Source organism: Pseudomonas moorei (assembly GCF_008801475.1).
Lineage (GTDB): Bacteria > Pseudomonadota > Gammaproteobacteria > Pseudomonadales > Pseudomonadaceae > Aquipseudomonas > Aquipseudomonas moorei.
The window spans coordinates 1-56,227 of the sequence record NZ_VZPP01000010.1 but is presented as its reverse complement, the minus strand read 5'-3'; the positions used below and the strand labels follow the sequence as shown (position 1 = coordinate 56,227).

Annotated in this window: 55 protein-coding genes (1 of these 55 cut by a window edge); 31 read left to right on the top strand and 24 right to left on the bottom strand. The window is 60.1% G+C overall.

Annotated features, from left to right (window positions below; genetic code table 11):
• Positions 1-314 carry the 5' portion of a DUF2165 domain-containing protein gene (locus F7R06_RS19840; RefSeq protein WP_090316302.1) on the bottom strand. 196 nt of this gene lie to the left of the window's left edge, so 314 of the gene's 510 nt are visible here — the first part of the coding sequence; its start codon is at positions 312-314; the stop codon falls past the left edge of the window.
• Positions 315-478: 164 nt separating this feature from the next.
• Positions 479-1,453, bottom strand: a complete 975-nt coding sequence (locus F7R06_RS19835) for a 2-hydroxyacid dehydrogenase (RefSeq protein ID WP_090316305.1) — start codon at positions 1,451-1,453, stop codon at positions 479-481.
• 167 nt (positions 1,454-1,620) lie between these two features.
• Between F7R06_RS19835 and F7R06_RS19830 the strand changes: the two genes are divergently transcribed.
• Entirely contained in the window at positions 1,621-1,878 is a 258-nt protein-coding gene (locus F7R06_RS19830) for a hypothetical protein (protein ID WP_090316308.1), read from the top strand.
• A 61-nt stretch (positions 1,879-1,939) separates the two neighbouring features.
• Here F7R06_RS19830 and F7R06_RS19825 read toward each other — a convergent pair whose 3' ends face one another.
• From F7R06_RS19825 to norR, 5 genes are all read right to left on the bottom strand, one after another.
• Positions 1,940-2,689: a YkgJ family cysteine cluster protein gene (locus tag F7R06_RS19825; protein ID WP_090316311.1), complete on the bottom strand. Its 750-nt coding sequence runs from the start codon at positions 2,687-2,689 to the stop codon at positions 1,940-1,942.
• A 78-nt stretch (positions 2,690-2,767) separates the two neighbouring features.
• Complete coding sequence (locus F7R06_RS19820) at positions 2,768-3,094, bottom strand: hypothetical protein (protein ID WP_090316314.1); 327 nt, start codon at positions 3,092-3,094, stop codon at positions 2,768-2,770.
• A 62-nt stretch (positions 3,095-3,156) separates the two neighbouring features.
• On the bottom strand, positions 3,157-3,615 hold the full coding sequence (locus F7R06_RS19815; protein WP_090316317.1) for a GNAT family N-acetyltransferase: 459 nt from the start codon (positions 3,613-3,615) through the stop codon (positions 3,157-3,159).
• Positions 3,616-3,642: 27 nt separating this feature from the next.
• Entirely contained in the window at positions 3,643-4,545 is a 903-nt protein-coding gene (locus tag F7R06_RS19810; protein ID WP_090316320.1) for a chemotaxis protein CheV, read from the bottom strand.
• Between the two features lie 150 nt (positions 4,546-4,695).
• A complete protein-coding gene (gene norR, locus F7R06_RS19805; protein ID WP_090316322.1) occupies positions 4,696-6,246 on the bottom strand; it encodes a nitric oxide reductase transcriptional regulator NorR in 1,551 nt (516 codons plus the stop codon).
• Between the two features lie 156 nt (positions 6,247-6,402).
• On the opposite strand from norR, the gene hmpA reads away from it, so the two are divergent.
• From hmpA to F7R06_RS19755, 9 genes are all read left to right on the top strand, one after another.
• A complete protein-coding gene (hmpA, locus tag F7R06_RS19800) occupies positions 6,403-7,584 on the top strand; it encodes an NO-inducible flavohemoprotein (RefSeq protein WP_090316325.1) in 1,182 nt (393 codons plus the stop codon).
• Between the two features lie 289 nt (positions 7,585-7,873).
• Positions 7,874-8,383, top strand: a complete 510-nt coding sequence (locus F7R06_RS19795) for a disulfide bond formation protein B (RefSeq protein ID WP_090316329.1) — start codon at positions 7,874-7,876, stop codon at positions 8,381-8,383.
• 841 nt (positions 8,384-9,224) lie between these two features.
• Positions 9,225-10,169, top strand: coding sequence for a ubiquinol oxidase subunit II (cyoA, locus tag F7R06_RS19785; protein ID WP_090316334.1), 945 nt, complete (start codon positions 9,225-9,227; stop codon positions 10,167-10,169).
• A 3-nt stretch (positions 10,170-10,172) separates the two neighbouring features.
• Positions 10,173-12,203: a cytochrome o ubiquinol oxidase subunit I gene (gene cyoB, locus F7R06_RS19780; RefSeq protein WP_090316337.1), complete on the top strand. Its 2,031-nt coding sequence runs from the start codon at positions 10,173-10,175 to the stop codon at positions 12,201-12,203.
• Positions 12,204-12,206: 3 nt separating this feature from the next.
• The gene (locus tag F7R06_RS19775) at positions 12,207-12,833 is read left to right on the top strand and encodes a cytochrome o ubiquinol oxidase subunit III (RefSeq protein WP_090316339.1); all 627 of its coding nucleotides are present in this window, start codon (positions 12,207-12,209) and stop codon (positions 12,831-12,833) included.
• On the top strand, positions 12,834-13,175 hold the full coding sequence (cyoD, locus tag F7R06_RS19770) for a cytochrome o ubiquinol oxidase subunit IV (protein WP_090316342.1): 342 nt from the start codon (positions 12,834-12,836) through the stop codon (positions 13,173-13,175).
• An 11-nt stretch (positions 13,176-13,186) separates the two neighbouring features.
• Positions 13,187-14,074: a heme o synthase gene (gene cyoE / locus F7R06_RS19765; protein ID WP_090316345.1), complete on the top strand. Its 888-nt coding sequence runs from the start codon at positions 13,187-13,189 to the stop codon at positions 14,072-14,074.
• Between the two features lie 151 nt (positions 14,075-14,225).
• Positions 14,226-14,570, top strand: coding sequence for a PI-PLC domain-containing protein (locus tag F7R06_RS19760; RefSeq protein ID WP_090318324.1), 345 nt, complete (start codon positions 14,226-14,228; stop codon positions 14,568-14,570).
• Positions 14,567-14,881, top strand: coding sequence for a helix-turn-helix domain-containing protein (locus F7R06_RS19755; protein WP_008060552.1), 315 nt, complete (start codon positions 14,567-14,569; stop codon positions 14,879-14,881). The genes F7R06_RS19760 and F7R06_RS19755 overlap by 4 nt, the downstream gene beginning before the upstream one ends.
• Before the next feature lie 57 nt (positions 14,882-14,938).
• Here F7R06_RS19755 and F7R06_RS19750 read toward each other — a convergent pair whose 3' ends face one another.
• The gene (locus F7R06_RS19750; protein ID WP_090316348.1) at positions 14,939-15,217 is read right to left on the bottom strand and encodes a DUF3077 domain-containing protein; all 279 of its coding nucleotides are present in this window, start codon (positions 15,215-15,217) and stop codon (positions 14,939-14,941) included.
• A gap of 497 nt (positions 15,218-15,714) precedes the next feature.
• The gene (locus F7R06_RS19745; protein ID WP_090316351.1) at positions 15,715-17,133 is read right to left on the bottom strand and encodes an aminotransferase-like domain-containing protein; all 1,419 of its coding nucleotides are present in this window, start codon (positions 17,131-17,133) and stop codon (positions 15,715-15,717) included.
• Between the two features lie 151 nt (positions 17,134-17,284).
• Between F7R06_RS19745 and F7R06_RS19740 the strand changes: the two genes are divergently transcribed.
• The 10 genes from F7R06_RS19740 to F7R06_RS19695 all read left to right on the top strand — a co-directional run bounded on the left by F7R06_RS19740 (position 17,285) and on the right by F7R06_RS19695 (position 26,593).
• The gene (locus F7R06_RS19740; RefSeq protein WP_090316354.1) at positions 17,285-18,385 is read left to right on the top strand and encodes an MFS transporter; all 1,101 of its coding nucleotides are present in this window, start codon (positions 17,285-17,287) and stop codon (positions 18,383-18,385) included.
• A 42-nt stretch (positions 18,386-18,427) separates the two neighbouring features.
• A complete protein-coding gene (locus tag F7R06_RS19735) occupies positions 18,428-19,708 on the top strand; it encodes an ATP-grasp domain-containing protein (RefSeq protein ID WP_090316356.1) in 1,281 nt (426 codons plus the stop codon).
• Between the two features lie 61 nt (positions 19,709-19,769).
• Positions 19,770-20,264, top strand: a complete 495-nt coding sequence (locus F7R06_RS19730; protein WP_090316359.1) for a RidA family protein — start codon at positions 19,770-19,772, stop codon at positions 20,262-20,264.
• 83 nt (positions 20,265-20,347) lie between these two features.
• On the top strand, positions 20,348-20,833 hold the full coding sequence (locus F7R06_RS19725; protein ID WP_090316361.1) for a cupin domain-containing protein: 486 nt from the start codon (positions 20,348-20,350) through the stop codon (positions 20,831-20,833).
• A 207-nt stretch (positions 20,834-21,040) separates the two neighbouring features.
• A complete protein-coding gene (gene yfcF / locus F7R06_RS19720; RefSeq protein WP_090316364.1) occupies positions 21,041-21,685 on the top strand; it encodes a glutathione transferase in 645 nt (214 codons plus the stop codon).
• Between the two features lie 30 nt (positions 21,686-21,715).
• Positions 21,716-23,068, top strand: a complete 1,353-nt coding sequence (locus tag F7R06_RS19715) for a KamA family radical SAM protein (RefSeq protein ID WP_090316367.1) — start codon at positions 21,716-21,718, stop codon at positions 23,066-23,068.
• Positions 23,069-23,099: 31 nt separating this feature from the next.
• A complete protein-coding gene (locus F7R06_RS19710) occupies positions 23,100-23,972 on the top strand; it encodes a branched-chain amino acid aminotransferase (RefSeq protein ID WP_090316370.1) in 873 nt (290 codons plus the stop codon).
• A 21-nt stretch (positions 23,973-23,993) separates the two neighbouring features.
• A complete protein-coding gene (locus F7R06_RS19705; RefSeq protein WP_090316373.1) occupies positions 23,994-24,752 on the top strand; it encodes a TauD/TfdA family dioxygenase in 759 nt (252 codons plus the stop codon).
• A 66-nt stretch (positions 24,753-24,818) separates the two neighbouring features.
• On the top strand, positions 24,819-25,778 hold the full coding sequence (locus F7R06_RS19700) for a diiron oxygenase (RefSeq protein ID WP_090316375.1): 960 nt from the start codon (positions 24,819-24,821) through the stop codon (positions 25,776-25,778).
• A 14-nt stretch (positions 25,779-25,792) separates the two neighbouring features.
• Positions 25,793-26,593 (top strand): N-acyl homoserine lactonase family protein, encoded by an 801-nt coding sequence (locus F7R06_RS19695; protein ID WP_090316378.1) that lies wholly within the window; start codon positions 25,793-25,795, stop codon positions 26,591-26,593.
• A 154-nt stretch (positions 26,594-26,747) separates the two neighbouring features.
• Here F7R06_RS19695 and F7R06_RS19690 read toward each other — a convergent pair whose 3' ends face one another.
• The 7 genes from F7R06_RS19690 to F7R06_RS19655 form a co-directional block, all read right to left on the bottom strand.
• Positions 26,748-28,178, bottom strand: coding sequence for an aminotransferase-like domain-containing protein (locus tag F7R06_RS19690; RefSeq protein ID WP_090316381.1), 1,431 nt, complete (start codon positions 28,176-28,178; stop codon positions 26,748-26,750).
• Between the two features lie 254 nt (positions 28,179-28,432).
• Entirely contained in the window at positions 28,433-29,137 is a 705-nt protein-coding gene (locus tag F7R06_RS19685; RefSeq protein WP_090316384.1) for a hypothetical protein, read from the bottom strand.
• 365 nt (positions 29,138-29,502) lie between these two features.
• The gene (locus F7R06_RS19680) at positions 29,503-30,330 is read right to left on the bottom strand and encodes an ABC transporter permease (RefSeq protein WP_090316387.1); all 828 of its coding nucleotides are present in this window, start codon (positions 30,328-30,330) and stop codon (positions 29,503-29,505) included.
• A gap of 7 nt (positions 30,331-30,337) precedes the next feature.
• The gene (locus F7R06_RS19675; RefSeq protein WP_090316390.1) at positions 30,338-31,210 is read right to left on the bottom strand and encodes an ABC transporter permease; all 873 of its coding nucleotides are present in this window, start codon (positions 31,208-31,210) and stop codon (positions 30,338-30,340) included.
• 10 nt (positions 31,211-31,220) lie between these two features.
• The gene (locus tag F7R06_RS19670) at positions 31,221-32,333 is read right to left on the bottom strand and encodes an ABC transporter substrate-binding protein (protein ID WP_090316393.1); all 1,113 of its coding nucleotides are present in this window, start codon (positions 32,331-32,333) and stop codon (positions 31,221-31,223) included.
• A 90-nt stretch (positions 32,334-32,423) separates the two neighbouring features.
• Positions 32,424-33,515, bottom strand: a complete 1,092-nt coding sequence (locus F7R06_RS19665; RefSeq protein WP_090316396.1) for an ABC transporter ATP-binding protein — start codon at positions 33,513-33,515, stop codon at positions 32,424-32,426.
• 512 nt (positions 33,516-34,027) lie between these two features.
• Positions 34,028-34,933 carry a LysR substrate-binding domain-containing protein gene (locus F7R06_RS19655; RefSeq protein WP_090316402.1) on the bottom strand — a complete coding sequence of 302 codons (906 nt, stop codon included), beginning with the start codon at positions 34,931-34,933 and terminating at the stop codon, positions 34,028-34,030.
• A 280-nt stretch (positions 34,934-35,213) separates the two neighbouring features.
• Here F7R06_RS19655 and F7R06_RS19650 point away from each other — a divergent pair, with 280 nt between their 5' ends.
• The 4 genes from F7R06_RS19650 (at position 35,214) to F7R06_RS19635 (ending at position 40,349) form a co-directional block, all read left to right on the top strand.
• Positions 35,214-36,818, top strand: a complete 1,605-nt coding sequence (locus F7R06_RS19650; protein WP_090316405.1) for a 5-guanidino-2-oxopentanoate decarboxylase — start codon at positions 35,214-35,216, stop codon at positions 36,816-36,818.
• A gap of 92 nt (positions 36,819-36,910) precedes the next feature.
• Complete coding sequence (locus F7R06_RS19645) at positions 36,911-38,656, top strand: amidohydrolase (RefSeq protein WP_090316408.1); 1,746 nt, start codon at positions 36,911-36,913, stop codon at positions 38,654-38,656.
• Positions 38,656-39,597, top strand: coding sequence for a CobW family GTP-binding protein (locus F7R06_RS19640; protein WP_090316411.1), 942 nt, complete (start codon positions 38,656-38,658; stop codon positions 39,595-39,597). The genes F7R06_RS19645 and F7R06_RS19640 overlap by 1 nt, the downstream gene beginning before the upstream one ends.
• Positions 39,594-40,349, top strand: a complete 756-nt coding sequence (locus tag F7R06_RS19635; protein ID WP_090316414.1) for a class II aldolase/adducin family protein — start codon at positions 39,594-39,596, stop codon at positions 40,347-40,349. Before F7R06_RS19640 ends, F7R06_RS19635 begins: the two co-directional genes overlap by 4 nt.
• Positions 40,350-40,614: 265 nt before the next feature.
• Here F7R06_RS19635 and F7R06_RS19630 read toward each other — a convergent pair whose 3' ends face one another.
• Together F7R06_RS19630 and F7R06_RS19625 are read right to left on the bottom strand one after the other, a co-directional pair.
• Complete coding sequence (locus F7R06_RS19630; RefSeq protein WP_090316417.1) at positions 40,615-42,135, bottom strand: sensor histidine kinase; 1,521 nt, start codon at positions 42,133-42,135, stop codon at positions 40,615-40,617.
• Complete coding sequence (locus tag F7R06_RS19625) at positions 42,132-42,848, bottom strand: response regulator transcription factor (RefSeq protein WP_090316420.1); 717 nt, start codon at positions 42,846-42,848, stop codon at positions 42,132-42,134. Before F7R06_RS19625 ends, F7R06_RS19630 begins: the two co-directional genes overlap by 4 nt.
• Before the next feature lie 271 nt (positions 42,849-43,119).
• Here F7R06_RS19625 and msrB point away from each other — a divergent pair, with 271 nt between their 5' ends.
• Genes msrB through msrA form a run of 3 tightly spaced genes read left to right on the top strand, consistent with a single transcriptional unit; the run spans position 43,120 to position 46,199 of the window.
• On the top strand, positions 43,120-43,650 hold the full coding sequence (gene msrB / locus F7R06_RS19620; protein WP_090316423.1) for a peptide-methionine (R)-S-oxide reductase MsrB: 531 nt from the start codon (positions 43,120-43,122) through the stop codon (positions 43,648-43,650).
• 33 nt (positions 43,651-43,683) lie between these two features.
• Positions 43,684-45,462, top strand: coding sequence for a cytochrome c biogenesis protein DipZ (locus F7R06_RS19615; RefSeq protein ID WP_090316425.1), 1,779 nt, complete (start codon positions 43,684-43,686; stop codon positions 45,460-45,462).
• A 29-nt stretch (positions 45,463-45,491) separates the two neighbouring features.
• Positions 45,492-46,199 (top strand): peptide-methionine (S)-S-oxide reductase MsrA, encoded by a 708-nt coding sequence (msrA, locus tag F7R06_RS19610; protein ID WP_090316428.1) that lies wholly within the window; start codon positions 45,492-45,494, stop codon positions 46,197-46,199.
• 16 nt (positions 46,200-46,215) lie between these two features.
• Here the strand turns inward: msrA and F7R06_RS19605 are convergent, their stop codons facing one another.
• On the bottom strand, positions 46,216-47,229 hold the full coding sequence (locus F7R06_RS19605) for a sensor domain-containing diguanylate cyclase (RefSeq protein ID WP_090316432.1): 1,014 nt from the start codon (positions 47,227-47,229) through the stop codon (positions 46,216-46,218).
• Between the two features lie 75 nt (positions 47,230-47,304).
• Positions 47,305-48,210 (bottom strand): LysR family transcriptional regulator, encoded by a 906-nt coding sequence (locus tag F7R06_RS19600; RefSeq protein ID WP_090316436.1) that lies wholly within the window; start codon positions 48,208-48,210, stop codon positions 47,305-47,307.
• A 102-nt stretch (positions 48,211-48,312) separates the two neighbouring features.
• Between F7R06_RS19600 and F7R06_RS19595 the strand changes: the two genes are divergently transcribed.
• Positions 48,313-49,488, top strand: a complete 1,176-nt coding sequence (locus F7R06_RS19595; protein WP_090316439.1) for an aspartate aminotransferase family protein — start codon at positions 48,313-48,315, stop codon at positions 49,486-49,488.
• Between the two features lie 36 nt (positions 49,489-49,524).
• Here F7R06_RS19595 and F7R06_RS19590 read toward each other — a convergent pair whose 3' ends face one another.
• Both F7R06_RS19590 and F7R06_RS19580 read right to left on the bottom strand, forming a co-directional pair.
• Entirely contained in the window at positions 49,525-50,025 is a 501-nt protein-coding gene (locus tag F7R06_RS19590) for a P-loop NTPase family protein (protein ID WP_090316442.1), read from the bottom strand.
• 167 nt (positions 50,026-50,192) lie between these two features.
• Positions 50,193-52,115 carry an alkaline phosphatase D family protein gene (locus F7R06_RS19580; protein WP_090316445.1) on the bottom strand — a complete coding sequence of 641 codons (1,923 nt, stop codon included), beginning with the start codon at positions 52,113-52,115 and terminating at the stop codon, positions 50,193-50,195.
• 218 nt (positions 52,116-52,333) lie between these two features.
• Between F7R06_RS19580 and F7R06_RS19575 the strand changes: the two genes are divergently transcribed.
• Together F7R06_RS19575 and F7R06_RS19570 are read left to right on the top strand one after the other, a co-directional pair.
• On the top strand, positions 52,334-52,798 hold the full coding sequence (locus F7R06_RS19575; RefSeq protein WP_090316448.1) for a hypothetical protein: 465 nt from the start codon (positions 52,334-52,336) through the stop codon (positions 52,796-52,798).
• A 105-nt stretch (positions 52,799-52,903) separates the two neighbouring features.
• Positions 52,904-53,245, top strand: coding sequence for a potassium channel family protein (locus tag F7R06_RS19570; RefSeq protein WP_090316451.1), 342 nt, complete (start codon positions 52,904-52,906; stop codon positions 53,243-53,245).
• A gap of 182 nt (positions 53,246-53,427) precedes the next feature.
• Here F7R06_RS19570 and F7R06_RS19565 read toward each other — a convergent pair whose 3' ends face one another.
• Positions 53,428-53,739 carry a DUF3077 domain-containing protein gene (locus F7R06_RS19565; protein ID WP_090316454.1) on the bottom strand — a complete coding sequence of 104 codons (312 nt, stop codon included), beginning with the start codon at positions 53,737-53,739 and terminating at the stop codon, positions 53,428-53,430.
• A 537-nt stretch (positions 53,740-54,276) separates the two neighbouring features.
• On the opposite strand from F7R06_RS19565, the gene F7R06_RS19560 reads away from it, so the two are divergent.
• Positions 54,277-54,990, top strand: coding sequence for a hypothetical protein (locus tag F7R06_RS19560; protein WP_090316457.1), 714 nt, complete (start codon positions 54,277-54,279; stop codon positions 54,988-54,990).
• Positions 54,991-55,025: 35 nt separating this feature from the next.
• Here the strand turns inward: F7R06_RS19560 and F7R06_RS19555 are convergent, their stop codons facing one another.
• A complete protein-coding gene (locus tag F7R06_RS19555; protein WP_090316461.1) occupies positions 55,026-55,355 on the bottom strand; it encodes a hypothetical protein in 330 nt (109 codons plus the stop codon).
• Positions 55,356-56,227: the final 872 nt, after the last annotated feature.

The window sequence follows — 56,227 nt, the reverse complement described above, 5'->3', positions numbered from 1 at the left end:
AATTTCTTGCCGTTGGAATTGATGTTCTTATATAAAAGGTAGGTGCCCATGATGCAGAAGGCTGTATACATGACTTCAAGGGTAATGATCATCCAATAGATCCGGTGCTGGAGTATCGGCGAAGTGATTGCCCGATCGCGGTACCTGAAACCCTCGTGTGTGGTGTCCATGCTGAGGATGTGTGACAGATACTCGTAGTTGGCGGCGTAGTCGGTAATGTTGCTGTATATCACCAGCAAGCCGAAGAAACTTACGAATAACATCAGCGTGGCTTTGCTGAACTTTATGGCGTGGTTGGTTGTGATTTGGTTCAAGGCCTATGTTCTCCAAAACTAACTGTCGGGGTGTTTTAGTCTGGAGTTTATACGGCGAATTATTTATTCGGCCGTGAACTGAATTGCAGGATATGTATCGGTAAGTTGGATGCGTGGGTATTAATGTGAACGGGCAGGCGACTGTAACGCCTGCCCGTTTTCATTCAGCCTTTCCAGACTTGCGGGTTGACCAGATCCTGTGGGCGTTCACCCAGCAGGGCGCTACGCAGGTTGGTCAGGGCACGATTGGCCATGGCTTCGCGGGTTTCATGGGTGGCCGAGCCAATGTGCGGGAGGGTCACCGCGTTTTTCAGTTGAAACAATGGCGACTCGGCCAGCGGTTCTTTTTCGTACACATCCAGCCCGGCACCGCGAATGCGGTTGTTCTGCAGGGCTTCGATGAGCGCCGGCTCGTCGACCACCGGGCCGCGAGCAATGTTTACCAGGATTGCGCTCGGCTTCATCAGCGCCAGTTCGCGATGGCTGATCAGGTGTCTGGTTTTCTCGCTGAGTGGGACTACCAGGCAGACAAAATCGGCTTCGGCCAACAGTTCGTCCAGGCTGCGAAATTGTGCGCCGAGTTCCTGTTCCAGCGCGGTCTTGCGGCTGTTACCGCTGTAGAGGATTGGCATGTTGAAACCCAGGCGCCCACGGCGAGCGATGGCCGCGCCGATGTTGCCCATGCCGACGATGCCCAGAGTCTTGCCATGCACATCGCAACCGAACAGCGGTGCGCCAACAGTGGCTTGCCATTGACCGGCCTTGGTCCAGGCATCCAGTTCAGCGACACGACGGGCACTGCTCATCAGTAGCGCGAACGCCAAGTCGGCGGTGCTTTCGGTGAGCACGTCCGGCGTGTTGGTGAGCATGATCCCGCGCTCATTGAGATAGGCGACGTCGTAGTTGTCGTAGCCCACCGAAACGCTGGACACCACTTCCAGTTTGGCGGCGTTCTCCAGTTGGGCGCGTCCCAGTTTACGACCGACACCGATCAGGCCGTGGGCATGGGGCAAGGCTTCGTTGAACTGGGCATTGATGTCGCCGTTTTTCGGGTTCGGCACGATCACGTCGAAGTCTTGTTGCAGGCGTTCGACCATTTCAGGCGTGACGCGGCTGAAGGCGAGGACGGTCTTTTTCATGGGCGCAGGGCTCGTCTGGGCGGTTGAGAATGCTGAGCACGCTAACATTCTTCCCGGGATTTGTGCGAGTCGCTTAACAGCAGCTTGCAGCGCTTCATCCAGTTATACTGCCGCCTTTCGTGGCTCGTTGACTGGGCCCGACACTTTACGCACCACCCGGAGCTTTCATGACTTCCCCGAAACAACCGCCGGTCGCCGACACCTTGGGCGACGAGCAGGCAGAGCTGCCAGACAGCGTCGACTCCAGCGCCGACAGCGAAACCAAAGCCGCCATCCCCGCGTTCAAGTTCCCGTTCAAGCCAGGAGAACTGGCCGGCGCCAAGAACGCCAATCAGCCGTGGTACAAGAACGGCGCCAAGAATGGCCACACCAAGACCCCGGGCATGGCACCGCCGGGGACTCGGCGTTCGATGGGCAAGCGCTAGGTTTCAGGCTTTGCGGTGTCAGGCCTGCCGTCATCGCGAGCAGGCGACACATTTTCCAGACTCAAGCCACCCGCAACGAAATAAACGAGTAGTTCGCCGGCGCCTGTGTGACCACTTGCCCGCCGGCATCCACGACCTGTCTGGCGATATCCTCACCGGACACATGGAACAGCCACTCGCTGTCCCACTGCGGCAGCGTCTGCCCGGCCAGGTCATCGATGATCGTGACAAACTCGGCCATGTCCGGCAGATAGGCGGTAAATCCATCCCCCTTCAGCGCCGTCGTGCGAATGCCCAATAGCGCGCAAATCGCATCCTTCATCTGAATATCATCGCGATCTGCCTGACGGGAGCGTTGAATCAGCGCCATGAGCTCACGGTCGACCAACTCACCGCCGACGATCAGGTCCGGTCCTTTTTCCCACGATTCGGGCGGGCATTCCTTGATCGCCGGGTTTAGGGGAATGTGCGGATTGATTTCCATCGGATAAATGCGGCACACCAGCGGCCGGCGCTCGTAGATGCGGCAGAGGTTGTCCTCGTCAAGATTCCGACAGGGACCGACGTTGTAGGCGGCAAAGGTGATAGCGACGAACGCCTTGGATTCGCCACTGTGAACCACTGCCGAGCGGCGTTCGGCGTGGTCGCGTTGCTGTGCGGGCAGGCCCAGGCCGTTGCCCAGGAACGCCTCCACCAGCACGATCACCTGCCCGCCATCGGCCGCCCACATCCGGGCTTCGGCCAGGGTCAGGGGCACATGGTGATCGTTGCAGCATTTACCACAGCCTACGCAGGAAAACGTCGTATTCATTGGGCGCTCGGTCGCGTCGAGGGAAGCGGCGACAGAATGTCACCGTGAAGTGCGCTGCCGAAGCAAGTTATGCGCCACTCACTGTGCCTGGACGGCGGGGCGAATCGAATCCCATTCGGTGACATACGCGGTTTTGCTTTTTTTGTTGTAGAGGCACAGTTCGGTGCCTTGTGCGCCTTTCATGTGTTTTTGCGGGTACTGACCTTGCAGCAGAAGCGCGCTGTAACCGACCCGGTCATCGAACTGCGCGGCGTTGCCGACGGGTTTGGCATTCTTCAGCCCACTGGCCTTGGTGCAACTGACGAGTACGGTTTTGTCGTAGGCAGCCCAGGCGTCGGGGCTGGAAGCGTGGGCCTGGGTGGCGAGGGCGGTGAGGCAGAGCAGGGTCAGGGCTGCGTTTTTCATGGGCCGGAAATCCTTTTGGAGGGCGAAGGACCGGATTATGCCTGAATGATTGAGAGTGATCGTCAGGCTGGAACCGCTTCCCGGCGCACCACATACATCCCGACGCTTTCATACAACCGCTGCGCGCGCAGGTTGTCCTCCAGCACTTTCAAATCCACAAAGCCCTCGCGGCGTTGCTGGAACACCGTGAACGCATGCAGCAGCAAGGCGCGTCCCAACCCTTGTCGTCGAGCCCGTGGATGCACCACCAGGTCTTTGATGTAGGCACTGGTCCAGCACTGGCACACGGCAACCACGCCTTCGGCATCTTGGGCAATAAAGCACAGCTCGGGATCGTATTCGGGGTCGGTTTCAAATTGCCGTTGCCAGCGCTCCAGTTCCGGTACGCGACCACCGCCCTCGCGGTAACCCAGCGCCATCAGCTGGTGGACGGTTTCGGCGAGTTCAGGACGGTAGCGGGTCAATTGAAGATCGCTTGGCCAAGGGATGGCCAGCACAGCCTCGGCGAGGTTGCGCCGCATCAAAAAGCAAAAGTCCTCGGCCAAGACTCAATGACCCTGTTCAGCCACGGCCTTGGCAGCCGTGATCAGGCACTGGGTCAGTTCTGGCGAGGAGAACTTGGTCAGCACCGCATTGGCACCGGCCAGGCGCGCCTTTTCACTGTTCATCGCACTGTCCAGTGAGGTGTGCAGCAGCACATAGAGGTGGGCAAAGTCCGGGGTTTCGCGCAGGGTTCGGGTGAAGGCGTAGCCATCCATTTCAGACATTTCGATGTCGGAGACAATCAGGTTGATCTGTTGGGCGGTGCCTTGCAGATCCAGCAGGCAGTCGATGGCTTCCTTGGCGCTGCGGGCCGTATGGCATTGCAGGCCGAGATTGCGCAATGTGTGCACCGATTGCTGCAGGGCCACCTGACTGTCATCCACCACCAGAATCCGTGCGTTGCCCAACAACTCAGCGTCTTCCATGCTCAGTTCGGTTGGTGCCGATTCGATCTGCACCGGGGCGATGCCGTGGATGACTTTTTCGATGTCCAGTACCTGCACCAGGGTGCCATCGACCGAGGTCACGCCGGTGATGTACGAGCGCACGCCGCCAGAGCCGAAGGGCGGCGGACGGATATCGGTGGTCAGGCAGTGAACGATCTTGCTCACCGCCTGAACGTGCAGGCCCTGCTTGGAGCGACTGACGTCGGTGACGATCAGGCAGCCGCCGTTCGGGTCTTCCAGCGGTCGTTCGCCGATGGCCCGGCTAAGGTCGATCACCGACAGCGACGCGCCACGCAGCGTGGCGATGCCTTTGACGTGAGGGTGCGACTCCGGCAGCTTGGTCAGCGGCGGGCAGGGGATGATTTCACTGACTTTGAGCAGGTTGATTGCCATCAACTTGCCGCTGCGCAAGGTAAACAGCAGAAGCGAAAGTGAATCTGCGCGGGCTTTGGTGGAAGACATAAGTACCTTCTTGGGAAAAGGTGATGGGCGATCGCGAGGACCGCCAACAACTTCGATGCCGGGTTATCGACTTGTTGCGGGCAGGCTTTAGGGCCAATACCAATCCATTGGTTTTAGCACGACTCCTGCGGTGAGGTGGCAAGCCCGGCGTTACTTCATGCCGAGCCTTTTGGCCATGCGCCCAAGATTCGCCCGATCCAGGCCCAGTTCACGCGCGGCACTCGCCCAGTTGTTGTGATGCCGCTCCAGGCACGCGCCGATCAACTGGCGCTGATAGTTTTCGGTGGCCTCGCGCAAATCCCCCGTGACTAGCGTCACGGCGGCCGGGGCCGTTGGCGCGACGGGTGCTTCAGCATTGGCATTGGGCAGATCCAGGTCCGCCGCGCTCAAGCTGAGAATCTTGGGTCGTTCCTTGCAGTTACCCAAGGCTTTCAGGGCGCTGCGGCCGATCAAGTGTTCCAGTTCACGCACGTTGCCCGGCCAGTCGTAAGCCAGTAACGCGGCCTGGGCATCGGTGCTCAAGCGCAAGCTGTTGAGTCCCATGCGCGAGCGGTTCTGTTCCAGAAAGTAGCCGCTGAGCAACAGAACGTCCCGCCCGCGATCACGCAGGGCCGGTACTAATAGTGGGTAAACGCTGAGGCGGTGATAGAAGTCGGCGCGGTAACGGCCACTGCGCACTTCCTCTGCCAGGTCGCGGTTGGTCGCCGCGATCAGGCGCACGTCGACCTGATGCTCCTTGTCCGATCCCAGTCGCTGCAGCTGTCCGCTTTGCAAGACCCGCAGCAACTTGGCCTGTACGGTCAGCGACAACTCGCCGACTTCATCGAGAAACAGGGTGCCGCCATTGGCCAGTTCAAATTTGCCGCGCCGATCATTCAACGCCCCGGTAAAGGCACCGCGCACATGGCCGAACAGTTCGCTCTCCACCAGTGTGTCGGGCAAGGCGGCGCAGTTGAGGCTGATGATCGGTTTGTCGGCGCGGGCCGAGGCGGCGTGAATGGCCTGCGCCACCAGTTCCTTGCCAACCCCGGTCTCCCCGGTGATCAGCACGGTCAGGTCGCTGCCGCCCACCAGGTTGATTTCTTCCACCAGGCGTTTGTGCGCCTTGCTCTGGCCGATCATCTCGCGGTTCTGCTGGCCGCTGGCCTGGCGGTAGACCTCGGCCCGCTGGTGTTCATCCTCGACGCGATTGTTCAGGCGTTCGATGCGCTCGGCGGCATTGACCGTGGCGGCGGCGAGGCTGGCGAAGGCTTCCAGTGAATCGAGTTCGATCGGCTGAAACTGTTCCGGATCAAGGGCATCGAGGGTCAGCAGGCCCCACGGGCGCTCGTCGATAAACAGCGGGCAGCCCATGCAGTCATGGACTTCCAGGTGGTCATCGAGGCCCTCGACCAGGCCGTCGTAAGGGTCGGGCAGGTTGCTGTCGGCGGCGAACCGGGTCGGCCCGGAACCGCTGAGCAAGGCTGCGAAACGCGGGTGTTCACTGACCTTGAAGCGGCGGCCGAGGGTGTCGGTACTCAAGCCGTCGACGGCCAGCGGCACCAGCCATTCGCCATCGAGGCGCAGCAGGGCGGCCGCATCGCAGGGGAGCAGGGCGCGCATGGCTTCCAGCAAGCGCCGATAGCGCTCGCCTTCGGGCAGTTCGCGGGACAGGTCCGAGACCAGTGGTAGCAGGGCGGTCAGCAGGGATTTTGCAGTCATAGTGACTCCATGTAGTCGGTATGACTATAAAGCAGGTCGTGTCGATATGACTATCTATAATTTAAGTTGTTGATTTATAACGAAATAAATATTGGCATGGAAACTGATAGGCATAGGGCAAACGTTGAAAAAACCTTGTTGCCCAGGAGTCACTTTATGCTTAGCGCCCAAGACCGTGCCATCGTCAAATCCACTGTGCCGCTGCTGGAAAGCGGTGGCGAGGCATTGATCACTCACTTCTACCGCATGATGCTCTCCGAATATCCAGAAGTGCGCCCGCTGTTCAATCAGGCCCACCAGGCCAGCGGTGACCAGCCACGCGCCCTGGCTAACGGAGTACTGATGTACGCCCGTCACATCGACCAGCTCGACCAGTTGGGCGACCTGGTGGCCAAGATCATCAACAAGCACGTGGCCCTGCAAATCCTGCCGGAACACTACCCGATCGTCGGCACCTGCCTGCTGCGCGCGATCGCTGAAGTGCTGGGTGAGGAAATCGCCACCCCTCAAGTGATTGCGGCGTGGGGGGCGGCTTACGGTCAACTGGCGGACATCCTGATCGGTGCTGAAACCAGCATCTACGATCAGAAAGAGCAGGCACCGGGCGGCTGGCGCGGGGCGCGGGAATTCATCGTGGCGGCCAAGGTCGAGGAAAGCGCGGAAATCATCTCGTTCTACTTCGAACCGGCGGACAAAGGCCCGATCCTGGCGGCAGAGCCAGGCCAGTACATCGGCATGAAACTGATCCTCGATGGCGAAGAAATTCGTCGTAACTATTCGCTGTCGGCCCTGGCGAACAAAGGTCAGTACCGCATCAGCGTCAAGCGGGAAACCGGCGGTCGCGCTTCCAACCACCTGCACGATCAATTGCACGTTGGCGCGAGCATCCAGCTGTTCCCGCCATCGGGCGAGTTCACCCTGACTGCCAGTGACAAACCGCTGGTGTTGATCAGCGGTGGCGTCGGCATCACCCCGACCCTGGCGATGCTCGAAGCGGCGCTGGAGACCGAGCGCCCGGTGCACTTCATTCATTGCGCCCGCAACGGCAGCGTTCACGCGTTCCGTGACTGGATCGACGGTCTGGCCGAGCGTCACCCGCAACTCAAGCGCTTCTATTGCTACGACGAAGACGATGGCGTAAGCCCGGCAGCGCACAAGGTCGGGTTGTTGAGCCAGGAGCAGTTGGCCGCGTGGTTGCCGCAAGAGCGCGACGTGGATGCTTACTTCCTGGGCCCCAAAGGTTTCATGGCGGCGGTCAAGCGCCACCTCAAGGCCTTGGGTGTGCCGGAGAAGCAAAGCCGTTATGAGTTCTTCGGGCCGGCTGCGGCGCTGGAGTAAGTCCCAGGCGCGGTGAGTCAGTCTCACCGCGTCGTCTTCATCGCGGGCAGCCACGCTCCCACAGGATCTGCGTCGATCCAATTTGGTGTGTACGACGCGAACCCTGTGGGAGCGTGGCTTGCCCGCGATGGCTACACCTCGGTCCTGAACTGAAAAAAGACCGAAAGTTAATCCCTTCTTAACCCGCTTATCGTCTATTCCCCCGACATCCCTCCGGATCGCGCCAGGCTCTCAAAAACCAGGGCAGCGTGTAGACTGGCGGGCAATCGAAACCTTCAAGGGAAACGCGATGAGCGAGGAAACGATGCGGTTGGGCCGTGAACGACGCTACCTGGTGTTGCTGGGCATCATCTGCCTGGCGCTGATCGGCGGCGCTCTGTACATGCAAATCGTGCTGGGTGAAGCGCCGTGCCCATTGTGCATCCTGCAACGCTATGCGCTGCTGTTGATCGCGCTCTTCGCCTTCATTGGCGCTGCCATGAGCACGCGCCGCAGCATCACCCTTTTTGAAACCCTGGTCGTGATCTGCGCATTGGCAGGCGTCGGGGTGGCGGGGCATCACGTCTACACGCAGTTTTATCCGGCAGTCAGTTGCGGCATCGATGTGTTGCAGCCGATTGTGGACGGTCTGCCGCTGGCGAAGATCTTCCCCCTGGGCTTCCAGGTCGACGGATTCTGCTCTACACCCTACCCGCCGATCCTCGGTCTGTCCCTGGCGCAGTGGGCGCTGGTGGCCTTCGTGCTGGTCGTCGTGCTGGTGCCGCTGCTGACCGTGCGTAACCGCAAAAGCCTGCGCTGAGTTCTGCGGCGCATTCACCGCGATGCATGAAAACGCCCCGGCCCTCAATGAGGGCGCCGGGGCTTTTTTTGTCTTGCAGCGTGCACTTCAGTGGGCCTGTAAAAAGGCCGTGATGTGTGGCAAGGAGGGGTGCGATACGTGTGCGACATGTTGTCACATCTTGAGTGTCGCAGCGGTCGCCAGGGCGTCGGATTGGTTCGTCGTCACGCAACGAAACTGGCCCGATTTGCGGGCTGGCGGTTTTGCATCGGCGAGGCCGGAACAGGCAGTTTTAACAGACCCTGGCAATTTGCCAGAGCCCTTGTCATATCGGGGCTGGGGCCAGGTCGGCGGCGTCTTGAGAGGCGCCGATACTGTCTGAATCGCGGGTGGTAGCCCTACTTTTTTTGGTGTTTTTTGTTGAGAATCAATTTCGATAAGATGCGCCACTTTTGCGAAAACCGGTAAGGATTGTTGCTGGTTTGGATAAAAATTATTTCGGGATGAGACATGGTTTATAAAACGCTACATATCTACAATCGCCCGCACTGAATTCCCGACTCTGCTCGCCCTGGCTCAGGTGGATGAGCAGAAACCGGGTGTCGAGAGGCCGGGTGGCTTCATGCGACCCCCTGGTGTCGGTGCCTCCAATTATCCGCACCAAATGGAATTGGTCTGTAACAAGGCCTTTGACCACGAATTCGAATAAGAACTCAACGCTAGCTCAGGATTTGTCGAAACGCGTCTGACGCACGACGGGCCAGCCCTTATTCAATCCAAGAAAAATGCCAACCCTTGGCAGGGTGAAGTGTTGGCGATCAAAACCCAACTGCATTGCGCAAGCTGCTTTAGAGGTCGTGAGATGAGTAAAAACAGGTACCCCAGACTACTAGGCTTATTGCCGCTGATTGGCACGTTGTTGCTGTCAGGCTGCAACATGACCTTGCTCAATCCCAAGGGCCAGGTCGGTCTGGACGAGCGAAACCTGATCATCACCGCAACGCTGCTGATGCTGTTGGTCGTGGTTCCGGTCATCGTCATGACCTTCCTGTTCGCCTGGAAATACCGCGCGTCCAACGCTAACGCCACCTACACCCCGAAATGGAACCACTCCACCAAGATCGAGATCGCGGTGTGGGCGGTTCCAATTCTGATCATCATTGCCCTGGGTTATGTCACCTACAAGTCGACCCACGCCCTTGACCCGTACAAGCCGCTGGAATCGGACGTCAAGCCTGTGACCATCGAAGTGGTCGCGCTGGACTGGAAGTGGCTGTTCATCTACCCGGAACAAGGCATCGCCACGGTCAACAAGATCGTGTTCCCGGCGCACACGCCGATCAACTTCAAGATCACTTCCGACGCCGTGATGAACTCGTTCTTCATCCCTGCTCTGGGCGGCCAGATCTACGCGATGGCGGGCATGCAGACCAAACTGCACCTGATCGCCAACCAGAACGCTGAAATGGACGGTATCTCCGCCAACTACAGCGGCGCGGGTTTCACCGGTATGAAATTCAAAGCGATCGCAACTTCCCAGGAAGATTTCGACGCCTGGGTAAGTGAAGTCAAAAAGGCACCTAAACAGCTTGAACAAGCTGAATACGCAGCCCTTTCCAAGCCAAGCCAGAACAACCCAGTCGAGCTCTACGCCTCGGTGACCCCAAACCTGTTCCAGACCATCGTCGACAAGTACGAAGGCATGAAACCGGGCCCTAAGGTCAAGCACGAGAAAGAAGAGAAAGAAGTGGCCCAAATGGAAGGGATGGACTCGAGTTCGCATTCAGCTGCCGGGGCAGAGGAGTAAACGATGTTTGGTAAATTAAGTTGGGAAGCGATCCCGTTCCACGAGCCGATTGTCATGGTGACCATCTCCATGATCGCGCTCGGTGGTCTGGCGTTGTTCGCTGCAATCACCTACTTCAAGAAGTGGACCTACCTGTGGACCGAGTGGCTGACGTCGGTCGACCACAAGAAAATCGGCGTGATGTACATCATCGTCGCCATGGTCATGCTGCTGCGCGGTTTTGCCGACGCCATCATGATGCGTACCCAGTTGGCCATGGCCACCGAGGGTTCGCCGGGCTACCTGCCACCTGAACACTATGACCAGATCTTCACCGCTCACGGTGTGATCATGATCATCTTCATGGCGATGCCATTCTTCACCGGCCTGATGAACCTTGCAGTGCCGCTGCAGATCGGCGCGCGTGACGTTGCCTTCCCGTTCCTGAACTCCCTGAGCTTCTGGCTGCTGGTTTCCGGCGTGGTGCTGATCAACCTGTCCCTGGGCGTCGGCGAATTCGCCAAGACCGGTTGGGTTGCCTATCCGCCGCTGTCGGGTCTGCAGTACAGCCCTGGCGTGGGGATGGATTACTACATCTGGGCGCTACAGCTATCGGGTCTGGGGACAACGCTAACGGGGGTCAACTTCCTGGCCACCGTGCTGAAAATGCGTACCCCTGGCATGAAGCTGATGGACATGCCGATCTTCACCTGGACCTGCACCTGGGCCAACGTCCTGATCGTGGCTTCGTTCCCGATCCTGACCGCTACCCTGGCACTGCTGACGCTTGACCGTTACATGGATTTCCACATTTTCACCAATGAACTTGGTGGCAATCCGATGATGTACGTCAACCTGTTCTGGGCTTGGGGTCACCCTGAGGTGTACATCCTGATCCTGCCGGCGTTCGGTATCTTCTCCGAAGTCATCTCGACCTTCACCGGCAAGAAACTGTTCGGCCACCACTCGATGATCTACGCATCGGGCGCGATCTCGATCCTGGGCTTCATGGTTTGGCTGCACCACTTCTTCACCATGGGTTCGGGTGCCAGCGTCAACGCCTTCTTCGGTCTGGCGACGATGCTGATTTCCATCCCGACGGGTGTGAAACTGTTTAACTGGCTGTTCACCATCTACCAGGGCCGTCTGCGCTTCACCAGCCAGGTGCTGTGGACCCTGGGCTTCATGGTGACCTTCGCCATCGGCGGCATGACCGGCGTACTGCTGGCCATCCCGGGTGCTGACTTCGTTCTGCACAACAGCCTGTTCGTGATCGCGCACTTCCACAACGTGATCATCGGCGGCGCGGTATTCGGTTACATCGCCGGCTTCGGCTTCTACTTCCCTAAAGCGTTCGGCTTCAAGCTGCACGAAGGTTGGGGCAAGGCAGCGTTCTGGTTCTGGATCAGCGGCTTCTTCGTCGCTTTCATGCCGCTCTATGCACTGGGCTTCATGGGCATGACCCGTCGTCTGAACGCCACCACCAACCCTGAGTGGGTGCCGTACCTGTACGTCGCCATGTTCGGTGCGGTGATGATCGCCGTGGGTATCGCTTGCCAGTTGATCCAGCTGTACGTCAGCGTGCGTGACCGCAACAAGCCGGAAAACATGTGCGACCACGGCGACCCGTGGAATGCACACACCCTGGAATGGTCGACCTCGTCGCCACCTCCGTTCTACAACTTCGCCGTGCTGCCGAAGGCTGACGTTGTCGATCCGTTCACCGAAGCCAAGGAAAACGGCACTGCGTACAAGGTTACGGCCAAGTACGAGCCGATCCACATGCCAAACAACACCGCCACCGGTGTGGTCATGGGCGCTCTGTTGACCGTGTTCGGTTTCGCGATGATCTGGCACATCTGGTGGCTGGCCATCGCTAGCCTGGCCGGCACCGTGATCTACTTCGCGATCCACGCCGCTCGTGATGATCAAGGCTACTACGTGCCGGTCGACGTGATCGAACGCATCGAAGCCGAGCAGCACAAGCGTCTGGTAGCGGCAGGGAAAATCCCGGCCACCGCCACCCGTGTTGAAACCTCGTTGGAACAGGCTTAAACCATGTCGAACTTAGTGACCAATGTTGGACACGCCCATGGTCATGACCATGGGCACGATGACCACCACCACGACTCGGGCGAGATGACCGTATTCGGTTTCTGGCTCTACCTGATGACCGACTGCATTCTGTTTGCGTCGATCTTCGCAGCGTACGCGGTACTGGTTAACAACGTAGCGGGTGGCCCGTCGGGCCACGACATCTTCGAACTGCCATACGTGCTGGGCGAAACCGCTCTGCTGTTGTTCAGTTCGATCACCTACGGCTTCGCCATGCTGGCGTTCTTCCGTGGCAACAAGAAGCAGGTCCTGGGCTGGCTGGCCATGACCTTCCTGTTCGGTGCCGGCTTCATCGGCATGGAGATCAACGAGTTCCACATGCTGATCTCCGAGGGCTACGGCCCTAACCGTTCGGGCTTCCTGTCCGGGTTCTTCACTCTGGTCGGCACCCACGGTCTGCACGTGACCAGCGGTCTGATCTGGATGGCGATCATGATGTATCAGGTGCAGAAAAACGGCCTGACGGCGACCAACAAGACCCGTCTGAGCTGCCTGAGCCTGTTCTGGCACTTCCTGGACGTGGTGTGGATCTGCGTATTCACGGTTGTTTATCTGATGGGGACTATGTAAATGGCTAACGCAGCTCATTCCCACAATGGTCACGACGACGCCGGTCACGGCAGCGTCAAGTCCTACGGCATCGGCTTCATCCTGTCGGTGATCCTGACCCTGATCCCGTTCGGTCTGGTCATGTTCCCGACGCTGCCGAAGTCGATCACCCTGATGATCGTCGTCGCCATGGCCGTCATCCAGGTGCTGGTGCACCTGGTGTACTTCCTGCACCTGGACCGTTCGGCCGCGCAGCGTAACAACGTGATTGCGTTTGTTTTTGCCGCGATCGTGATTGTCCTGCTGGTAGGTCTGTCGCTGTGGATCATGTTCAGCATCCACACGTTCATGATGGCGAAGTGAGGTGAGTCCGGATGTCCTTTAAGCACTTTATCCAAATCACCAAACCGGGGATCATTTTCGGTAACGTGCTTTCTGTGGCAGGCGGATTTTTCCTGGCCTCCAAAGGGCATGTCGATCTGGCCATCTTCCTGGCCGCCATGATCGGCACGTCCCTGGTGGTCGCCTCCGGTTGCGTGTTCAACAACTGCATCGACCGCGACATCGACCTGAAGATGGAACGCACCAAGAACCGGGTGCTGGTCCAGGGCCTGATCTCCCTGAAACTGGCCCTGATCTACGCGACCGTCCTGGGTGTCGCCGGCGTTGCGCTGTTGTACAAGGTGGCCAACCCGTTGGCCGCGCTGTTTGCGGTAATCGGTTTCGTCATCTACGTCGGCTTCTACAGCCTGTACCTCAAGCGCAAGTCGGTTCACGGCACGCTGGTGGGCAGTCTGTCGGGCGCCATGCCGCCGGTAATCGGTTACGTGGCCGTGAGCAACACCTTCGACATGGCTGCGCTGACCCTGCTGGTGATGTTCAGCCTGTGGCAGATGCCGCATTCCTATGCCATCGCGATCTTCCGCTTCAACGATTACCTGGCTGCATCGATCCCGGTGCTGCCGGTCAAGCGCGGAATCGAAGTGGCCAAGAAGCACATCCTGATCTACATCCTGGCCTTCCTCGTGGCGACCTTGATGTTGACCTTCAGCGGCTACGCCGGCATGAGCTACCTCGCCGTCGCCGCGGCCATGGGCATGTACTGGCTGTACATGGCCTGGACCGGCTACAAGGCAGTGGATGACACGGTCTGGGCACGCAAGCTGTTCGTGTTCTCGATCTTCACCATTACCGCGCTGAGCGTGATGATGTCCCTGGACTTCAAAGTGCCGACCGAGCTGTTGCTGACGTACGCGCCTTAAGCGTCGAATGCTGAATTGAAAAGCCCCGCCTTCGAGAGAAGTGCGGGGCTTTTTGTTGGGTTGCTGTCTGTCGGTCAAGACTGTCGGCAAGTTCATCAAGAGATGGCTCATTGTATTGCGCGACTATAGGCAAATTGCCTATAGTTGCGCGATGCGAACCGTATTCTTCGAAATCACATCCTTTACCGCCACCGTTGGCAATTATCTGACGGACGATGAGTATCGTGCGCTACAAAGCCACATGCAGCTGAATCCGCACGCGGGCGATGTGATGCCTCATACGGGAGGTTTCCGAAAGCTACGCTGGGCCGATGAGCGCCGGGGGAAAGGCAAGCGAGGTGGCTTGCGGGTTATCTATTATTGGCTTATGAATGATGGCCAGTTCTGGATGTTTGCAATTTATGACAAAGATGAGCTTGAGAATTTGACCGCTGACCAAGAGAAGGCGCTCAAGAAAGCCATAGAGACAGAGTTGAAAGTACGAGGTACCCCATGAAAAAGCGCGACCTGTTTGCAGAGTTGATGCAAGGCGTTGACGAGATGGCGGCTCAACGCGAAGGCAAGATTACGTTGCGCAATACGACTGTGGAGGACATTCCGGCTCCAGAGGTGGGAGCGCAGGAAATCGTTGCACTAAGGGAAAAGTTACACATGTCCCAAGCCGTTTTCGCCAAGCGAATTCGCACTAGCCCCAGTACCTTGAGAAACTGGGAGCAGGAAAAATCAAAGCCTAACGCTCAGGCGGCCTTGTTGATTAGACTGGTTGAGAAATTCCCGGATATGGTAGATCGACTGGCAGTGGTTTGATCGAGACAACGAATAGCTGAAAGCCCCGCATTCAAAAGAATCGCGGGGCTTTTTCATTTATGCGCGGTTGTTGCACGGTGCATCGAGCACCTTCACCACGTCATCGATGATGGCCTTGCTCATGTCCTGCAAGAAGTGCGAGGCCCAGGCGTGTCGGTCGGAGTCGCGGACCATGGTGGCGTCTGAGGCGAGGAGTTTGGCGAGGTGGAGCAGGTCGGAAGCGTGGGAGAGGGCGGCGATTACCGGGACGCCGGCGTTGATGCGGAACAGCGGGGCGTTGGCGTGGTAGGAGAAGGGGGTGAGGCCGATGGTTTTCAGGTCTTGTGGAATGGTCATTGGGATTCACCTCCTGTTGGGTTGGAGGCGATGGATGACGTTCGAAGCAGACAGACCAATAGCGTTCATGAGTAAAGCTCCCGTTTAAAGTTGAGAGCTGCCACGTTCGTTATCAGGCGAATGGGTGGCAGCTGTGCGCAGGCTGATAAACCGGAGATACGGGATTCCGGCAGACCCGAAGGTCTCCCACGCACAGCCGCCATTGCACGAGTGTGCAGGCATAAAAAAGCGCCGGCAATCGTGATTGGTGGCGCTTGTGCGCCCGTATCTTACCCGGGTTATCAGGCCCGGTCGCTGAATTGGCAGCGACGGGCAAAGTTAGTCAGTCAGGATGAGGTCGGCAATCGTGGCGATCTGGTGGCCGGGGATCTTATTGCACACCGAACCCCCTGTGGGAGCGGGCCTGCCCGCGATGGCGGTGGGTCAGGCGACATTGAAACTGAATGTGACGGCCCTTTCGCGGGCAAGCCCGCTCCCACAGGATCGAAGACAGTCAGTTATTTGTGCGGCATGTCCAACAACCGGAAAAATCGCTCCCGCACCTGCACATGATCACTGTGTGCCACGTTGAAGCGCAGAAACTGATTGGCATCCGCGGCTTTGCTGAGCATGGTTCCCGGTGCTAGTACCAGGTCAATTTCCAGACCCTTTCTGGCCAGGCACTCGGCTTTGAATCCTTCCGGCAATCGGGTCCAGATGTACAACCCTTCCCCCGGCAGCGACGACACCGAACACCCGGCTTCGCCCAGCCATGCCGCCACCCGGCTGTTCGACTCGTAGAGCCGGTCCACGGTGCGGCGCATGTGTTTGGCGTAGCTGCCATCGCTGAGCATGGTGCAGATGATCTGCTCGGCCATTTCCGAAGTCATGCCGCCGCAGGCCATTTTCAGCGTCACCATCCGCGCCGCCAGTTGCGGTGACAGCACCGCGAAGCTGACGCGGCTATTGGCGGTCAGGGTCTTGGAAAACCCGGAGACGTAAGAGACATTGTCCAGCCCGCTCGCGGCCAGGCGCGGCGTTCGGCGTTGCTGCATGTCGCAGTACAAATCGTCTTCGAGGATGTGGAAGTTGTAGCGATGGCTCAGCTCCACCAGGCGGTAAACCTGGGCCGAGGTGAACGAGTGCCCGGTCGGGTTATGCAGGGCATTGTTGGTCATGTAGAGCACGGGACGATGGGTGATCAGCAATTGCTCGAACGCGTCCAGGTCCATGCCGTCGCACTCGCGGCGGATGGTAATGACCTTCACGCCATGCCAGGCCAGATTGGTGTGCATCGTGAAGTAACACGGGTCGTCGAGGAGCACCGTGTCGCCGGGTTTGACCAGCAGGCGCATCAGCATGTCGATGGCCTGGACGGTGTTGGCGGTGGTGATGATCTGCTCCACCGGCGCCTCAATGCCCAAGGTCGACATCTTGACCCGCAAGGCCTGGCGCAATGGCAGGTAACCGCTGGCGTTGCCGTATTCGCCCATGCGCAAGCTGGTCGCGCGCAGCGTTCCGCGCACGGCCTTGAGCAATTCTTCGGCAGGCAACCACGAGGACGGCAGAAAACCGGCCCCCGGGCGCAGCTTGCCATTGTCCAGTAGCACCGCACGGCGGACCACGCTGAGGGTGTCTTGCGGGAGCAGGTCCGGCCCGGCGTTGGCTGGCAGGGTGCTGCTGGAACGGTGCACGTAGTGCCCGGAACCCTGGCGGGAAACCACCAGGCCCTTGGCCCGCAAGCGGTCCAGGGCGTCGACCACCGTGGACTTGCCCACGTGCATCAAGTCGGAGAGTTCGCGAATCGGCGGCAGCCTGGAGCCGTGGGGCAGGCCGCCCTGACTGATCGCCACGGTTAGTTGATCGACGATTTGCTGGACCAGCGGCACACCTGGCTGGAACTCGATAGCGGCGATCACTGCTCGCTGAGCCTGCATTTTACTGGTCTCTCCGGCAGTAAAGTTCGTTTGATTCTATACGAACTTGCTCTGATCAAGACAAGCATCTCTTTCTACCATCGCTTTGGAGAGTTTTCGGATTGTCGACCTGTTGCCGGTCGTTCAGTCGCCAAGGTTTGTGAGGTGCTGCATGAGTTTGGAAACAACCGTTGTCGTGGCGAAACCGGTGATCAACCTGCGGTTGTTCACCATTCGAATCATCACGGCCGTTGCGCTGTTCGCGGTGTTGGGCAAGGCCAACGTCTGGCTCGACACCGCCACCAACAGCATTCTGGCCCTGGGGTATCGGGCCTTGTTGCTGCTGCTGCCGTTGACGTTACTGGTGCTCGGTCGCCGCTCCCTGAGCGTCACGCTGTTGTGCGCTGCCGCCGGCCTGGTGCTGTTGGCCGTCACCCACAACCAGGGCGTGGTCATGTTTGCCGCGGCGTTGTTTGCCTACGGCATTGCCATTGCCGGTTACCTGATCAAGAGCGAAGCGGCACAGACCAAGGAAGGCGCGGCCTATAACCGGGTTGCCATGAACATGGGCAGCCTGCTGGCAGGGCTGATCCTGCTGTCGCCACTGCTGACCCCGGCCATGTTTTTCCTCGGCGCCGCCGGTTTTGTCCTGCTTTGCCTTCCCATCGCCATGGGGGCGACCTTCACCTGCGACCCCGTGGTTGCCCGTCCCGCCGGCCAAGAAGGCAGCGGCTGGCGCAACAAACTGCCGTGGGTCATCGCCGGCGTCATCATGGGCATCAAGCTTTTTGGCGTGTTCTCGATCCTGCCGCAAGCGATCCTGCTCAAGACCGGCGAACTGCCGGGCTGGTACGGGCTGATGCTGATCCTCAACAGCGCCGTGGTGGTGTTCGCGCAAGTGCCGGTCATGAAACTGATCGAGCGCACCGGACGCTTCAAGGTGCTGACAGTGATCGCCATCATCGTCATCGGTTTCGCGGTGCTGTCTTCACCGGCGGCGTTCCACGTCGAAACCCTGGTCGGCGCGCTGGTCTGGGTGGCGGTGCTGTCCATCGCCGAGTGTGCGTTCAGTCACCTCGACTACTTCTCGGTCAAGCAGAACAACATGTTCGTCAAGGAAGTGTCCCTGGGTGTCGGTGCCGGGTTGACCGTGTTGATCATGCGGGTCATGCCGCCGCCCTACAACGCGCTGGTGCTGGCGGCCATCGGCGCGGGCGGGATTCTGGTCTGGTACTGGCTCAACCGTAAATCAATCGCGTCGCTGCATGACTGAGTCATCGCCGTTTCGGTTTTCATTTTGCAAGTCGGGGATTTTATGAATACGACTTCATGCGTAGTAGTGGTCGGGTACAACGGCAGTCGGGTCCACGATATCCCGAAGCTGCGCGAGCTGTGCAAGTCGTTGTACAACGCGCGGCTCATCCTGCTGGTCGAGAAGATCCAGCCCGGAGACGATCAGGTCGCCGATCACGTGTGCAGTACATCGCTGGCCGAGAAAGACGTTCCGGCCTCTCTCGAACTGGTGGTCGGTTGCCTGAATGCCGATCGCTGGAAACTCATCGGCGTGCTGCCGTTTTCCGATCGCGGTGTACTACTCGGTGCGGCGCTGGCCAGTCATTTCGGTCTGCCCGGTATCACCCCGGCCGAGGCGCGGGCGGGCCTGGACAAACAGATCTTCCGCCAGCTCGAAGCGACTGCCGCGGCGGCGCCCGAGGATTATCGGCCGATCGTTTCCACCCGGATCACAAGCCTTCCGGAACTGCGTCAGCGCGTGATCGAAATGGGCGGCAAGGCGTTCATCAAGCCTGCCTGTGAAGGAGCCAGCCGCGGCTGCCGGGTCATTCGGCACCCGTCCGAGTGCGACGAGGCATGGCAGGCCCTCAAGCCCTATCGCGAGGGCGGCATCGTGCTCGAAGAGTTGATCCAGAACGCCCGGGAATACAGCTGGGACCATGTCGCGGGAAGTACCTGGATCACCGAGAAAACCACCACCGACGGCGCCTACCGCGCCGAGATCCAGCAAGTGGTGCCCGCGCCTTTGCCGGCGGACGCGCAGGCTCGGCTGATGGCCGCCGGGCGGCACATGGCCGGGTTGGTATCGCAGCACAACGGGGCCTGGCACAACGAAGTCTTCCACAGGGCCAATCACCGCACCTCGGCCGTGGAAACCAACATGCGCCCGGGGGGCATGCACATCTGGGACCTGGCACGTAAGGCGTTCATCGATTTCGACCCGTGGGAACGCTGGGTCCGCTGGGCCGTGGAAGGCCACCTCGACAGCCATGATCCCGTGCCGCGCGGCTACTGCGGCATACGCCTGTTGCGAGCGAACGCTGGCGGCATCCTGCGGGATGTTCCGGACATCCAGTCGCTGGCCCGGTCGCTGAACATCGAACTGGTGGAAGCGGTGCTGACCAAGCGCATCGGTGATTCGGTCAGTGCACTGGTGAAAGACAACTTCTCGTTCATCGGCCACATCGTGTTGTTCAACGAGCAGTACGAGCACCTCAGCCTGGACCTGTCACGTCTGGCCGAGGCCATTGAATCAAGTGTTGGGATCACCGGCCTGGCAGCGCCGACAAGGGCTGTGGGTTGAGTCCTGGATCAAGCAGCAGCGATCGATGTTTTTTGCAGTATTGATCAAGAGGGTTACGTCAATGAGTGAACACATGACCTGTGATGAGCGCTTCATCGCTCTGGCACGGGAATTCGACTACGACATCTATGGCGAGAACACCGCAGGCGGGCATTACGCACCGCTGATTCGTCATCACGATGAACTGTATATCAGCGGTCTGGTGCCGCGCATGAACGGCAAAATCCACTACCCGGGACGGGTCGGACTGGAGCTCAACATGGCGGATGCGCAAGCGGCCGCGAGCATCAGTGCAATGCGGGGATTGGCGCTGATCGTGGATGCCATTGGTTCGCTGGACAAGATCAAATCCTTGATCCGGATAACAGTGTATGTGAAGTCCACGGCCGATTTTGTCGACCTCAGTGAAGTCGCCAACGGTGCGTCGGATGTGTTCAGTCATGTACTGGGTGATGCGGGGAAACATACGCGCACCACAGTCGGTGTTTATCAATTGCCGAAAAATGCGGCCATTGAAGTTGATATGATCGTGGCGCTGCGCCCGTCGGCGTTATAAATGAAGTTGTCCGGCTTTACACTGTTGAAGGGTTGGCCTAAGGTCGGGTGACTCAATTCGGCAGAATAAGTTGGAAACAGCTAATGAATAACGTTCAGGGTGCGTTTTTTTCATATAAGAACTTTCGCCAAAGTCTGGATCGGCAGCCGATCAAACCTCGTGTGTGGAAAAGTGCTGAACTTGGCGATATGCGTCAGGCCCTTGAGGCCAGCGACGTCGATATTGTTGCGCTGGCCCACGATAACACTGTCGAAGGTTGCCAACTGACACCCGGCATGGCGGTGTCCATGCAATGGCTGGTGCCGGGTTCGACGCTCGATGGCCATGTCCATGCCTGGTGGCATCTTTTTATCATCCAGTCCGGCAGCGGCGCCTTGTCCCTGGGGGATGCAGAGGAGGTAAACATCGGTCCCGGGGATGTATTGCTGGTGCCGGCATGGACCCGTCACGGCTTCGTCAACACCAGCACCACCGAGCCGCTGGCCATGCTCAACCTCAGCAACATGCCGCAGATGGCATTGCTATCCAATCACGCTGCCAACGTTGGCCTGACACCTCGCCCGCTGTAATTTCTTCTCAGTTGCACACCAGGGAGTCCGCCTACGCTGACTCCCTTTTTTGTTTGTACACCTCAAAAATGCTCTTTGGCGATTGATGTGCGCTGATTTCTGTATCGATAAAAACAGGTAATTTCTGTATCTGTTCAGCACTTAATCAACTTACTACGATCGCTTCAAATGCAACGGATTAATGTGTTTGGTGCAAGGGAGCGTTCTATGGAAAGTACGAAGTTAAAGCTGTATCTGGGTGCGGATTATGTCAGCGCTTTTGCCATGTCGGCGTTTGTGGCTTTAAAGGAGAAGCAACTTTCATTTGACTTGATCACGCTGGATTTAAAGGCGCGTGAAAACTATCTCGAAAGTTATAGAAATCTTTCTCTTACTTGCAAAATCCCAGTGCTGGTTCATGAAGGTTTTGCGCTTTCGGAATCTTCAGCCATTGCCGAATATCTGGAGGAGCTCGCTCCAGGTTCAAAAAGAATTTATCCGCAAGACATCAAGCAACGCGCCCGGGCCCGTCAACTGCAGGCCTGGTTGCGCAGCGATCTGCTCGTGGTGCGCAGGGAGCGCCCGTTCGATCTTGTGTACTTCGGCAAAAAAGACAATCCGCTGTCCGACGAGGCCCGGGCCGCGGTCGACCGTTTGTTCTTTGTGGCGGACCGCTTGCTGGAGGAGGGTGCCGATCACCTGTTTGGCGACTGGAGCATTGCCGACACCGACCTGGCGATCATGCTCAACCGACTGGTTGCCAATGGTGATCCGGTCCCGGCGCGCCTGGCGGCGTATGTGCAGCGCCAATGGGATCGCGACAGCGTCCGGGCCTGGATGGACATAGAGCGCAAAGCGCCAGCCATCCCGTAACCACCGCCAGCACAGACCAGGAGCGCTGCCATGCAAGGACTGTCGGAGCACGAAAGATACAAACCCTATAACTCCCGCACCATCCGCGACACGCCTTACTGGCAGCGGCTGACGCCGGCGTTGCAGGAGGCCATGACCGTGGTGGCCCGGGTCATGCCGTTTCGCACCAACGAATACGTGCTGGGAACACTGATCGACTGGAACAACATTCCGGACGATCCGATTTTCCGCATGACCTTTCCCCACAAGGACATGCTGCTGCCAGACGAGTACCAATCGCTCAAGCAGTTGATCGAGCAGGACGACAGCGCGGCCATCAAGCGAAGGATCGAGGCGATCTGGCTGCGCATGAACCCGCACCCGGCAGGGCAACTGACGCACAACGGCGTCACCCTCGACGGAAAAGTCCTGCCAGGCATTCAGCACAAGTACCGCGAGACCGTGCTGTTTTTCCCCGGTGCCGGTCAGACGTGTCATGCGTACTGCACCTTCTGTTTCCGTTGGGCGCAGTTCATCGGCGAAGAAGAACTCAAGTTCAATGCGCGCGAATCCCAGGAACTGGTGAGTTACCTGCGAGTGCACACCGAGGTCACCGACGTGCTGATCACCGGCGGCGACCCGCTGATCATGAACAGCCGATCCCTGGCCGGGTACATCGAGCCACTGCTGGAACTGCCCCACCTGAAAAGCATCCGCATCGGTACCAAGTCGGTGGCCTATTGGCCGCAACGATTCGTCAGCGACAAGGACGCGCCGCAGCTGCTGACGCTGTTCAAACGGATCGTCGCGGCCGGGAAAAACCTGTCGATCATGGGCCACTACAACCACCCGGTGGAGATCCGCCAGGACATCGCCCGTCAGGCTGTCGAACGCATCCGCTCCACGGGCGCCACCCTGCGCATGCAGGCGCCGGTGATCCGCCATATCAATGAAAACCCTGCCGATTGGGCGGCGCTATGGACCGAAGGCGTTCGGCTCGGGGCGGTGCCTTATTACATGTTCGTCGAGCGCGACACCGGCCCCAGCCATTACTTCGCGATGCCGCTGGCCCGGGCATTCGAAATCTTCCAGGCCGCGTACCGCACGGTGTCGGGCCTGGCGCGCACGGTGCGCGGGCCGTCCATGAGCACCTTCTACGGCAAGGTGCTGATCAATGGCATCGAGACCGTCGCCGGGGAAAAAGTCTTTGTCCTGCAGTTCCTCCAGGCCCGCGATCCGCAATGGGTGTTGCGCACCTTTTACGCGCGCTTCGACCCGCAGGTGACCTGGTTCGATGACTTGCAGCCCGCCTTTGGCGAGCGAAGGTTTTTCTTTCAGAACGAGCCTGAGCGGTTGCTTGAGTCAGCGCCCGAATTGATACCGGTCCTGCTGCAAACGGCGTAGGACGAATCTTGAACACAGGGGAGACAAGGACATGAGTGGTATCCCGTTTGATCAACGCGAAGGATGGATCTGGCTCGACGGCGAGTTCGTCGAGTGGTCGCAAGCGCGCCTGCATGTGCTCAGTCACGGCTTGCATTACGCGAGCACGGTGTATGAAGGGGAGCGCGTCTACAACGGCAAGATCTTCAAGCTGCGCGAACACAGTGAGCGTCTGTATCGCTCGGCGCAATTGATGGATTTCGCCATTCCGTTCGAACTGGCCGAACTGGAAGCGGCCAGCCATGAACTGCTGCAACGCAACAACGTCAGCGACGGTTACCTGCGACCCGTGGCCTGGCGCGGCAGCGAGATGATTTCCACCTCGGCGCGCTTCAACCGTGTGCATGTGGCCATCGCTTGCTGGCAATGGCCGAGCTATTTCGATCCGGCGGCGCGCATGGCCGGTATCCGGTTGAAGACCGCCACCTGGCGACGTCCACCGCCGAGCAGCAGTCCTTTTGAGGCCAAGGCGTCCGGGCATTACCAGATCGCCACACTGAGCAAGCACGACGCGGAAAACAGCGGTTACCACGACGCCTTGATGCTCGACTGGCGCGGCCACGTCGCCGAAGCCACCAGCGCCAACGTGTTCTTCGTCAAAGGCCGGACGCTGTACACGCCGGTGCCCGACTGTTTCCTCAACGGCATTACCCGGCAGACCGTGATCGAGCTGGCCAGGGCCCTGGATTACCAGGTGGTCGAAGCGACGATTCTGCCTGCGCAACTGGGCGACTTCGATGAGTGTTTTCTCACCGGCACCGCCGCCGAAATCACCCCCGTGCAAAGCATCGATGAGCAGCACTATCGACCGGGTGATGCCTGTCGCCAGTTCATTGCCGCGTACACCTCAACCGTAAACGCCTGATCAACCGCCAGGAATCACACCATGCCAAATCAAGGGATTGTTGCGTCCAAACCTTACGTCTCACTCGATCATCGCCATGAAGAATTGTCGACCCGTGGCTGGACTGTCCTGACCCCCGGCGAGTTCGCCCATGACGTGACCGGCACATTGCATGAGTTCGGCCCGGTCATTCCGCAGTTCAACGGGCAAGTGGCCTTTGCCATTACCCGCAAGCCGGGCTACGAAGACTTGCCGTACTCCCAGAGCATGAACGGCATCGGCCCGCATACCGAAGCGCCGGTATACGGACCGCCACCGCGTTACCTGGCTCTGCATTGTCACAAGCAGGCGACCTGCGGTGGCGGGCACACCGGGCTGGTGGACGGTTACGAATTCCTGAGGTCCCTGGAACGCAGTGAACCGGAGTTGCGCGAGTGGTTGAATGACACGCCGGTGGAGTTCGTCGCCACCGCCAAACCTGGCGAACCCGCGCAGTGCCGGGTCAAGGAGTACATCCTGACGCCGACAGAAGAGGGCGACATTTTCCGCTTCAGTTACAACCAGTTTCACTACGGCGATGTGAATCCTTCCAAGGAAGCCTTGCAGCAATCCCGGGTCGTCAACAGCACCTCGCCCCTGGCCCGGTTTGCAGCACTCGGCGAGGCGTATTTCGTTGAGCACAACATTCCGGTGCTGATTCCCGACGGGTGCATGCTGATTTGGGACAACTGGCGGATGATCCACGCCCGCAGCCGTTACACTGACCCGGCGCGCCACCTGACCCGCTATTGGCTGGCCTGATTTTTCCGTCGCCCTTCATTCTTTTGGCGTACCCCTTGTGGGTACGCGTCTTACAGGTATCGCATCATGCAAACAGCAATCGAGATCGCCAAGGTCGATCATCAACTGATCGTGCGGCTCAATCAGGCCTGGACCCGGCGCGCCACCGTCTGCTCGCCGGACAAGTGGTCGGTCGATGAAGTGTTCGACCCGGCGCGCCCGGATTACCCCGAGGGCATGGTGCCGTTTTTCCATCACCCCAAATTCCAGGCCTTGAGCGAAGCGCTCAAGAGCCGCGTGGTGACCTGGGGCTGGATCGGCTACAACCTGCGCACCGTCACCGCCGAAGAACACGTCGTGAATCCGGCACTGAGCGTCATTGCCAACCAGTACCTGGGCAAGGACGACTGGCATTTCCGCGAGGCGATGCAGCAAACCCTGATCGACGAGCATTACCACACGCTGATGCACCTGCGGGCCATCGAACGGACCAGGCTGGAGCGGGCGCTGGATCAGGATCTGGACTTGCCGCCGTCCGTCACTTATCTGCGCCTGCTGGCCCTGCGTGAAACGCTGACCGAGCAATGGCAGAAGGATCTGGCGGCGATCACCTTTGCGGTGGTGGCCGAGATCAGCGTCAACGCCTATCTGGACCTGCTGGCTGACGACCAGACCATCCAGCCGCAGAACCGTCGCGTGGCCGAACAGCACAATCGCGACGAGTACGCCCACAGCAAGGTGCTGGCCGAAGTGGCCAAGGTGATGTACGGCAACATGCAGCCGCCTCAGCGGGCATTTTTCGCTCGTACTTTGTCGCAAGCGCTGAGTGCCTTTATCGCCCAGGACTACTCGATGTGGGAGGCGATTCTGACGCAGCTTGGGGTCGAAGACGCCGCGCAGATCATTGCCGACACCCGCGAGAGCAACAAGAACGCCACCATCATGCGCGACTACAGCGGTCTGCATCGTCTGGCGCAGGATCTGGGCATCAGCGAGCAGATCGATTTCGATTTTCGTCCGACCCTCAAAACCACCGCAGCGGCCTGAACCCGGAGGCGCCCATGTCAGTTCCTGTGTACGAAGTGTTCGCCATCCGTGTCGGCGCCAATGCCCAGCGCACCGCACGGGAGAATTTCCTTTACGACGCCTGCTGTGGTGATCCCAATGCGCCGATGCCGCTGGATTACTACTTCTGGGTCATCCGCAACGAGCAGCAGGTGATCGTGGTCGACACCTGTTTTCAACCGGCCACGGCGGATCGGCGCAATCGTCAGATGTATCGCCTGCCGGAAGAATCCCTGCGGCAACTGGACATCGATCCGGCGCAGGTCGAGCACCTGATCCTGACGCATCTGCACTGGGACCATGCCGGCAATCTCGCCCTGTTTCCCAAGGCCACGGTGCATCTGCAGGAAGCGGAACTGCGCTTCTGCACCGGGCCGAAAATGGCTCATCGCACGGTGAATAAAACCTACGAGGTCGACGATGTGATGTCGGCGCTGCCGCCGTTGTTCGAAGGGCGGATGCGCTTGCACAGCGGTACGGTCGAGGTGATGCCCGGTGTGACGCTGCACCCCGTGGGAGGGCATACGCCCGGCAGTCAGGTGGTGCGGGTCAATACCGCGCGAGGATGGATCGTGCTGGCCTCGGACGCCGCGCATTTGTGGGTCAACATCCGTGAGCGCAGCCCGTTCCCGATCCTCGACGACCTGGCGCAGACCCTTGAAGCCTTCAGCGAAATCGACCGCCTGGCCGACAGCGAAGACCACGTGATTCCCGGTCACGACCCACTGATCGCCGAACGCTTCCCGCACTGGAACGACGACCCGCACATCATCAGCCTGCACCAGTCCCCGACCTGAAGAAAACCCAAACCAGTAGGAGCGAGCTTGCTCGCGATGGCGGCGGCACATTCACCATCGATGTGACTGACACGACGCCATCGCCGGCAAGCCAGCCCCCCCAGTTGATGGTGGTCGTGCTCGAATCCTGTGTTCAGTGACAATCCCCTGTGGGTTAGCCATGGTTCTTCAGGATACGGCCCAAGGTCTGCAGCGCCTCGTCGATTTTTGCTGAATACGGCGCTCCGCAGCCAATGCGCACGAAGTGATTGAAACGCCTGGCATTGGAAAAGATATCCCCAGGGGAAATCTGGATGCCGACCTTCAGCGCCTCATGGAAAAACGCCATGGCCGAGTGCTCGCGCGGCAGTTCCACCCACAGCAACGTACCGCCTTGCGGGTGGGTCACGCCGGTGCCTTCGGGAAAGTAGCGGGTGATGGCTGCGCTCATCTGCTGGCGCTGTTGTGTCAGGGTTTTGCGCAAACGCCGCAGGTAACGCTCATAGGACGGTGTCCCCATGAAGGCACTGACCGCCAGTTGCGACAACGCCTCGCAACAGCGGGTTTGGGTATGTTTGAGCATCTCCACGCGGTCGTGCCATCTCCCGGCGCTGATCCAGCCCAGGCGCAGGCCCGGCGCCAGGGTTTTGTTCAGTGAGGCGCAATAGATCAGGTTGCCGGTGCTATCCCAGTGCTTGAGCGTGGACAACGGCTGCTCGGTGTCCACCAGATCACCGTAGGTGTCGTCCTCGATCAGTACGGTGTTGTGTTCGGTGCACAACTGAACCAGCCGCGCCTTGTTGGCATCGGGCATGACGCTGCCCAGCGGGTTGTGCAGGTTGGGCATGACGATCAGCGCCTTGATCGGTTCCGGGCCTTGCAGCAGTTGTTCGAGGGCCAGCAGATTGATCCCGCTGTGGGGCGTGGCCGGGACTTCCAGCACCCGCAGATTCAGGCTTTCGAGAATTTGCAGCAGGCCGTAAAAGGTTGGCGATTCCACGGCCACGGTGTCGCCGGGCCGGGTCACGGCGCGCAATGCCAGATTGATCGCTTCGGTGGCACCGTTGGTGATCACGATGCGATCGGCCGTGAGGTTGGTCTTGGTGGTCAGCGCCCGGCGGGCCAGGATGTTGCGCAATGCGCTGTTGCCGCAGGTCGAGCCGGCGGCACCGAGCAAATGCTGATCGTGACGCAGCGCCTTGATCATGTTGTCTTGCAGGGTCTTGATCGGGTACAGCTCCGGTGCGCAGTAGGCACTGGCGAAATTGACCTTGATCGTCGCCCGCTGACTGGCCTTGAGCACCGAGGACACCTGTTCATGAATGCCGACATAGATCCCGGTGTCCAGAGGTGGTGGCGGGGCGGCGGGCGCGGGCTTGACCGGTGTGTCGGGCTGGCGGATGTAGTTGCCGGAACGTGGCCGTGCTTCCAGCACCCCGTAGTCTTCCAGCTCGCGGCACACCTGCACCGCGGTTGACAGGCTGACGGCGTGCTTTTCCATCATCAGCCGAATCGAGGGAAATCGTTCACCGGTTTTCAGGGTGCCGCTGCGGATGGCATCCAGGTAATGGTGGGCTAACTGACGATACAAGGGCGTCGTGTTCATGATGACCTCAGCAATCGCACCACTGAGGTCTTGAGCTGGAAAGTGAGTTGACGCCTTCCCGCAGGCGGACCCGTGGTGCTCAAGGGTTAAGGGAAGGTGGTTCTGGCGTCGATTCTGGAAGAGTAATCGCGGATTGCGAGGAATCACGGGCAATAAAAAGCCCCGCGCTGGGGCGGGGCTCTTAAATGAGGCGATGAGGTCTTGTGGCGAGGGGCTTGCCCCCTTGCTACAGGGCAAGCCGAGGGTGTATCGGATTACTGCGCGGCGATGCTGTAACCGTCGAACGCGGTTTGCTGCTGCAGGGCGGTGATGATGTTTTTGCGGTTGACCGCTTGTTCCGCGCCCGTGCTGTCCAGGAACGTTTCGCTTTCCAGCTCCGCTTCATCGCCTTCGCCAACGAAGGTAAAGCCCAGGAACTCCAGGGCTTCACGGTCAAGGTTCAAGCGCGAACGCGGGGTGCGCAGCGGCAGGGTCACGCTCATGCCGTCCTTGCTGATGGTGAACACTTCGACGTCTTTCTTGGCCCGCGCCGCCTTGCTCTTGCCGCTGCTCGGGTTGCTGATGGCCTGGTGCGTCTGGTTCAACACCTTCAACGCCAGCCCGTAAACGATCTCCTGAAACGCCGGGTCGTCCTTGAAGCTGGAGAGAATGCGGCTGATCGGGAACTTGCTGCTCAGGTCTTCCAGGGCTGCGATGTCGGCCGCTTCGGCGTCCTTGAGCTGCTTGAGCTGGCCCATCAGCTCGTAAGCCTTGTCATCGTCGAAGCTGTCGTGGGCCTGGCGAATCGCGGCGCGCAGCTCACGGATCTGATCGCTTTCACGGCTCGATTGAAAAGCGTCCAGGACCATCTCACTGATGGTTTTCGCCTGAGGCACGTGTTGTGAAAGATTGATGGAGTTTTCGTATTCCGCTTTGGACGACAAGGTGACTACGGATTCAGCGGTGTTGGAATCGGACATTGAAAATTCACTACTTCTTTTAACTTGAATAGAGGCGAGAAAGCACGGGGGCCTTTTCAGGCCGACTAATCTATTGGACCGGGGCGGCGTTGTCACGGATCAACAGGCGGCTGGTCATTTTTTGCACTTCTGTAGGCGCGAGCCTCGCGATGGAAGTCAACGATTACGCGCTCAAGCGGGATAAACGCGGTGCCCTGTAGGAGCGAGCCTGCTCGCGATGGACGTCAACGATTACACGTTCATGTTGGATGAACGCGTTGCCCGTGAGGCCATCGCGAGCAGGCTCGCTCCTACAGGGGCGGCGCAAATGCAAAAAGCCCCGGGTTCATAACGAAGCGGGGCCTTTGGTTTCGGTTGCGACATGTTTACCGATGCAACAGCTTCTGCGCCCGTTTGTCCGCCAGATGCTGCACCACCAACCGCCCGATCAGCACCAGCAGGGTCAGCGAGATCAACAACACCGAAATCGCCGCGACACTCGGGTCGACGTTATCGCGCAAGCCGCTCCAGATACGTTTGGGCAGGGTGTCGACGTTGACGCTGGTGATGAACAGCGTCACCGCCACCTCTTCCCACGACAGGGCGAACCCCAGCAGCGCGGTGGAGGCCAGGCCCAGTTTCAGGTTGGGCAGGATCACCATGAAGGTGGTCTGCATCAGGCTGGCGCCGAGGTTGCGCGAGGCCAGTTCGATGCGCCGGTCAATCTGGCTGAGGGCCACCAGCATGGTCACTACGCCGTATGGGACGACCATGATCACATGGGCAATCACCACGCCGGTCGGGGTGTCATAACCGATCCCCGGTGCGTAGCTGCCGAGTTTGGTTTCCATAAAGTACAGCACCAACGCGGAGATCACCGGCGGAATCGCCATCGGCAACAGCACCAGGCCGATCAGCGCCGTGGCCAGTTTCGAGCGCATGTACCAGATACCGAGGCTGAAGCTGGCAGCCAGCAACGTGGCGATGATGCTGGTGGCAAACGCGATGCTCAGGCTCTGGCTGATGGCATGGAACCAGTCAGGGTTGCTGACCAGCGCCTCGTAGTGGCGCAGCGACCAGTTGCCCTCGGGCATCGACAGGAAGCGTTTGCTGGTGAAGGACACCGGAATGACCGTCAGCAGCGGGAACAGCATGAAGGCCATGGCGATCACGGCCAGCAGCCGCGTACTCAGGCTTGTGCGATGGGTATTCATAGTGATCTCAGCCTACCAGTCGGTTCACGCGGGTCATTTTCAGCAACACCCAGATCAACGCGCTGACCAGGGCCAGCAGCACCACGCTCAGTGTCGCCCCCAGGCCCCAATTGCTGGTCTGGAACATTTGCAGGAACACGTATTCGGCGATCATTACCGTTTGCCCGCCGCCCAACAGCACCGGGGTGATGAAGAAGCCCAGGCAGAACACGAAGACCATGATGAAGGCACCCAGTATCCCCGGCAGGGTCTGCGGCAGCAGCACCTGCCAGAAGGTACGCAGGGCACCGGCACCCAGGCCGCGCGAGGCCATGAGCACCCGTTGATCCAGCTGGCGCATGGTCGACAGCAGCGGGAACACTGCGTACGGGATCATCACGTGCAGCATGCCGATGACCACCCCTATTTCATTGCGGCTCAGTTGCAGTGGCTGATCGATCAATCCCATGCCCATCAGGCCGTTGTTGAGTACGCCGTTGCTGCGCAGGGCGATCAACCAGCCAAAGGCCCGCACCAGCACGGAAATCCAGAACGGAATGAAGATGCAGATCTCCACCACCCGTTGCCAGAACGGCGGGCTGAACACCCAGCAGTACGCCAGCAGATAACCGATCACCAGGGCCAGGCAACTGACTGTCATGCACAGGCGCAGGGTGCGCCAGAGCATTTCGTGAATCGCCGGGTCGGTGGCGATGCGCTGGTATTGCTCGATGCCCGGCGTCGGCAGCGAGAAGCTCCAGCCGACCACACCGAGAAATGGCAGCACGTAGAAAATCAGCAGCAACACCGGCAGCGGAAACAGCAGCAAACCGCGCTCCAGGCCCGGCGAACTGAACCGGGGCTTGGGTTTGCTCAAGGTGGACGTCAGGGTCATGGTCATGATCGATGGCTCACTTGGACAGCCGCGTCAGGTACTCTTCCAGGGCTTTGGAGTAGTTGTCGGCGTACCACTGGGCGTTGAGGGCGATCTGTTTTTTCAGGTTGGCTTCGGAGGCGCAGTTGGCTTCCAGTTGCTTGGCCGTCATCATTTTTTCCGTGGCGCTGTTCGACGGTCCGTTGCCCAGCAGTTCAAAGAGTTTGAGCTGGCCTTCGGGTTGCAACGCTTGCTGGATGAACTGCATCGTCGGTTGCGTGCCGGCCGGGTTGCCGGAAAGCACCGCCCAACTGCTGGAGTTGATGAAGCCGTTGTCGAAGCTCCAGCGCACGCGGTTGTCGGTGTCTTCGCTGAGCAGCTTGGCGCGGGTGTGCCAGATCGCGCCGACCGACACTTCGCCGTCGACCATCAGTTGCTGGCTCTCGGCGCCCGAGCTCCAGAACGACAGCACGTGAGGTTTGATCTCGTCGATCTTCTTCATGGCCCGTGGCACGTCCAGCGGGTACAGCTGATCGGCCGGTACGCCGTCGGCGAGCAGCGCCGCTTCGAGCATCCCGTTCATCCACTTGTACAGGGTGCGTTTGCCGGGGAATTTCTTCACGTCCCAGAAATCGGCCCAGGTCTTGGGGCCGTTGTCGCCAAATTTGGCGCTGTCCCAAGCCATCACGTAGCTGAACTGGTAGCTGGCGATGCCGAAATCCGAGGCGAGCGCCGGGGCCACCTGGTCGCGCTTGATCAGGTTGTAGTCCAGCGGTTGCAGGATTTTTTCGCGGCCCAGCACGAGAGCGCTGTAGCTCTCGACGTCGACCACGTCCCAGCTCGGTTGGCCGCTGGCCAGTTGCGAGCGGATCGCGCCCTCGGTCGGGCCGGCGCCGTCGATGCGCACTTGAATGCCGGTGTTTTTGGTGAAGGTGTCGGTCCATGCCGAACGGAATGCATTCAGGGCATCGCCGCCCCAGTTGACCACCACCAGCGGCTTGTCGGCCGACCAGCTGATGCCGCTGCGCAGTGCCAGGGGCACCGCTGCCAGCAGGCCCATGGCCTGGATGAAGGTGCGACGGTTGATCTGGCCGTCACGGGCCTTTTCGATAAGCACTTCGATGCAGTCTTGTTGGTGATCCTGGCGCATGGACAAGTCCTCAGTCGGCGGGCACCTGCGTGGGCACCGGCCTTTTTGTTGTCGTTGGAAGAGAGCTTTGTGACGCAAATTTTTTCGGTGTCAGGCCTGTAGCAGGAAGCTTTGCTGCACCGGCCAGCTCAACCACACGGGCGCACCGCTGGGCATCGATGCGCCAGGGTGGTTGCCGGGCACGGAGAGGTTGATCGGCAAGGTATCGCCGCCGACCTTCAAGGCCAGGTGAGTGCTGGAGCCTTGATAGACCTTGTCGGTGAGCTGTGCAGGCATGACGTTGTAGCCGTCGCGGGTCGGGCACTCGCTGTGCAGTTCCATGTGCTCGGGGCGCACGGCCAGCACGATGGGCTCTTTGCTCAGGGGGGCCGGGGCGAGGGCATGGAGGATGCTGGTGCCGCAGCGGCCGCTGGCGGTGGGGCCGTTGCGGGACATGTCGGCCAGGGGGAACAGGTTCATCTTGCCAAGGAATTCGGCGACGAAACGGCTTTCGGGGCGGTTGTAGATGTTTTCCGGGGTGTCGACCTGCGTCAGCTTGCCATGGTTGAAAATCGCGATGCGCGACGACAGGGCCAGGGCTTCGTTCTGGTCGTGGGTGACGAAGACGAAACTGGTCCCGACCTGACGGTGGATGCGCTGCAATTCGGTTTGCAGCTGTTCGCGCAGGTTCTTGTCCAGTGCCGACAGTGGCTCGTCGAGCAGCAGCAGTTCCGGTTCGAACACCAGCGCCCGGGCAATCGCCACACGCTGTTGCTGACCGCCGGACATTTCAGCGGGTTTCTTGTGCATGTGCGCACCGAGGCCGACCACATCAAGAATGTGCTTGACCCGACGCTGGCGTTCTTCGGCCGCGACTTTGCGGATGCGCAACGGATAGGCGACGTTGTCCGCCACGGTCATGTGCGGGAACAGCGCATAACCCTGGAACACCATGCCGTAGTTCCGCTTCTCGGCCGAGCGCTTGATGATGTCGACGCCTTGCTCCATCAGCTTGCCCGATGTCGGGCTGAGAAAGCCGGCCAGGATCATCAGCAAGGTGGTTTTGCCCGAGCCGGAAGGACCCAGCAGGGTAAGAAATTCGCCTTGGCGAACGTCAAGATCGACGTTATCCAGCGCCGCGAAACGACCGTAATACTGGCTGATACCTTGTGCGCTGAGCTGAATCGCTGAACGGCTGGACACGATGAGGTTCCTCTTTTTATTGCCCATAAGACGTACGAGGACGGATGCGAATCCGAAATGGGCTTTGGGCTTATTATTGTTAAAAATATCGCTACATCAATGGAATTATTTTGCGCCTATTGGTTAGTTTTATTACTCAATTGCGGCGTGTTTTTGCGCCAGGAAAGTCGACCCTTACAGGAGCGGGCTTGCCCGCGATGGGGCCGGCACATTCAGCATCAATGCCGCCTGACACACCGCCATCGCTGGCAAGCCAGCTCCCACAGAATTTGGGGCGTTCACGGACTCGGCGTACATCCACGAACACTGTGGGAGCGGGCTTGCCCGCGATGGGGCCGGCACATTCAGCATCAATGCCGCCTGACACACCGCCATCGCTGGCAAGCCAGCTCCCACAGAATTTGGGGCGTTCACGGACTCGGCGTACATCCACGAACACTGTGAGAGCGTGGCTTGCCCGCGATGGGGCCAGCCCATTCAACATGGCCAGCGCCTGACACACCGCGTGGTTCCTACAGGGTGTCCTGCCAGGTCTGGTGCGAGGATTGAAGCTGGGTCTTGACCCAGTTGCTGAAGGCCTGGACCGCTGCGCGGTCGGCTTTTTGCGGGTCGGCGGCCAGGTAGTAGCCACGGTGCAGGTCGATGGTGATGTCGAATGGGCGCACCAGCAGCCCCTTGGACAAGGCATCGCCGCTGATCAGGTTGTCACCGATGGCGATGCCCTGGCCGGCAATGCAGGCGGACTGCGCGCAGTGTGCGTCGGAGAACAGAATGCCGCTGACCGCGTTGACCCCTGAGGCCCCGGCGGCGGTCAGCCAGACGCGCCAGTCGGAGTAGTCGGTCATGTGCAACAACGGGTAATTGCTCAGTTCCTGCGGGCTTTTGAGCCCGCCCAATGCGTTGATCAGCCGTGGGCTGCACACCGGGAAGAAGCGCAAGGCCACGATTTCTTCAACGATCATTTCCGGCCAGTCGCCAATCCCGTAGGCAATGAACAGATCGACATTCGGATTATGAGTGTCGTCCGGGGTGCGCGGTGAAATCAGCTGCAATTGCACTTGCGGGTACTGCCGCAAAAACGCGCCGATGTGGTGGCACAGCCAATAGGTGGCGAATCCCGGTGCGCAACTGATGCACAGCCGACCGGAGACTTCCTGGTCGCCGACCAACTGACCGGCATCGAGCAGGTTCAACAGAATCCCGTGCACCTCCCGGGCATAACGTTCGCCTTGCCAGGTCAGGCCGATGCCCCGGCCAATGCGCTCGGTCAGGGCAAAACCGACGCATTCCTCCAGCTTGCTGATCTGGTGGCTGATGGCGCTTCGAGTCAGGTTCAGTTCACGGGCCGCGACCGACACGCTGCCGAGGCGGGCAACCGCGTCCAGGGCGCGCAGGGCTGTCATCGATGGAAAACGCATAAATCATCCCGCTCAATAGTTAAAAAAACCAAATACGACACGCCCCCCCTGTGGCGAGGGAGCTTGCTCCCGCCGGGTCGCGCAGCGGCCCCCATTGCATCGGTCAGCCGAGCCATCCACCTGCGGCACAGTCCAGCTTCCCACCACAAAGGTCAGAGCTATATGGTGACGTAAATTGAACAGTCAGGCCAAAAAAAATCGATTGTTGTATTGGTTGGTTCAACAATACTAGCCCAACTTGTCATCGGGTCGCTCTGGCCCATCATCAAAGAGGTGCTGCATGACCCGTTGTGCCGAGGCGCTCGTTCAGTTGCTGGAAGGCTATGGCGTGGAACACGTCTTCGGCATTCCCGGCGTGCACACCGTCGAGCTTTATCGTGGCTTGCACGGCAGCCGTTTGAAGCACATCAGCCCGCGTCACGAACAGGGCGCCGGCTTCATGGCCGATGGTTACGCACGGGCCAGTGGCAAGCCAGGGGTGTGCTTCATCATCACCGGCCCCGGCATGACCAATATCCTCACCGCCATGGGCCAGGCCTACGCGGACTCGGTGCCGATGCTGGTCATTTCCACCTGCAATCGCCGCGAACACCTGCGCCTGGGCCATGGCCACCTGCATGAACTGCCGGACCAGCGTACGTTGGTCGCTGGCGTTTGTGCCTTCAGTCACACGTTGCAGCACCCGGACCAATTGCCCGAAGTGCTGGCGCGGGCCTTTGCCTTGTTTGGCTGCACCCGGCCGCGTCCGGTGCACATCGAGATACCGCTGGACGTGCTGGAAATGTCCGCCGACGGCCTGGACCTGCGCCCGCGTCCATTGCCCGCGGCACCGGCCCCGGCCCCCGAAGCCATCGAGGCCGCGGTCAGCTTGCTCAGCCACGCACAACGACCCTTGATCCTCGCCGGTGGTGGCGCGCGTCGTTCCAGCGAAACCCTGACCTTGCTCGCCGAACGGTTGCAGGCGCCGGTCGCGCTGACCACCAACGCTCGCGGTCTGCTGGCCCCCGACCATCCCTTGCTGCTCGACGGCGTGCAGTCCTCGGCCCATGGCCGCGAGCTGTTCGCCGAGGCGGACGTGGTGCTGGCCGTCGGCACCGAACTGGGGGAAACCGACTATGACTTTTTCGGCCTCGGCCCCTTGGCGTTCAAGGCGCCGCTGATCCGCCTGGACATCGACCCCCTGCAAGTGCTCGGCGTGCAAGCGGCGGCGGTGGGGCTGCTGGGGGATGCCGAACAAGGCCTGCGCGCGTTGTTGGCGCGATTGCCGCAACGCCAGGCTGACCCCGCGTGGGCCGGTGATCGGGTGACGCGAGTCAATGCCGTCGAACACGCTGGCTGGAGTGCCAAACAGTGTCGTCTGCAAGCACTGCTCGATACCGTCCGTGATGCGCTGCCGCAACCCTTGATCGTCGGCGACTCGACTCAACCGGTGTATCAGGGAGCCTTGGGCTACCGGGCACCGACGCCCAACAGTTGGTTCAACGCCGGCAGCGGCTACGGCACCCTGGGCTACGGCTTGCCCGCGGCCATCGGCGCCAAGCTGGCCCAGCCGTTGCGTCCGGTGGTGGCATTGGTGGGGGACGGTGGCCTGCAGTTTTCCAGCGCCGAACTGATCGCCGCCAAAGAGGCCGGCGCAGGGGTGACCCTGCTGCTGTGGAACAACACCAGCTATGCGGAAATCCGCGACTACATGAACGCCCGCGAGGTGCCGTTGCTGGGGGTCGACATCCTCACGCCGGACTTTGCCGCACTGGCGCAAAGCTGCCATGTCGTCCATCACCGGGCGGGCAATCTCGCCGGTTTGCGAGCGCTGCTTGGCCAACTCGGCGATACCCGCGAACCGCTGATGATCGAGGTCGACGCCACGACTTTCCTGGCGGATTGAACGCTGGCTAAAACAACAACAATTTTTCAGGTCCCCGACATGCCAAGCGCACGGTGGATCTTCCTACTGCCCTGAACTCAAAGGTGGCTTACATGGCTGAGTCCGACAACTTCTCTTCTACCCATTCCGTACAAGGGACCTACGCCGACCTGATCCTCGCCAACGGTCGAATCTACACCCAGGACCCGGCCAACCCCTGGGCCGAGGCGCTGGCGATCCGCGACGGTAAGTTGATCGGCGTCGCCAGCCTCGGCGCGCTTGAAGCCTTCAAAGGGCCGAACACCCGGGTGCACGATCTGCAAGGCGCCTTTTGCATGCCCGGCCTGCACGACATGCACACCCACCCCGACCTCGCACTGGCACCGCGCTACAGCGACGACCTCGACGTCGGTATCGAAGACCCGACGCCAGAGCAACTGCGCGAAAGCATCCTCGCCTATGCCGACAGCCATCCGGGCGATGGCTGGATCTACGGTCAGTACTGGGTGCGCTACACCTTTCGCGAGGCCGGTTTGACCCCGGGCCGCGCCTGGCTCGACAGCGTCATGCCGGACCGTCCCGTGGCGCTGCTCGACCGCATGTGGGGCACCATGATGGTCAACTCCAAGGCCCTGGAACTGGCCGGGATCGACCGCCATACCGCCGACCCGCGCAACGGTTATTTCGAACGTGATGACCTGACCGGCGAACCCACCGGCCTGATGATCGACGGTGCCTACGCGATGATCCACGCCGCCATGCCACCGACCCCGGTCAGCGTGCTGCGCCGCGCCTATCGCGATGGCGTGCATTTCCAGAGTTCGCGCGGCGTTACGGCGAGCAAGTACGTGCACGTCTGCGAACAGCGCTTGCAGGCCCTGAAGGAACTGGATGACAGCGGTGAACTGACCGTGCGCATCGAAGCCGCGATCAGTTGGCAGGACGACATTTTCCCGGTGCGCCGTCGCTGGGAACTGCTGGCGGGCGAACGTCACTACTACCGCAGCGCGCGCCTGAGTGCCAACGCGGTGAAGTTCCACTTCGACGGCACGGTCGAGCCGAAATCCTCGTACCTGCTGACGCCATGGCCGCAAGAGTCGAGCTGGCGCGGCAAGCTCAACCTGACCCCCGAGCACATCACCGACATGGTGGTGGACATGGACCGCAAGGGCATCCGCGTGATCGCCCACTGCACCGGTGACGGCGCGTCGGACGTGTTCCTCGACGCCGTGGCCGAGGCCCGCCGTCGCAACGGTTTCAGTGGCGTGCGCCACCAGTGCGCCCACAGCACCTTGCTGCACCCCGGCAACCTGCCGCGCTTCAAGGAACTGAACGTCATCGCCGAATTTTCCCCGGCGGCCTGGTACCCGACGCCATTCGCCAGCGGCGCGCGTTCCGGTTACGGCCAGGAACGCCTCAAGCGCATCTACGACTTCAAAGGCGTGCTTGAAGCCGGCGGCACGGCGGTCATGGGCACCGACTGGCCGGTGGCGTCCATCGACCCATGGCTGGCGCTGGAAACCATGGTCACCCGGCAGAACCCATGGAACGACGACCCGGCGTGCTTCGGCGATCCGATCAGTCTTGAGCAGGCGTTGAACGTGATCACCCGCAACGGTGCCGTGGCCATGGGCCTGGAAAAAACCACCGGCAGCCTGGAAGTCGGCAAGTCAGCGGACCTGATCGTGATCGACCGTGACCTGTTCGCCGAACCGGCGCGCAACTACATCCACCAGACTCAGGTGCTGCTGACCTTCGTCGACGGGCAACTGGTCTACGACCGTCATTCGACGCTGCAAGCGCTGGGGCTCAAAGCGGTCTGGCAGGGCGAGCCTCCCGTGCTGGAGGGCAAGGCGTGATGGATGCACAACGTATTGCCGTGACCGTGGTGTCGGGGTTTCTCGGCGCCGGTAAAACCACCTTGCTCAACCGCATGGTGCGCCGTGCGCAGGGCAGTCGCCTGGCCGTCATCGTCAACGATTTCGGTGAGTTGAACATCGATGCGGCCATCGTTTCCGAAGTCACGGATGCCGTGTACAGCCTGCAAAACGGCTGCATCTGCTGCACCGTGCAGGAAGACTTGCTGGCGCAGCTCGGCAGCCTGGCGCAACTGGAGCCGCGGCTGGAGCGCATCGTCATCGAATGCAGCGGCGTGTCCGACCCGCAGCGCATCGTGCAAACCCTGGCCTACCCGCAACTGCGCAGTCAGATGCAACTGGACATGGTCATCACCGTGGTCGACGCCACCCGTCACCTGCAACTCGAAGGTGAATATGCGCGACTGGCTCGGGCGCAGGTGGCGGCCGCCGATTTGTTGCTGTTGAACAAGACCGATCTGGTCGACGAACAACAATTGCAGGCGTTGCGTGAAGCCCTGGGGCAGAGGACTCGGGTGCACGAAAGCGTGCAGTCGCAGTTGCCGGATGCACTGTGGCTGGACACCGAACTGGAGCTTGAGCCTCGGACGCTCAAGCCGCTGACGCGGGTGTCGGACGACGATCACGGTGAAATGTTCAGCAGCTGGTTGTGGCAGAGCGATGCGGCACTGGATGTCGAGGGCTTGCGCGGCTGGTTGCAGGCGTTGCCCAGCGACGTTTTTCGGGTCAAGGGACTGGTGGTGCTGGCGCAGGGCAACAAGGCTCATTGGTTGCAGCATGTTGGCACCCGCAGTCAGTTTCTGCCGGCTACCGATGAGGCCCAGGCCCGCGTGACGCGTCTGGTGTTCATCGCTCGCCGTGGCTTCGACGGCTGGGACGCGTTGGGGCAAGGGCTGGACGCTTGCAAGGTGGTGCGCCCATGAGCCCGATAGAGCAACGTTTACGCGAGGAACTGGCCGCCTGTTATCGATTGGTGGCGCACTTTCGCATGACCGATCTGATTTTTACCCATATCTCGGTACGTATCCCCGGGCCGGAGCATCATTTTCTGATCAATCCGTATGGGTTGATGTTCGATGAGATCACCGCGTCCAATCTGGTGAAAATCGATTTGAACGGGCAGGCCGTGGAGCCGTCGCCGTTCCCGGTGAACCCGGCCGGGTTTGTGATTCACAGCGCGATTCATGGCGCCCGTGAGGATGCGCAATGCGTACTGCATACCCACACCAAATCCGGCTGCGCGGTGGCCGCGTTGAAGTGCGGCTTGCTGCCGGTGAATCAGATTTCCATGGAGTTCTATGGTCGGGTTGCTTATCACGACTACGAAGGCGTGGCGCTGGATTTGAGCGAGCAGGAGCGGCTGGTGGCAGACATGGGGGACAAGCCGGTGCTGATGCTGCGCAACCATGGTTTGTTAACCGTCGGCGAAACCGTGGGGCAGGCGTTCATGCGCATGTACTACCTGGAAAAAGCCTGCGACATCCAACTGGCCGCGCAGGCCGCCGGCGAGTTGGTACTGCCACCGGCTGAAGTCTGTGAGCACACCGAGCGCCAGTTCAATGACCCTGGCCGAGCGCTGGATGAAGGTGAACTGAACGACCCGGATGCGATGCAGTTGGCCTGGGCGGCGTTGTTGCGCTTGCTGGAGCGGGTGGCTCCGGGGTATCGGGATTGATCCGGATCTTCAGTTGTCAGGGATGACGCCATCGCGGGCAAGCCGCGCTCCCACAGGGTTTGTGGGTGTAGCCGGAATGGGTGAGCGGCCTAGAACCACAGTGTGAGCGAGCCTGCTCGCGATGGCGGTGTGTCAGGCAACGTAGAGATTGAATGTGCCGACGCCATCGCCGGCAAGCCAGCTCCCACAGGATTTGTGGGTGTAGCCGGAATGGGTGAACGACCGAGATCCCTGTGGGAGCGAGCTTGCTCGCGATGGCGGTCCGTCAGGCTTTTCCCGGTGTGTTGAGGTTCATCGACCGCTCTGCCAACGCCGACGCAGTGGCTTCATCCACCGCCAGCGAAAAGCGGAACGTTGCGCCGCGCCCTGGCACATCGATCAACTGAATATCGCGGCCATGCAACTGCAGGATGCGATGCACGATTCGCAGTCCCAACCCGCCATCACGCCGTGCCCCACCGATATTGAACGGCCGCAAGAACAGGCCTTCACGCAGTTCGGGGGCGATGCCGGGGCCGGTGTCGCTGACGGTCACTTCAATAAATGCCCCCTGTGGCCGCAAGCCGAGTTCGATCTCGCCTCCCGGCGGGGTATGGCGTAACGCATTGTCGAACAGGTTGGTCAGCACCCGCTCGATCAACCCCAGATCAGCGCAGGCCGCCGAAACGTTAGAGGCAAACGTGGCCTTCAGTTCGACCTGGCGCGCCTCGGCCGTCAGTTCGAATTTCTGGAAGATGTCCTGGGCCAGGTCGGTCAGGGAGAAGCGCTCCAGCACCGGTTGCACGAAGCCATGTTCCAGCCGCACCAGCTCCAGCAACGATTGCGCCAGGCCACCGACCTTGCGGCTCTGGTCCAGCGCGATGCCCAGGTAACGACGACGGTCGGCGGGGGGCAGGGTGGCGTCCTTGAGCGACAGGGTTTCCAGGTAGCCATGCAGCGACGCGAGCGGTGTGCGCAGGTCGTGGGAAATGTTCGCCACCAGTTCACGGCGCTCCTGATCCTGGCGGGTCAAGGTGCGCCATTGCTCACCCAGACGCGCCTGCATCTGCCGGAACGTGGCGTCGAGTATGGCGATTTCGTCATGGCTGGCGGCTTTCTCCGTCGGGGCCGCTGTGGGCGGCGTGACCGGAACGCCGTCGATGTCGAACTGGCTGACGGTTTCAGTCAGGCGGCGCAATGGCCGGGTGATCAGGGCGAACGCCGTGAGACCGGCAATCAGGCACAGCAACGCCACCAAGCCGATGGACAGCAGCGCCGTATTCAGCGCCGCACTGGTCGCACCGCGTTCGGCGAGGCGATCGTGGTCTTCGCCGAGCAACACCACATAGAGATAACCGGCCGGTTTGCCATCGACCTTGAGCGGCGCGGCGCTGAACACCTTGCGACCGTCGACACTGCGTGGGTCGTCGCCGGGAATCGGCAAGGGGTCGCCCCGGAGCAGGCGCTGGATCGGCGCCAGGTCGACCCGCTCGCGGCGTATCCGACCCTCTGGCGCGGCGCTGCCGACAATCTTGCCCTCGGTGTCGAGCAGGTACACCTCGACACTCGGGTTGACCAGCATCAACTGGCTGAACAGATCGCGCACGGCACCGGGCATCAAGCCCTTGGTGTCCATCAGCACCGTGTCGCTGGCGATGTGTTGCGCCAGGTCCCGGGACAAGCCTTGCACCACTTCCTGCTCGTGCATCTGGTTGGAGCGCACCTGCATCCACGCCGACGTGCCGCAGCACACCAGCAGCAACACGGCGAACACTAGCGACAGGCGTTGTGTCAGGGTCAACCTCATGGCTGCTCCTCCCCGGTCGCGAATTTGTAGCCGCGCCCCCACACCGTCAGGATGCGTACCGGTTGCGCCGGGTCGGTCTCGATCTTGGCGCGCAGGCGGTTGATGTGGGTGTTGACCGTGTGTTCGTAGCCTTCGTGGCTATAGCCCCATACGGCATTGAGCAGGTCCATGCGCGAAAACACCTTGCCGGGCTGGCGGGCGAAGAAATACAGCAAGTCGAATTCTCGCGGGGTGAGGTCCAGGCGCCGACCGTCGAGGGACACTTCGCGGGTGATCGGGTCGATGGCCAGGCCGTCGAGGATCAGGCTGCCGGCATCCATTTTCAGGTTGCGCGCCATGGCGTCGACCCGGCGCAGCAGCGCTTTGACCCGGGCCACCAGTTCAAGCATGGAAAACGGCTTGGCCAGGTAATCGTCGGCCCCCAGTTCCAGACCGAGAATCCGGTGCACTTCGCTGGAACGGGCGCTGGTGATGATGATCGGCGTGTAGCGCGCCATGGCACGGGCGCGGCGGCAGATTTCCAGGCCGTCGACACCGGGCAGCATCAGGTCGAGGATCAGCGCATCCCAACTGCCTTGCTGCAGCAGGCGCATGCCTTCGTTGCCATCGGCGCAGTGCACCACCTCGAGCTGCTCATCGCGCAGGTGCAGGCAGATAAGGTCGGCGATATGCAAATCGTCCTCGACCACGAGGACACGTTTGGTCTGTTCCATCCAGCTCAATCCTTCGGCGCAATGAATGCATTGTGCGAAATGCTGCTCGTTGTGGGAGCGAGCCTGCTCGCGAGGGTGTGTCAGGCGACACCAGCGTACCTGACACACCCTCGCGAGCAGACTCGCTCCCACCATTGAAATACACGGGCATTGTGCGGCTTTTCCGCGGCCGGAGTTATCACGAATTGTTTAACTCCCCGTGAGGATTTGGCGATCACCCCAAGCCTAGGCTGAGTTCAATGAAAACGGCCCAGGATTTTTGGAGGCGGCGATGGATTCAAGACGATTTTCGCGGCGGCAATTTCTCGCAGTGAGCGGCGGACTGGGGGTGGCAGCCCTGGCCATCGGCCTGTTACCCAAATTTTCCGCGAGTACTGCGCTGATCAGCCAGGCGGACGCGGCGGAGGTGTTCGAAGTGACCCACAGCGACAGTGAATGGCACGCGATCCTGAGCGACGAACAGTACGAAATCCTCCGTGAAGAGGGCACCGAACGGGCCTACAGCAGCCCGCTCAACAATGAGCACCGCGACGGTACGTTTGCCTGTGCCGGTTGCGACCTGCCGCTGTTCTCCTCGGCGACCAAGTTCGACAGCCATACCGGTTGGCCGAGTTTCTGGATGCCGCTGGACAAGGCCGTGGCCACCCGTCAGGACCACTCCTTTGGCGTGCTGCGCGAAGAGGTGCACTGCCGGCGTTGCGGCGGGCATCTGGGTCATGTCTTTGATGACGGTCCCAAACCCACCGGGCTGCGCTACTGCATGAACGGCCTGGCGATGAAGTTCCAACCCAAGACAGCCTGATTCCCACCCCTCATTTTTTTGCAGGTAATCGCCATGTGGCTACTGCTCCTTGCTTACCTCGGTGGTGTGCTGACCATTGTCAGCCCGTGCATTCTGCCGGTCCTGCCGTTCGTTTTTGCCCGCACCGGACAGCCGTTCATCAAAAGCGGTTTGCCGCTGCTGGCCGGGATGGCGCTGACCTTCGCGCTCGTGGCCACCCTGGCGGCGGTCGGCGGGGGTTGGGTGGTGCAACTCAATCAGTACGGGCGCTGGTTGGCGCTGGTGTTCGTGGCGCTGTTCGGCCTGACGCTGTTGTTGCCCCAACTGGCTGAGCGCCTGACCCGCCCGCTGGTGGCGGCCGGCAGTCGCCTGTCGGAAGTGGCCGGCGCCGATGCACGGCCGCGTCCCGGCGCTTCGTTCCTGATCGGCGTTGCCACAGGCCTGCTGTGGGCGCCTTGCGCCGGGCCGATTCTCGGGTTGTTGCTGACCGGGGCGGCGCTGCAAGGTGCGAGTATCCAGACCACCTTGTTGCTGTTGGCCTATGCCGCCGGTGCCGCGACTTCCCTGGCCGTGGCGTTGCTGCTGGGCGGTAAGGTCTTCGCTGCGATGAAGCGTTCGATCGGTGCCGGGGAGTGGCTGCGTCGCGGCCTCGGCGCGGCGATGCTGGTTGGGGTGGCGGCGATTGCCCTGGGGCTCGATACCGGGATTCTGGCGCGGTTCTCCACGGCCTCGACCGGCGGAATCGAGCAGGCGCTGGTCGGACGCCTGGCCGGCAAGTCACCCCGTGACAGTGCGGCGATGACGGCGCAAAACCCGGTGTCTGAAGAAGGTGCGCTGCCAGTGGCTGACAAAGCCCCGGGCAGCTTGCCGGTCGAAGGCAACCTGCCACCGCTGAGCGGCGCGGTGCAGTGGCTCAACTCGCCACCGCTCGATGCCCAGGCCTTGAAGGGCAAAGTGGTGCTGGTGGATTTCTGGACCTACTCCTGCATCAACTGCCTGCGTACGCTGCCCTATGTCAAAGCCTGGGCCGAGAAGTATCGCGACCAGGGCCTGGTGGTGATTGGCGTGCATGCCCCGGAGTTCGCCTTCGAACGCGACGTTAAAAATGTCACCCAGGCCATGAAGGACCTGGGAATCAACTACCCGGTGGCCATCGATAACGAGTTCAAGATCTGGCGCGCCTTCAACAACGAATACTGGCCGGCGCACTATTTCGCCGACGCCCAGGGGCGTATCCGCTATCACCACTTTGGCGAAGGCGAGTACGCCGAATCGGAGCGGGTCATCCAGCAATTGCTGCGTGAAGCAGGCGCGACCAAGGTATCGGACGGGCTGATCAACGCCAAGGCCGATGGCGTACAGATGGCCCCGGACAACAACGAAGTGCAGTCGCCGGAAACCTACGTCGGCTATCAGCGTGCCGAGCATTTCGTGCCGGAGACCTCGCTGGTGCCGGACAAAGTGGCGACCTACAGCCCGCCGAAGCAGTTGGCCCTCAACGACTGGAGCCTGGGTGGCCAATGGCATGTCGGATCGGAACGGGCCACCGCTAGCGCCCCGGAAAGCCGCATCGTCTATCGCTTCCACGCCCGTGATTTGCACCTGGTGCTCGGCCCCGGCGCGGATGGCAAACCGGTGCGCTTCAAAGTGCTGATCGATGGCAAGGCTCCGGGCGATGCCCACGGCATGGACGTGGCGCCCGATGGCAGTGGCCGCGTAACGGAACAGCGTTTGTATCAACTGGTGCGTCAGAACGGCGGGGTGAGTGACCGCACGTTCAGCATCGAGTTTCTGGATCCGGGCGCATCGGCCTACGCCTTTACTTTCGGCTGATCGACCTCAATTCTTCAGGAGTCAACGTCATGAAAAACCTGTTCACCTGGCGCCGAACCTTATTGGGACTGGCGGCCGCTGGCATCATCAGTCAATGCTCGGCGTTCTCTTTCGGCAGCGCTGAAGAGGCTGTCCTCCTGCCACCTCCGGCCCTGGATGAAAACACGCAGGCCCACAGCGAAACCGCCGTGTTTGCCGGTGGTTGCTTCTGGGGCGTTCAAGGGGTGTTCCAGCATGTCAAAGGCGTGAAAAACGCCGTGTCGGGGTACGCCGGTGGCGCGGCCAACACGGCCCGGTACGAGCGCGTCAGCGGTGGCAACACCGGGCATGCGGAGTCGGTCGAAGTGACCTTCGACCCGAGTCAGGTCAGCTATGGCACCTTGCTGCAAATCTACTTCTCGGTGGCGCACAACCCGACCGAACTCAACCGTCAGGGGCCAGACACCGGCACCCAGTATCGCTCGGCCATTTTCACTAAAAGCAGCGATCAGCAACGGGTGGCCCAGGCCTACATCAGCCAGCTCGACGCCGCTCATGCGTTCGATAAACCGATTGTGACCAAGCTGGAAAGCTACAACGGTTTTTACCCGGCGGAAGAAGAGCATCAGGACTTTCTGACCGAGCACCCGACCTATCCCTACATCGTGATCAACGACTTGCCGAAAGTGGCTCAACTCAAGCAGTTGTACCCGGATCGCTATCAGGAAAAACCGGTGCTGGTGAAGGCGGGGATGTGAGGGCCGGGGGCGGCTGTTACACGGAGATCATGTCCTTGCCGGCGATTTTCGAGCGATACAGCGCCTGATCGGCCCGCGCCTTCAGGCCGGTCTGCTGCTCTTCGTCAAAGCGCTGAACCACACCGAAACTCATGGTGATGTGAAAATCGCCGACAGGCTGTAACCCGGCGAGGCGATCACGGATGTTTTCGGCCAGGCGTCGCGCTTCGGCCAGCGGCGTATCGGGAAGGATGATGATGAATTCGTCGCCGCCCCAGCGCGCCAGCAGATGATTGTCGGCGACGCAGTGCTTCACGTTGTCGACCACCTGCACCAGGGCGGCGTCGCCCAGGGCATGGCCATAGTGATCGTTGATGTTCTTGAAATCATCGATGTCCATGGCGATCAGCGACAGCGGCTGGCGAAAACGCTGGGCGCGCTCGCAGGCCTCGGGCAGGGCTTTTTCCAGGCGATAACGATTGGCGATCGAGGTCAGGACGTCGGTTTCCGCCAGTTTGCGGTTCTCTTCGAGTTGAAGCTGCAGTTGCTGATTGACCCGCGACAACTCACGGGTGCGCTCCTCAACCATGGCTTCGAGGGAGTGGTTGCGCCGTTCGAGGGCTTCGAGCAGGCGCTTCTTGTCTTCGATGCTGCGGTGCGCGCCGACCATCCGCGCCACGGAGCCGTCGGCGTTGCGCGCCAGTATGTAGCCGCGATCTTCGATCCAGGTGTAGCTGCCATCCTGCATGCGGCAGCGATACTCGCACTGATAGCCAGGCACGCGTTGCGTCACGTAGGCATCGAACTGCGCCATGACCCGTGGGTAATCATCGGGGTGGATCAGGCTTTCCCAGGTCAACACGCTGTTGTCCAGGGAATGGGGTGCATAGCCGAGCATGGCGTACCAGCCCGGGTTGCGGTAAACGAAACCGGTGTTGGCGTTCCACTCCCAGATGCCGTCGCTGACCAGTTCCAGGATGGTGGGCAGCAGGTCGTCGTTCAAATCCGATGCGCTGAACTTCAATGGTTCGATGTTGGATGCCTCACCCATCGCTGCTCTCCCTGGCGCCCTGATATCAATATGAACGGCCCGTCGCGCAGATTAGTGCAAGGCACCTCGGCCGGGCTAGTGTTTGCCCCACATCTGCACGGCGAAGTCGACGAAACGACGCAGTTTCGGCAGGCGATGTCGATCCTGGGCATAAACCAGGTGCATCGGCCGGCTCGGCAGTTGATAGCTCGGCATCAGGGCGACCAGTTTGCCGTCGCGCAGGTCCTGCTCCACCAGTGCATCGGGCACCATCACAATGCCCATGCCGGTGCGCGCCGCCTGATGCAACCCCGCCGAACTGTTGATCAGCATCGGACCGCTGACCGCCACCTCGACGTCGCCTTCCGGACCGTGCAGGCGCCATTGCCTGGCCACTGATTGCCAGTCATCACCGGCCGGGTAGGCGAACGCCAGGCAGTCGTGGTGTTGCAGGTCTTCGGGTTTTTCCGGGGTGCCGCGACGTGCCAGGTATTCCCTGGAGGCGCACATGGTCAGGGTGTAGTCGATCAGCGGGCGGGCGATCAGGTTCGACGGCTCGAGTGCGCCCAGGCGGAAGGCCACGTCAAAGCCATTGTCGAGCAAGTCCGGGCGTCGATTGGTGAGCACCACGTCCAGTTTCACCCGCGGGTTTAGCAAGCTGAACTCGCTCAAGGCCGGCGCCAGGCGCTCAGTGCCGAAGGTCAAGGGTGCGGTGATGCGCAGGGTGCCGCTCGGTTCATCGAGGGTCTGCTCTGCCAGACGCTCGGAATCGGCCACCAGCCCCAGCACTTCGAGGCAGCGCTGATAGTACGCCGTGCCGAATTCCGTCAGGCGCTGGCGCCGGGTCGTACGGTTAAGCAGGCGCACCCCCAGGCGCTGCTCCAGGGCCTTGAGATGATTGCCGACCATGGTGGTGGACATCTCACATTGCTGGGCGGCAGCGGTCATGCTGCCGGCTTCCACCACCTTCACGTAAACGCTCATTGCCTGGAACAGATCCATTATCAAGTCTGGCTTTAAAATGATTGAAGTTTTGCCGGGTTTATCCAGCTCTGGTGGCTAACCATACTGCAAAAACACCAACCATAGAGGGAGCTTGATGCCATGACCGCCGCCTGCCTGATGAGCACTTACCAACCCCTGGCCTTGAGTTTCATCAAAGGCCTTGGCACACGCCTGTGGGATCAGGCCGGTCGTGAGTACCTGGACGCGGTCGCTGGCGTGGCGGTGACCAACGTCGGCCACTCTCACCCGAAAATCGTCTCGGCCATCAGTGAACAGGCCGGTTTGCTGCTGCACACCTCGAACCTGTACAGCATCGATTGGCAGCAGCAACTGGCGCAGAAATTGACGCACCTGGCCGGCATGGAGCGGGCGTTTTTCAACAACTCCGGTGCCGAGGCCAACGAGACGGCGCTGAAAATCGCCCGGCTGCATGGCTGGCACAAAGGCATCGAGCAACCGTTGGTGGTGGTCATGGAGAACGCCTTTCATGGCCGGACCCTTGGCACCCTGTCTGCCAGCGACGGCCCGGCCGTGCGCCTGGGCTTCAACAAGTTGCCGGGGGATTTCGTCAAGGTGCCGTTCGGCGATTTCAAGGCACTGGATCAGGTGCAACAGGCCCATGGCTCACGCATCGTCGCCATCCTGATGGAGCCGATCCAGGGCGAAAGCGGCGTGCAACTGGCGCCACCGGGCTATCTCAAAGCCGTGCGCGAACTGTGCCAGCGGCGCGGGTGGTTGATGATGCTCGATGAAATCCAGACCGGCATCGGCCGCACCGGCCAGTGGTTTGCGTTCCAGCACGAAGGCATCGTGCCGGACGTCATGACCCTGGCCAAAGGCCTGGGCAACGGCATCCCGATCGGCGCTTGCCTGGCCCGTGGCAAAGCCGCCGAGCTCTTTACCCCCGGCAGCCACGGCAGCACCTTCGGTGGCAATCCGTTGGCGTGTCGGGTCGCGTGCACCGTGCTGGACATCATCGAAGAACAGCAACTGCGGGAAAACGCGCGGATACAGGGCGAACGCCTGCTTGAAAGATTGCGCGTGGAACTGGCGGACCACCCGAACGTATTGGCGATACGCGGCCAGGGCTTGATGATCGGCATCGAACTCAAGCAACCGATCCGCGACCTGTCCCTGATCGCCGCACGGGATCACGGCCTGCTGATCAACGTGACCCGCGGCCAGATCATCCGCCTGCTGCCGCCGCTGACGATTGATGAGCGGGAGGTGGAGATGATTGTCAGGGGGGTTGCTTTGTCGATAAAAGCTGCCTGAACCGGGCTATCGTGCAGGAGCCGCTAGTGGCGACTCCTACACAGGCGGAGTCTGTGAGGCGAAGTGGGTGATTTGCGCCCGATTCGCCAGCTGAATGCGCGAGCCAGTGAAATCCTCGAACAACCGCTGATGCGCAGCAAACCCACTGGACCCCTCACGCTGGCGATAGCTGCCGGCCCAGTCCAGCAAGGCGATCAGCAACGGGTCATTTTCGTCGCGCCCGGCCTCGCGCTGGCGAATGTTGGCCACGCAGCCCTCATCTTCAACACTCAACCAGACCAACGCGGTGGCGCGGGGCAGGAGTTCGCTGGCGATCCAGCCATAAACGCCTTCGATGACCCAGCGTTCTTCACTGGCCGCCACCCGTGCCATGGCCAACGCTTCGTTGCGGGGACGGGCGATGCTGTGTTCGTCAGAAATCCAGTGAAGGCGATCAAGGTCGGTGCATGGCGCGTGCAACTGCTGCGCCAGCCGTTCAGCCAGCCAGCTCTTGCCGGAACCTGAGTTGCCGATGATCAGGGTTCGAGTGAGGTCCAATGGGCATCGCCTCCATGAGTGACACGATCCATTGTAGGAGCGAGCCTGCTCGCGATGGTCGTCAACGATAACGCGTGTGGCCTGGTTAAACGCGGCGCACCCGGGTTCATCGCCAGCAGGCTGGCTCTACAGGTTTGCGGTCATGATCACGAACGGCTGTCATCCCTTCAGTCCTCATTGGCAGGTGGCACCATGCGCGTCTTCGGCGCACCACTGGCGTTGTGCTGATAGATATCCTGCGGCTGACCCTGGTCATTGAAAAACACCTGGCCGATCCCCGCCGAATTCCATAACCGTTCACCGGCCTCGGCATGCTCGGGGACGTGCGGCACGATGCGCAGGCGTCGACGTTTGGTCAGCCAGTTGAGCGGCGAGCGCGGCGAGTACAGCCAGCGGTTGAGGCGATCGAACCACTCGAGCAGGGCGCGGGGGAATTCGTTCTTGATGCCGCTGCTGGTGATCTGCCAGATATGCGGCCCGGCCTTGCGGTGTCGGATCAGCACTTCGTAGACGAAGGAATAATGCACATCCCCCGACAGCACCACGTAATTAGCCGGCGTACGTGAGTGTCGGAAAATGTTCAGGATCACCTGCGCCGCACCGCGATGGGCCATCCAGTTTTCCGCGTCCACCAGCAGTGGATAACCGCACCCACTGAACACCCGCTGCACGGTCTCGATCAGTTTCACGCCGAAGATCGGCGCAGGCGAAACGATGATCGCGCACGGGTGGTCGAGCAGTGCCTGTTGCAGTTCGCTCAAGGCTTCCCAGTCGAGCAGGCCCGAGGGTTGCTTGAGGTTCATTTCGCTGCGCCAGCGCCGGGTGCGGGTGTCGATCACCACCATGGCCGGCTGGGTAGGCAGCACGTAGTGCCAGTTCTGAAACTTCAGCAATTGGTCGATCAAGTCATCTTGCACAGGGCTGTCGAGGTAACGGTCTTGCCCGGTCGCACTCAACAGCCGCGCTTTTTCCACGACGCCGCTGAAGGCATCCGGGTTGTTGCCCCAGCCCTGGCACAGCATGTAGGCCAGCAGGGCGTTGCCGATGATGCGCCTGGAAAACGGATGGCCGTAGGCCGTTTCCTCCCATTGCGCGGAAAGGTTCCAGTCATCGGTAATATCGTGGTCATCGAAAATCATCAGCGTCGGCAAGTGCGCCAGCGCCCGGGCGACTTGGCCGAGCCCGGCCTTGAAACCATCGATGCGGGTTTGTTCCAGCGCATAACGTTGAGCCCTGTCCGGCGTCAGGGCCGGCGGCTGCGGGGCGATCAAGGTCCAGGGCGTCGGCGACCAGACCAGCACATACATGGCCATGACTTCGGCGAAGGTCACCAGATGGTTGTCGGCATTGCTGCTGGTGAAAATCGGCTTGCGCGCCCCGCCGAAAAATCGCTCGCGCAGGGTCTCGTTGCTCTCAAGCGCCGGTAACAAATCCGCACGGTGGTAGTAGCTGGCGGGATGCTCGTAGAGTTTGGCGCTGTCGCTGACCACGGCGCCTTCCAGGTGCTCGCCGAACAACCCCAGTCGCTCGATCAAGGCATGAATGGCCCGCAGCATCGGCCCGGCGACATCGTCGGCGTACACCTGATCGCCGCTCATCATCAACAGCGCCGGGCGCTCCCGGGCTTCATGAGGTTGCGCCAGCAAGGCATCGACACACAGCAAACCGTCGGCCGACGGGTGATGGGGCTTGCGGCAGGAGCCGTGCAGCAACTGATCGATGCGTGAGCGCAGAACGAAATTCGGACGCCGGGCATCGCCATACAACAGATGGGGCGCCCAGTCGGCGATGCCTGTTTGTGCGTCGTCGATCAGCAGGTCGTACTCGATCAACGTGTCCCAGGGCAGGGCGGTCTCCAGCGGCACGTCGATCAAATGCACGAAGGCCTGCGTGCCCACCTGGATGACCGTGCATTGCCCGGCATCCAGGCGAATATCGGCGATGCCCTGCACGCGCAGCGTCAACGCCAGCGTCCGCGAGCCCACCAGCCACATCACCAGCCGCGTCGGTTCCAGACGCCGTAACAACGGGCCGACCAGGACCGGGGGCATTGAATGATGATCAGCAGGCAAAGGCAGGGTGGCAGACATCCGGGTTCAAGGCTCTAGGGTGCGCAGGCGGGCGATGATAGCGCAGGTCTTCGTGGCGACCTGTTAAGGCTTGTGAGCAGCCCTCGCGGGTGACGATGCATGAAATTCACTGGACTTGGGATAAACAGTGGGTCATTTGAGTCAAAAGCACCAACCACAGTGAACCTGCCACGCAATTTGCCAGCCTTCGAGAAGACCCTGACCACACGAGTAGACCTATGAAAAGGATCATCCTGCCAGCACTGGCCATGTTGATCGGGGTGCAAACCCCTGCACATGCCATCAACGACAAGTACCGCCAGCAACTTGAGCAATCCGGCTGCACCCAGATGAGCGAGCTGGAAGGCTGCGATATCCACAAGTCCCAGGCGGAAAATGCCAAGGCCGGGTTCAGTAATCCACAAGCGCCAGCCGCGACGGACAGTGCAACCACACCGACCCCGTATGCCGGGCAATGGGTGGCCAAAAGCGATTCGGGGGCGACCGTTGCCACCATTCGCATCGATGCCAAGGAGCAGGTCTGGGTTAATGGCAAGCGGGTCAACGCCAAGCGCACCGATGGCACGCTGCAATTTCGTCAGGGCAAGATCACCTTCACGATTCAGGGTGATCGTCGGTTGACGGGGGAGGATTACTGGACCGACAGCGATGCCGGGACCAAAGGGCCCATTGAAATCGAATGAGGGCAGGGAGCGTCAGCCCGGCTATAAGCCCCTTAGGGTTCGACCTTCAAAATCCTCTGCGTGTGCCAAGCTGATGGGGTGCTGACAACCCAGGAAACCTGTGCCATGAGCCTCTCTCACGCAGCCCACGTGCGTCATGAGTTTTACAAAACCGTCTGGTTCTACTTCCGGGTGGTCTGGCCGATCTTCTCCATCCTGATCTTCGTGATCGTGCTGTTCGGCCTGATCATCGGCTACCTGGAAGGCTGGAAACCGTTCGACGGCATCTACTTCGCCTTCGTGACCGGCCTGACCATCGGCTACGGCGACCTGGCGCCCAAACTGGCGGTGTCGCGGGTGTTGGCGATCATGCTGGGTTTCAACGGCGTGCTGATGACCGCGATCTTTGCCGCGATCAGTATTCGGGCGATTGAAGTGACCGTAAAGGCGATGGAGCACGGGGAGTAGGGCGTCGAAGCTGAAGCCAAACCATCGAAAGCCCCGAATAAAATCGGGGCTGATCCCTACCCCCGCCAACACACAAAAACCTGTGGGAGCTGGCTTGCCAGCGATGAGGCCATCCAATTCAACAGAGAAGTTGACTGACAGACCGCCATCGCCAGCAAGCTTGCCCCCACAACGCTCAACCACTACCCCCCAGACTTGGCCCCCGCCCGCTTCGGCATGGACACCGACGTCCGATCCCGCGTCAGAACCTTCACCGCATCATCCACCACCGCCTTGCTCATCGCCGTCAAATAATGCGCCGCCCAGGCCTGATAGTCCGTGTCCTTGGCATACGCCGCGTCCTGGGTCAGCGCCTTGGCCAGAAACAAAAAATCGGAAGCCATGGCCAATGCATCACCGAGGGGAACGTCGCGCGTGACATGGAACAGCGCTTGGTCCGCGCAGTAGAGGGCGGGGGTCAGGCCGATGGTTTTGAGTTCGGGTTGGTGGGTCATTGGCCACCTCCGATGAGGGAGAGGTGGTGGGGGAGGGTGTTGCGGGATTGGGGGTTGCGTAGAGGGGAAAGCCGAATTTCAAACGGATTTATATTGTTCATGGTCAACATCCTTGATTTGAGGAGTTGCCACGAGCCTTCTCACGGGCTTGGGTGACAGCCGTGCGTGGGGTGAGAAACCGGCAATCAAGGCAACCGGTAGACCCGAAGGTCTCCCACGCACAGCCGCCATAAAGCCATATCGCAGACGAAAAAAAACGCCACGATAGGTTTTGGGGCGCTTTGCGCCTTGATTATTTCGGGCTCTCACACCCGGTCGCTGAATTGGCAGCGACGGTGGGGAGGGTATCGTGCAGATCCTTTTCCTGCAACCTCGACGACAATGAGCTTTCCGTCGAATGTAGCTGGGTCGAAAACATATTCAACTGTGGGCTATCAAGCACTAATCAACTTTGCGTGAGTAAGTGATCTCGGTTGAGTCGCTGATAGACTGAGTTTACCGCAGCCACTTGGGCTGCCCATTAGCCTGGTCGTTAAGATGAATATCAAAGAGTTTTGCCACGCTCATGAATTCGATTTGAGCAAATGTGCAGTAAATTTAGGTGGTGGCAGCTTTACGTTGGAGGAGCTAAAAACTTCGCCTGCTGAGTTCCTCAGCTTGGCAGAAGACGATTTTGAACGAGGTGGTCTGTCTGCGCTTATCAACGCAACGACTAATGCAAAGAGGGCAATTGTCTGTCAGCTTGATCAGTTGCTGATTTCTTTTGGTTATCAGTCGTTCGAATTGAATGTACCGAAAAAAATAGAGCGATTGCGTGCGCTAGGCTTATTGGCGCCAAGCCTTTTGCGCAAAGTAGTTAAGATGCGGAATGTTCTTGAACACGAATACAACACTCCTGACCTGCATTCTGTAGAAGAGTCGCTGGATATCGCGGGTCTCTTCGTGATGTCAGCTTCCGCTATGTTCATTCCGTTCGATGACGTATTGGAGTTCTCACTGCCGGAGTCAAATGTTAGGGATCACTCGGTTACGCACATAACTGTCGGATTGTGCCGAGAGCCTCGTGGTGTTTTTTACACTGTCTATGCATATGAACCTGACGATTCTTACGGTCGATGCGTTGGACAGTGTGAGATTCCATCGGGGCATATTCTGTTCGAGGCGATGGTAAAGCTTTCCGCGTCTCTGATGCTTCGATACAAGGTTGACCAAGCTTTAGATAACTTTGAGAAGGCATACACACAGCTTTGAAGCGGAATTCATCCTCTTCATCTGGCCCCTTTTACTTATAAAACATCTTTCAAGTAATTCTTGATAGCGAAAAGTGGTGCACCCAATTGGTCCATCGATTGCGCACCACTGAAATCAGCCGCTAATTTATTCAATTCACGCCCCAAAGGTTTATCCACTCCGCCTAAGGCCTCCAGCGCCAACCCAACACACTCACCCACCTTCACCTGAATCGCCTCAACATCCCCCCGCCGCACCAGCAACTCAAACACATCCCGCTGGTAATCACCCATGACCAGGTCGTCACGCAAAATCGGGCTTGAATCTTCCGATTCGTAAGCCAGCTTGAGGGAGAAGAGGGCGACGGTTTCCAGGTGTTGTTCCATGGGGGGAATCCTTGAGAGGGGTCGTACCGACCGAGGATGCGAGAAATTTAAGAGCTTCGCTGGCAAGCCAGCTCCAGGTGGGTGGGGGGGCGAGGGCTTTTCTGCAGGCGAAAAAAAAGGCCTTGCTAAGCAAGACCTTTCTTAATTTTGGTGCCCGAGGGAGACTCGAAACTAACATTAATGACTTGATTAGTATAGATTAAATTGGATGTACATCTTTTTGTGTACATGAATTTATACTTGGCGTGTATTTTGACGCGAGCAGGCGGGCGGGGGGAAGTTTATGATTCCCCGCCTTTTGAGTTTCCGACGAGATGCATGTTGTGTGGGTCATTGTGGGAACAAAGCAATCAGATTCGGCGGAGTCTGGCCTGCTGCTATAGGCAACTGAGGACCCAAACCGGTCAGTCGTGACAGCCAGAAAACGGCCAAAAAGCGGTCAGTCTGCGTCCTCGAAATAAGGGGCGATTCAGTGACGACGTGGTCTGGGTTCTCTGCTGCCCTGATGCTTTGTACGGACCTTGGATGTTTTTATAGTGGCAACCGAGGCTCTTTGGTAAGGAAAAAGAATTTCTAGGCGGGGGTTGACGGCCTATTTTAATGCTGTAGTATTCGCCTCCCGCTAACGAGCAGCTTGAAGCTGATTTTGGCCTAAGTAGTTGATTTTATTAATAAAATCAGAGCTTTTAAGGGTGATGCATAAGGGGTGGTGCATGTAAGTGCGCGCCTCGGTTGAGACGAAAGATCTTAACCAACCGCTCTTTAACAACTGAATCAAGCAATTCGTGTGGGTGCTTGTGGAGTCAGACTGCTAGTCAACAGATTATCAGCATCACAAGTTACTCCGCGAGAAATCAAAGATGTAACCAACG

What these genes read in the sequence shown, in the direction of transcription:
- F7R06_RS19775 (WP_090316339.1), top strand. Translation starts at nt 12,207, where the DNA reads ATGTCGAACTTAGTGACCAATGTTGGACACGCCCATGGTCATGACCAT.
- F7R06_RS19615 (WP_090316425.1), top strand. Translation starts at nt 43,684, where the DNA reads ATGTGGCTACTGCTCCTTGCTTACCTCGGTGGTGTGCTGACCATTGTC.
- F7R06_RS19570 (WP_090316451.1), top strand. Translation starts at nt 52,904, where the DNA reads ATGAGCCTCTCTCACGCAGCCCACGTGCGTCATGAGTTTTACAAAACC.
- yfcF (WP_090316364.1), top strand. Translation starts at nt 21,041, where the DNA reads ATGGAAAGTACGAAGTTAAAGCTGTATCTGGGTGCGGATTATGTCAGC.
- F7R06_RS19635 (WP_090316414.1), top strand. Translation starts at nt 39,594, where the DNA reads ATGAGCCCGATAGAGCAACGTTTACGCGAGGAACTGGCCGCCTGTTAT.
- cyoA (WP_090316334.1), top strand. Translation starts at nt 9,225, where the DNA reads ATGAGTAAAAACAGGTACCCCAGACTACTAGGCTTATTGCCGCTGATT.
- F7R06_RS19710 (WP_090316370.1), top strand. Translation starts at nt 23,100, where the DNA reads ATGAGTGGTATCCCGTTTGATCAACGCGAAGGATGGATCTGGCTCGAC.
- F7R06_RS19760 (WP_090318324.1), top strand. Translation starts at nt 14,226, where the DNA reads ATGCGAACCGTATTCTTCGAAATCACATCCTTTACCGCCACCGTTGGC.
- F7R06_RS19685 (WP_090316384.1), bottom strand. Translation starts at nt 29,137, where the DNA reads ATGTCCGATTCCAACACCGCTGAATCCGTAGTCACCTTGTCGTCCAAA.
- F7R06_RS19690 (WP_090316381.1), bottom strand. Translation starts at nt 28,178, where the DNA reads ATGAACACGACGCCCTTGTATCGTCAGTTAGCCCACCATTACCTGGAT.
- msrB (WP_090316423.1), top strand. Translation starts at nt 43,120, where the DNA reads ATGGATTCAAGACGATTTTCGCGGCGGCAATTTCTCGCAGTGAGCGGC.
- F7R06_RS19705 (WP_090316373.1), top strand. Translation starts at nt 23,994, where the DNA reads ATGCCAAATCAAGGGATTGTTGCGTCCAAACCTTACGTCTCACTCGAT.
- F7R06_RS19820 (WP_090316314.1), bottom strand. Translation starts at nt 3,094, where the DNA reads ATGAAAAACGCAGCCCTGACCCTGCTCTGCCTCACCGCCCTCGCCACC.
- F7R06_RS19745 (WP_090316351.1), bottom strand. Translation starts at nt 17,133, where the DNA reads ATGCAGGCTCAGCGAGCAGTGATCGCCGCTATCGAGTTCCAGCCAGGT.
- F7R06_RS19560 (WP_090316457.1), top strand. Translation starts at nt 54,277, where the DNA reads ATGAATATCAAAGAGTTTTGCCACGCTCATGAATTCGATTTGAGCAAA.
- F7R06_RS19695 (WP_090316378.1), top strand. Translation starts at nt 25,793, where the DNA reads ATGTCAGTTCCTGTGTACGAAGTGTTCGCCATCCGTGTCGGCGCCAAT.
- F7R06_RS19835 (WP_090316305.1), bottom strand. Translation starts at nt 1,453, where the DNA reads ATGAAAAAGACCGTCCTCGCCTTCAGCCGCGTCACGCCTGAAATGGTC.
- cyoE (WP_090316345.1), top strand. Translation starts at nt 13,187, where the DNA reads ATGTCCTTTAAGCACTTTATCCAAATCACCAAACCGGGGATCATTTTC.
- F7R06_RS19755 (WP_008060552.1), top strand. Translation starts at nt 14,567, where the DNA reads ATGAAAAAGCGCGACCTGTTTGCAGAGTTGATGCAAGGCGTTGACGAG.
- F7R06_RS19715 (WP_090316367.1), top strand. Translation starts at nt 21,716, where the DNA reads ATGCAAGGACTGTCGGAGCACGAAAGATACAAACCCTATAACTCCCGC.
- F7R06_RS19735 (WP_090316356.1), top strand. Translation starts at nt 18,428, where the DNA reads ATGAATACGACTTCATGCGTAGTAGTGGTCGGGTACAACGGCAGTCGG.
- F7R06_RS19565 (WP_090316454.1), bottom strand. Translation starts at nt 53,739, where the DNA reads ATGACCCACCAACCCGAACTCAAAACCATCGGCCTGACCCCCGCCCTC.
- cyoB (WP_090316337.1), top strand. Translation starts at nt 10,173, where the DNA reads ATGTTTGGTAAATTAAGTTGGGAAGCGATCCCGTTCCACGAGCCGATT.
- F7R06_RS19575 (WP_090316448.1), top strand. Translation starts at nt 52,334, where the DNA reads ATGAAAAGGATCATCCTGCCAGCACTGGCCATGTTGATCGGGGTGCAA.
- F7R06_RS19675 (WP_090316390.1), bottom strand. Translation starts at nt 31,210, where the DNA reads ATGACCATGACCCTGACGTCCACCTTGAGCAAACCCAAGCCCCGGTTC.
- msrA (WP_090316428.1), top strand. Translation starts at nt 45,492, where the DNA reads ATGAAAAACCTGTTCACCTGGCGCCGAACCTTATTGGGACTGGCGGCC.
- F7R06_RS19600 (WP_090316436.1), bottom strand. Translation starts at nt 48,210, where the DNA reads ATGGATCTGTTCCAGGCAATGAGCGTTTACGTGAAGGTGGTGGAAGCC.
- F7R06_RS19730 (WP_090316359.1), top strand. Translation starts at nt 19,770, where the DNA reads ATGAGTGAACACATGACCTGTGATGAGCGCTTCATCGCTCTGGCACGG.
- cyoD (WP_090316342.1), top strand. Translation starts at nt 12,834, where the DNA reads ATGGCTAACGCAGCTCATTCCCACAATGGTCACGACGACGCCGGTCAC.
- F7R06_RS19825 (WP_090316311.1), bottom strand. Translation starts at nt 2,689, where the DNA reads ATGAATACGACGTTTTCCTGCGTAGGCTGTGGTAAATGCTGCAACGAT.
- F7R06_RS19645 (WP_090316408.1), top strand. Translation starts at nt 36,911, where the DNA reads ATGGCTGAGTCCGACAACTTCTCTTCTACCCATTCCGTACAAGGGACC.
- F7R06_RS19580 (WP_090316445.1), bottom strand. Translation starts at nt 52,115, where the DNA reads ATGTCTGCCACCCTGCCTTTGCCTGCTGATCATCATTCAATGCCCCCG.
- F7R06_RS19655 (WP_090316402.1), bottom strand. Translation starts at nt 34,933, where the DNA reads ATGCGTTTTCCATCGATGACAGCCCTGCGCGCCCTGGACGCGGTTGCC.
- F7R06_RS19650 (WP_090316405.1), top strand. Translation starts at nt 35,214, where the DNA reads ATGACCCGTTGTGCCGAGGCGCTCGTTCAGTTGCTGGAAGGCTATGGC.
- F7R06_RS19815 (WP_090316317.1), bottom strand. Translation starts at nt 3,615, where the DNA reads ATGCGGCGCAACCTCGCCGAGGCTGTGCTGGCCATCCCTTGGCCAAGC.
- hmpA (WP_090316325.1), top strand. Translation starts at nt 6,403, where the DNA reads ATGCTTAGCGCCCAAGACCGTGCCATCGTCAAATCCACTGTGCCGCTG.
- F7R06_RS19670 (WP_090316393.1), bottom strand. Translation starts at nt 32,333, where the DNA reads ATGCGCCAGGATCACCAACAAGACTGCATCGAAGTGCTTATCGAAAAG.
- F7R06_RS19810 (WP_090316320.1), bottom strand. Translation starts at nt 4,545, where the DNA reads ATGTCTTCCACCAAAGCCCGCGCAGATTCACTTTCGCTTCTGCTGTTT.
- F7R06_RS19605 (WP_090316432.1), bottom strand. Translation starts at nt 47,229, where the DNA reads ATGGGTGAGGCATCCAACATCGAACCATTGAAGTTCAGCGCATCGGAT.
- F7R06_RS19740 (WP_090316354.1), top strand. Translation starts at nt 17,285, where the DNA reads ATGAGTTTGGAAACAACCGTTGTCGTGGCGAAACCGGTGATCAACCTG.
- F7R06_RS19830 (WP_090316308.1), top strand. Translation starts at nt 1,621, where the DNA reads ATGACTTCCCCGAAACAACCGCCGGTCGCCGACACCTTGGGCGACGAG.
- F7R06_RS19700 (WP_090316375.1), top strand. Translation starts at nt 24,819, where the DNA reads ATGCAAACAGCAATCGAGATCGCCAAGGTCGATCATCAACTGATCGTG.
- F7R06_RS19625 (WP_090316420.1), bottom strand. Translation starts at nt 42,848, where the DNA reads ATGGAACAGACCAAACGTGTCCTCGTGGTCGAGGACGATTTGCATATC.
- F7R06_RS19750 (WP_090316348.1), bottom strand. Translation starts at nt 15,217, where the DNA reads ATGACCATTCCACAAGACCTGAAAACCATCGGCCTCACCCCCTTCTCC.
- F7R06_RS19795 (WP_090316329.1), top strand. Translation starts at nt 7,874, where the DNA reads ATGAGCGAGGAAACGATGCGGTTGGGCCGTGAACGACGCTACCTGGTG.
- F7R06_RS19640 (WP_090316411.1), top strand. Translation starts at nt 38,656, where the DNA reads ATGGATGCACAACGTATTGCCGTGACCGTGGTGTCGGGGTTTCTCGGC.
- F7R06_RS19630 (WP_090316417.1), bottom strand. Translation starts at nt 42,135, where the DNA reads ATGAGGTTGACCCTGACACAACGCCTGTCGCTAGTGTTCGCCGTGTTG.
- norR (WP_090316322.1), bottom strand. Translation starts at nt 6,246, where the DNA reads ATGACTGCAAAATCCCTGCTGACCGCCCTGCTACCACTGGTCTCGGAC.
- F7R06_RS19680 (WP_090316387.1), bottom strand. Translation starts at nt 30,330, where the DNA reads ATGAATACCCATCGCACAAGCCTGAGTACGCGGCTGCTGGCCGTGATC.
- F7R06_RS19555 (WP_090316461.1), bottom strand. Translation starts at nt 55,355, where the DNA reads ATGGAACAACACCTGGAAACCGTCGCCCTCTTCTCCCTCAAGCTGGCT.
- F7R06_RS19725 (WP_090316361.1), top strand. Translation starts at nt 20,348, where the DNA reads ATGAATAACGTTCAGGGTGCGTTTTTTTCATATAAGAACTTTCGCCAA.
- F7R06_RS19595 (WP_090316439.1), top strand. Translation starts at nt 48,313, where the DNA reads ATGACCGCCGCCTGCCTGATGAGCACTTACCAACCCCTGGCCTTGAGT.